Source organism: Acinetobacter sp. ANC_7588 (assembly GCF_056783995.1).
In genome coordinates this window covers 1-57,671 of the sequence record NZ_JBWYIU010000015.1, presented here as the reverse complement: position 1 = coordinate 57,671, position 57,671 = coordinate 1, and the positions used below count along the sequence as shown (strand labels likewise).

General features: G+C 38.2%; 58 protein-coding genes (1 of these 58 running past the window's edge). 33 read left to right on the top strand and 25 right to left on the bottom strand.

Features of this window, described 5'->3' with window-relative positions:
- Together AC1M9J_RS13480 and AC1M9J_RS13475 are read left to right on the top strand one after the other, a co-directional pair.
- Positions 1 to 129: the 3' portion of a response regulator transcription factor gene (locus AC1M9J_RS13480; protein ID WP_481952491.1), read on the top strand. The gene continues 552 nt to the left of window position 1, outside the view; 129 of the gene's 681 nt are visible here — the last part of the coding sequence; its start codon lies beyond the left edge, outside the window; the stop codon is at positions 127 to 129.
- Positions 130 to 144: 15 nt separating this feature from the next.
- Complete coding sequence (locus AC1M9J_RS13475) at positions 145 to 1,458, top strand: ATP-binding protein (protein ID WP_481596596.1); 1,314 nt, start codon at positions 145 to 147, stop codon at positions 1,456 to 1,458.
- Positions 1,459 to 1,462: 4 nt separating this feature from the next.
- Here the strand turns inward: AC1M9J_RS13475 and AC1M9J_RS13470 are convergent, their stop codons facing one another.
- Positions 1,463 to 2,131, bottom strand: a complete 669-nt coding sequence (locus AC1M9J_RS13470) for a phosphatase PAP2 family protein (protein ID WP_481952490.1) — start codon at positions 2,129 to 2,131, stop codon at positions 1,463 to 1,465.
- Positions 2,132 to 2,283: 152 nt separating this feature from the next.
- Between AC1M9J_RS13470 and AC1M9J_RS13465 the strand changes: the two genes are divergently transcribed.
- On the top strand, positions 2,284 to 3,156 hold the full coding sequence (locus AC1M9J_RS13465; protein WP_481952489.1) for an alpha/beta hydrolase: 873 nt from the start codon (positions 2,284 to 2,286) through the stop codon (positions 3,154 to 3,156).
- A gap of 4 nt (positions 3,157 to 3,160) precedes the next feature.
- Here AC1M9J_RS13465 and AC1M9J_RS13460 read toward each other — a convergent pair whose 3' ends face one another.
- Positions 3,161 to 3,778, bottom strand: coding sequence for a TetR/AcrR family transcriptional regulator (locus AC1M9J_RS13460; protein ID WP_035270045.1), 618 nt, complete (start codon positions 3,776 to 3,778; stop codon positions 3,161 to 3,163).
- Positions 3,779 to 3,882: 104 nt separating this feature from the next.
- On the opposite strand from AC1M9J_RS13460, the gene AC1M9J_RS13455 reads away from it, so the two are divergent.
- A complete protein-coding gene (locus AC1M9J_RS13455; protein WP_481952488.1) occupies positions 3,883 to 5,238 on the top strand; it encodes a flavin-containing monooxygenase in 1,356 nt (451 codons plus the stop codon).
- Between the two features lie 113 nt (positions 5,239 to 5,351).
- Entirely contained in the window at positions 5,352 to 6,974 is a 1,623-nt protein-coding gene (locus AC1M9J_RS13450; RefSeq protein WP_481952487.1) for a long-chain-fatty-acid--CoA ligase, read from the top strand.
- 60 nt (positions 6,975 to 7,034) lie between these two features.
- Here the strand turns inward: AC1M9J_RS13450 and AC1M9J_RS13445 are convergent, their stop codons facing one another.
- From AC1M9J_RS13445 to AC1M9J_RS13425, 5 genes are all read right to left on the bottom strand, one after another.
- Positions 7,035 to 8,351, bottom strand: a complete 1,317-nt coding sequence (locus AC1M9J_RS13445; RefSeq protein WP_481952486.1) for a flavin monoamine oxidase family protein — start codon at positions 8,349 to 8,351, stop codon at positions 7,035 to 7,037.
- A 182-nt stretch (positions 8,352 to 8,533) separates the two neighbouring features.
- Entirely contained in the window at positions 8,534 to 9,532 is a 999-nt protein-coding gene (gene cysK, locus AC1M9J_RS13440) for a cysteine synthase A (protein WP_481952485.1), read from the bottom strand.
- A gap of 122 nt (positions 9,533 to 9,654) precedes the next feature.
- Positions 9,655 to 10,329: a class I SAM-dependent methyltransferase gene (locus tag AC1M9J_RS13435; protein ID WP_481952484.1), complete on the bottom strand. Its 675-nt coding sequence runs from the start codon at positions 10,327 to 10,329 to the stop codon at positions 9,655 to 9,657.
- Between the two features lie 101 nt (positions 10,330 to 10,430).
- Positions 10,431 to 12,122, bottom strand: a complete 1,692-nt coding sequence (locus AC1M9J_RS13430; protein WP_481952483.1) for an AMP-binding protein — start codon at positions 12,120 to 12,122, stop codon at positions 10,431 to 10,433.
- 102 nt (positions 12,123 to 12,224) lie between these two features.
- A complete protein-coding gene (locus tag AC1M9J_RS13425) occupies positions 12,225 to 12,851 on the bottom strand; it encodes a TetR/AcrR family transcriptional regulator (RefSeq protein WP_092768402.1) in 627 nt (208 codons plus the stop codon).
- Between the two features lie 145 nt (positions 12,852 to 12,996).
- Between AC1M9J_RS13425 and AC1M9J_RS13420 the strand changes: the two genes are divergently transcribed.
- The 7 genes from AC1M9J_RS13420 (at position 12,997) to AC1M9J_RS13390 (ending at position 20,972) form a co-directional block, all read left to right on the top strand.
- On the top strand, positions 12,997 to 14,169 hold the full coding sequence (locus AC1M9J_RS13420; RefSeq protein WP_092768404.1) for an isovaleryl-CoA dehydrogenase: 1,173 nt from the start codon (positions 12,997 to 12,999) through the stop codon (positions 14,167 to 14,169).
- Positions 14,170 to 14,195: 26 nt separating this feature from the next.
- Positions 14,196 to 15,797, top strand: a complete 1,602-nt coding sequence (locus AC1M9J_RS13415) for a carboxyl transferase domain-containing protein (protein ID WP_481952482.1) — start codon at positions 14,196 to 14,198, stop codon at positions 15,795 to 15,797.
- A gap of 12 nt (positions 15,798 to 15,809) precedes the next feature.
- Complete coding sequence (locus tag AC1M9J_RS13410; protein WP_481952481.1) at positions 15,810 to 16,610, top strand: enoyl-CoA hydratase/isomerase family protein; 801 nt, start codon at positions 15,810 to 15,812, stop codon at positions 16,608 to 16,610.
- 13 nt (positions 16,611 to 16,623) lie between these two features.
- Complete coding sequence (locus AC1M9J_RS13405) at positions 16,624 to 18,618, top strand: acetyl/propionyl/methylcrotonyl-CoA carboxylase subunit alpha (protein ID WP_481589515.1); 1,995 nt, start codon at positions 16,624 to 16,626, stop codon at positions 18,616 to 18,618.
- Complete coding sequence (locus AC1M9J_RS13400; protein WP_481952497.1) at positions 18,618 to 19,550, top strand: hydroxymethylglutaryl-CoA lyase; 933 nt, start codon at positions 18,618 to 18,620, stop codon at positions 19,548 to 19,550. The genes AC1M9J_RS13405 and AC1M9J_RS13400 overlap by 1 nt, the downstream gene beginning before the upstream one ends.
- 78 nt (positions 19,551 to 19,628) lie before the next feature.
- Positions 19,629 to 20,333, top strand: a complete 705-nt coding sequence (locus tag AC1M9J_RS13395) for a CoA transferase subunit A (RefSeq protein ID WP_481952480.1) — start codon at positions 19,629 to 19,631, stop codon at positions 20,331 to 20,333.
- Positions 20,334 to 20,336: 3 nt separating this feature from the next.
- Entirely contained in the window at positions 20,337 to 20,972 is a 636-nt protein-coding gene (locus tag AC1M9J_RS13390) for a CoA transferase subunit B (RefSeq protein WP_481952479.1), read from the top strand.
- Positions 20,973 to 21,012: 40 nt separating this feature from the next.
- Here AC1M9J_RS13390 and AC1M9J_RS13385 read toward each other — a convergent pair whose 3' ends face one another.
- Positions 21,013 to 22,104 carry a phospholipase A gene (locus tag AC1M9J_RS13385; protein WP_228143132.1) on the bottom strand — a complete coding sequence of 364 codons (1,092 nt, stop codon included), beginning with the start codon at positions 22,102 to 22,104 and terminating at the stop codon, positions 21,013 to 21,015.
- A 73-nt stretch (positions 22,105 to 22,177) separates the two neighbouring features.
- Positions 22,178 to 25,117 (bottom strand): insulinase family protein, encoded by a 2,940-nt coding sequence (locus AC1M9J_RS13380; protein WP_481952478.1) that lies wholly within the window; start codon positions 25,115 to 25,117, stop codon positions 22,178 to 22,180.
- A gap of 258 nt (positions 25,118 to 25,375) precedes the next feature.
- Between AC1M9J_RS13380 and AC1M9J_RS13375 the strand changes: the two genes are divergently transcribed.
- The 8 genes from AC1M9J_RS13375 (at position 25,376) to AC1M9J_RS13340 (ending at position 31,096) form a co-directional block, all read left to right on the top strand.
- On the top strand, positions 25,376 to 26,380 hold the full coding sequence (locus AC1M9J_RS13375; protein ID WP_481593950.1) for an adenosine kinase: 1,005 nt from the start codon (positions 25,376 to 25,378) through the stop codon (positions 26,378 to 26,380).
- A 16-nt stretch (positions 26,381 to 26,396) separates the two neighbouring features.
- Complete coding sequence (locus tag AC1M9J_RS13370) at positions 26,397 to 26,705, top strand: Rieske (2Fe-2S) protein (protein ID WP_171076765.1); 309 nt, start codon at positions 26,397 to 26,399, stop codon at positions 26,703 to 26,705.
- 17 nt (positions 26,706 to 26,722) lie between these two features.
- Positions 26,723 to 27,337: an OB-fold-containig protein gene (locus AC1M9J_RS13365; RefSeq protein WP_035266601.1), complete on the top strand. Its 615-nt coding sequence runs from the start codon at positions 26,723 to 26,725 to the stop codon at positions 27,335 to 27,337.
- 414 nt (positions 27,338 to 27,751) lie between these two features.
- Entirely contained in the window at positions 27,752 to 27,943 is a 192-nt protein-coding gene (gene cydP, locus AC1M9J_RS13360; protein WP_481587955.1) for a cytochrome oxidase putative small subunit CydP, read from the top strand.
- A complete protein-coding gene (locus tag AC1M9J_RS13355) occupies positions 27,943 to 29,523 on the top strand; it encodes a cytochrome ubiquinol oxidase subunit I (protein WP_035266593.1) in 1,581 nt (526 codons plus the stop codon). The genes cydP and AC1M9J_RS13355 overlap by 1 nt, the downstream gene beginning before the upstream one ends.
- 1 nt (position 29,524) lies before the next feature.
- The gene (gene cydB, locus AC1M9J_RS13350; protein ID WP_481952477.1) at positions 29,525 to 30,670 is read left to right on the top strand and encodes a cytochrome d ubiquinol oxidase subunit II; all 1,146 of its coding nucleotides are present in this window, start codon (positions 29,525 to 29,527) and stop codon (positions 30,668 to 30,670) included.
- Positions 30,671 to 30,696: 26 nt separating this feature from the next.
- On the top strand, positions 30,697 to 30,798 hold the full coding sequence (gene cydX / locus AC1M9J_RS13345) for a cytochrome bd-I oxidase subunit CydX (protein ID WP_035266590.1): 102 nt from the start codon (positions 30,697 to 30,699) through the stop codon (positions 30,796 to 30,798).
- Position 30,799: 1 nt separating this feature from the next.
- On the top strand, positions 30,800 to 31,096 hold the full coding sequence (locus AC1M9J_RS13340; protein ID WP_092768427.1) for a cyd operon YbgE family protein: 297 nt from the start codon (positions 30,800 to 30,802) through the stop codon (positions 31,094 to 31,096).
- A 59-nt stretch (positions 31,097 to 31,155) separates the two neighbouring features.
- Here the strand turns inward: AC1M9J_RS13340 and AC1M9J_RS13335 are convergent, their stop codons facing one another.
- The 3 genes from AC1M9J_RS13335 to ftsY all read right to left on the bottom strand — a co-directional run bounded on the left by AC1M9J_RS13335 (position 31,156) and on the right by ftsY (position 33,821).
- Entirely contained in the window at positions 31,156 to 31,797 is a 642-nt protein-coding gene (locus tag AC1M9J_RS13335; protein WP_481952476.1) for a DUF2057 family protein, read from the bottom strand.
- A 113-nt stretch (positions 31,798 to 31,910) separates the two neighbouring features.
- Complete coding sequence (locus AC1M9J_RS13330; protein ID WP_035266583.1) at positions 31,911 to 32,504, bottom strand: nitroreductase family protein; 594 nt, start codon at positions 32,502 to 32,504, stop codon at positions 31,911 to 31,913.
- Positions 32,505 to 32,741: 237 nt separating this feature from the next.
- On the bottom strand, positions 32,742 to 33,821 hold the full coding sequence (gene ftsY / locus AC1M9J_RS13325) for a signal recognition particle-docking protein FtsY (RefSeq protein WP_035266635.1): 1,080 nt from the start codon (positions 33,819 to 33,821) through the stop codon (positions 32,742 to 32,744).
- A gap of 252 nt (positions 33,822 to 34,073) precedes the next feature.
- Between ftsY and AC1M9J_RS13320 the strand changes: the two genes are divergently transcribed.
- A complete protein-coding gene (locus AC1M9J_RS13320) occupies positions 34,074 to 35,381 on the top strand; it encodes a M16 family metallopeptidase (protein WP_481952496.1) in 1,308 nt (435 codons plus the stop codon).
- 67 nt (positions 35,382 to 35,448) lie between these two features.
- The gene (locus tag AC1M9J_RS13315) at positions 35,449 to 36,900 is read left to right on the top strand and encodes a M16 family metallopeptidase (RefSeq protein WP_481952495.1); all 1,452 of its coding nucleotides are present in this window, start codon (positions 35,449 to 35,451) and stop codon (positions 36,898 to 36,900) included.
- Here the strand turns inward: AC1M9J_RS13315 and AC1M9J_RS13310 are convergent.
- Both AC1M9J_RS13310 and AC1M9J_RS13305 read right to left on the bottom strand, forming a co-directional pair.
- Positions 36,897 to 37,217, bottom strand: a complete 321-nt coding sequence (locus AC1M9J_RS13310) for a hypothetical protein (protein ID WP_481593956.1) — start codon at positions 37,215 to 37,217, stop codon at positions 36,897 to 36,899. The two genes, AC1M9J_RS13315 and AC1M9J_RS13310, sit on opposite strands and share 4 nt — an antisense overlap.
- A gap of 106 nt (positions 37,218 to 37,323) precedes the next feature.
- On the bottom strand, positions 37,324 to 37,683 hold the full coding sequence (locus AC1M9J_RS13305) for a hypothetical protein (protein WP_481587962.1): 360 nt from the start codon (positions 37,681 to 37,683) through the stop codon (positions 37,324 to 37,326).
- A gap of 225 nt (positions 37,684 to 37,908) precedes the next feature.
- Here AC1M9J_RS13305 and AC1M9J_RS13300 point away from each other — a divergent pair, with 225 nt between their 5' ends.
- The 4 genes from AC1M9J_RS13300 to AC1M9J_RS13285 all read left to right on the top strand — a co-directional run bounded on the left by AC1M9J_RS13300 (position 37,909) and on the right by AC1M9J_RS13285 (position 40,308).
- A complete protein-coding gene (locus AC1M9J_RS13300; RefSeq protein WP_035266572.1) occupies positions 37,909 to 38,142 on the top strand; it encodes an SEL1-like repeat protein in 234 nt (77 codons plus the stop codon).
- Between the two features lie 140 nt (positions 38,143 to 38,282).
- Entirely contained in the window at positions 38,283 to 38,666 is a 384-nt protein-coding gene (locus AC1M9J_RS13295) for a DUF2750 domain-containing protein (RefSeq protein ID WP_481952475.1), read from the top strand.
- 87 nt (positions 38,667 to 38,753) lie between these two features.
- Positions 38,754 to 39,185, top strand: a complete 432-nt coding sequence (locus tag AC1M9J_RS13290) for a CBS domain-containing protein (RefSeq protein ID WP_035266567.1) — start codon at positions 38,754 to 38,756, stop codon at positions 39,183 to 39,185.
- Between the two features lie 175 nt (positions 39,186 to 39,360).
- Complete coding sequence (locus AC1M9J_RS13285) at positions 39,361 to 40,308, top strand: hypothetical protein (protein WP_481952474.1); 948 nt, start codon at positions 39,361 to 39,363, stop codon at positions 40,306 to 40,308.
- 34 nt (positions 40,309 to 40,342) lie between these two features.
- Here the strand turns inward: AC1M9J_RS13285 and trpB are convergent, their stop codons facing one another.
- The 9 genes from trpB to AC1M9J_RS13240 form a co-directional block, all read right to left on the bottom strand.
- The gene (gene trpB / locus AC1M9J_RS13280; protein WP_481593958.1) at positions 40,343 to 41,551 is read right to left on the bottom strand and encodes a tryptophan synthase subunit beta; all 1,209 of its coding nucleotides are present in this window, start codon (positions 41,549 to 41,551) and stop codon (positions 40,343 to 40,345) included.
- Positions 41,552 to 41,586: 35 nt separating this feature from the next.
- A complete protein-coding gene (locus AC1M9J_RS13275) occupies positions 41,587 to 42,774 on the bottom strand; it encodes a vWA domain-containing protein (protein ID WP_481952473.1) in 1,188 nt (395 codons plus the stop codon).
- An 8-nt stretch (positions 42,775 to 42,782) separates the two neighbouring features.
- Positions 42,783 to 43,634, bottom strand: a complete 852-nt coding sequence (locus AC1M9J_RS13270) for an AAA family ATPase (protein WP_092768445.1) — start codon at positions 43,632 to 43,634, stop codon at positions 42,783 to 42,785.
- Between the two features lie 29 nt (positions 43,635 to 43,663).
- Entirely contained in the window at positions 43,664 to 44,035 is a 372-nt protein-coding gene (locus AC1M9J_RS13265; RefSeq protein WP_481589528.1) for a hypothetical protein, read from the bottom strand.
- 34 nt (positions 44,036 to 44,069) lie between these two features.
- The gene (locus tag AC1M9J_RS13260; RefSeq protein ID WP_035266558.1) at positions 44,070 to 44,375 is read right to left on the bottom strand and encodes a YcgL domain-containing protein; all 306 of its coding nucleotides are present in this window, start codon (positions 44,373 to 44,375) and stop codon (positions 44,070 to 44,072) included.
- 129 nt (positions 44,376 to 44,504) lie between these two features.
- Positions 44,505 to 45,647 (bottom strand): ribonuclease D, encoded by a 1,143-nt coding sequence (locus AC1M9J_RS13255; RefSeq protein WP_481596602.1) that lies wholly within the window; start codon positions 45,645 to 45,647, stop codon positions 44,505 to 44,507.
- 208 nt (positions 45,648 to 45,855) lie between these two features.
- Positions 45,856 to 46,452: a recombination mediator RecR gene (gene recR, locus AC1M9J_RS13250; protein ID WP_481596578.1), complete on the bottom strand. Its 597-nt coding sequence runs from the start codon at positions 46,450 to 46,452 to the stop codon at positions 45,856 to 45,858.
- 12 nt (positions 46,453 to 46,464) lie between these two features.
- Positions 46,465 to 46,794 (bottom strand): YbaB/EbfC family nucleoid-associated protein, encoded by a 330-nt coding sequence (locus tag AC1M9J_RS13245; protein ID WP_035266548.1) that lies wholly within the window; start codon positions 46,792 to 46,794, stop codon positions 46,465 to 46,467.
- Between the two features lie 24 nt (positions 46,795 to 46,818).
- Positions 46,819 to 48,006 (bottom strand): O-succinylhomoserine sulfhydrylase, encoded by a 1,188-nt coding sequence (locus AC1M9J_RS13240; protein WP_092768449.1) that lies wholly within the window; start codon positions 48,004 to 48,006, stop codon positions 46,819 to 46,821.
- Between the two features lie 141 nt (positions 48,007 to 48,147).
- On the opposite strand from AC1M9J_RS13240, the gene AC1M9J_RS13235 reads away from it, so the two are divergent.
- The 6 genes from AC1M9J_RS13235 to ppk1 all read left to right on the top strand — a co-directional run bounded on the left by AC1M9J_RS13235 (position 48,148) and on the right by ppk1 (position 54,466).
- The gene (locus AC1M9J_RS13235) at positions 48,148 to 49,242 is read left to right on the top strand and encodes an alpha/beta fold hydrolase (protein WP_092768451.1); all 1,095 of its coding nucleotides are present in this window, start codon (positions 48,148 to 48,150) and stop codon (positions 49,240 to 49,242) included.
- Positions 49,243 to 49,247: 5 nt separating this feature from the next.
- Positions 49,248 to 50,117, top strand: coding sequence for an NAD(P)-dependent oxidoreductase (locus AC1M9J_RS13230; RefSeq protein WP_481593962.1), 870 nt, complete (start codon positions 49,248 to 49,250; stop codon positions 50,115 to 50,117).
- An 83-nt stretch (positions 50,118 to 50,200) separates the two neighbouring features.
- Complete coding sequence (locus tag AC1M9J_RS13225) at positions 50,201 to 50,467, top strand: YARHG domain-containing protein (protein WP_481596574.1); 267 nt, start codon at positions 50,201 to 50,203, stop codon at positions 50,465 to 50,467.
- A 29-nt stretch (positions 50,468 to 50,496) separates the two neighbouring features.
- Positions 50,497 to 50,910, top strand: a complete 414-nt coding sequence (locus tag AC1M9J_RS13220; RefSeq protein WP_092768455.1) for an HIT family protein — start codon at positions 50,497 to 50,499, stop codon at positions 50,908 to 50,910.
- A gap of 220 nt (positions 50,911 to 51,130) precedes the next feature.
- Complete coding sequence (locus tag AC1M9J_RS13215; RefSeq protein WP_179999803.1) at positions 51,131 to 52,222, top strand: porin; 1,092 nt, start codon at positions 51,131 to 51,133, stop codon at positions 52,220 to 52,222.
- A 177-nt stretch (positions 52,223 to 52,399) separates the two neighbouring features.
- Entirely contained in the window at positions 52,400 to 54,466 is a 2,067-nt protein-coding gene (ppk1, locus tag AC1M9J_RS13210; protein WP_481952472.1) for a polyphosphate kinase 1, read from the top strand.
- A gap of 10 nt (positions 54,467 to 54,476) precedes the next feature.
- Here the strand turns inward: ppk1 and ybaK are convergent, their stop codons facing one another.
- Positions 54,477 to 54,947 carry a Cys-tRNA(Pro) deacylase gene (gene ybaK / locus AC1M9J_RS13205; RefSeq protein ID WP_481952494.1) on the bottom strand — a complete coding sequence of 157 codons (471 nt, stop codon included), beginning with the start codon at positions 54,945 to 54,947 and terminating at the stop codon, positions 54,477 to 54,479.
- Positions 54,948 to 55,213: 266 nt separating this feature from the next.
- Here ybaK and AC1M9J_RS13200 point away from each other — a divergent pair, with 266 nt between their 5' ends.
- Positions 55,214 to 55,702 carry a lytic transglycosylase domain-containing protein gene (locus AC1M9J_RS13200; RefSeq protein ID WP_481596600.1) on the top strand — a complete coding sequence of 163 codons (489 nt, stop codon included), beginning with the start codon at positions 55,214 to 55,216 and terminating at the stop codon, positions 55,700 to 55,702.
- Positions 55,703 to 55,728: 26 nt separating this feature from the next.
- Here AC1M9J_RS13200 and AC1M9J_RS13195 read toward each other — a convergent pair whose 3' ends face one another.
- Positions 55,729 to 57,081, bottom strand: coding sequence for an MFS transporter (locus tag AC1M9J_RS13195; protein WP_481952471.1), 1,353 nt, complete (start codon positions 57,079 to 57,081; stop codon positions 55,729 to 55,731).
- Positions 57,082 to 57,671 lie beyond the last annotated feature (590 nt).

Here is a 57,671-nt window from a genome sequence, read left to right as displayed (position 1 = left end):
GATATTGAAAATGAAATCAGCAGTAATACCATTGAAGTCTATATTCATCGCATACGCTCAAAATTAGGTAAAAATTTTATACGTAATGTGCGAGGATTAGGTTATCGGCTAGGTCAGCCTACACCATAAAACAAGAATTGATACATGACGCAACCCTACTCTTTACAAAAGCAACTTGTTGTATTTACCTCAATTTTTAGTGTGGTGATGGGATGTATATTGGTTTTTTCAGCCTATAGAACAGCTTTAGAGGAAACAAATGAAATACTTGATGCTCAGCTGAAAAATCTGGCAGAGCGCGTTGCAAAATTTAATCCAGATCCTGTAAAGAGTAAATTTTCACATTTAAAACAGTACCATGAAGAAGATTTATTTGTAGATGTTTGGGCCTATGACCAACAATCACATTTACATGAAAAGTTTAAACAGTTGGTTGAGCCAGTCGCAAAGTCAGGTTTTTATCATCACACTAATCATTATGGTAAATGGCATACCTATGTGATTCCATTGAAAACTGTTCAAGTTCAAGTGAGCCAACAAGACTCTGTTCGACAAGCTTTAGCCATAGAGCTCGCAATCAACATGTTTTTACCTTATTTAATCATTATGCCCTTCGCGATTTATGGCTTAGGTTTTATGATTAGAAGAAATTTTGCTCCATTTGAGCAATTTAAATCCGAATTAAGTACACGTAAACCAAATGAGCTGACCGTAATCGACCCTCAACAGTACCCTATTGAGCTAGTACCCAGCATTCAAGCGATCAATCAATTATTTCAAAGGATCTCTGATGCCCAACAAGAACAAAAACAATTTATTGCAGACGCCGCTCACGAATTAAGAACACCAATTACAGCATTAAATCTTCAAACTAAAATTTTACTCAAAGAGCTCCCCCATCACGAATCGTTAATCAAAATGAATAATGGTTTACACCGAACTCAGCATTTGGTCGGACAGCTTTTAAATCTCGCTCAACAAGATTCATTGAATGCCAGTAACGAGAAAAAAATGAGTATTCGGTTAGATGAACGTGCTTATCAATCTATTGAACAATTGATTCATTTAGCTTTAGCCAAAGAAATCGATTTAGGTATGGAACGTTATGAACACGTTCAAATTATAAATTACTCATCTGCTATAGATTCAATATTAACCAACTTAATAGAGAATGCGATTAAATACACGCCTCCCAATGGCATCATTAATGTTTCGACATTTCAAGAGAATGATATAGCTATCATTCAAGTCGAAGATAGTGGCCCAGGAATTTCAGCAGATCTCTATGAACGTATTAAAAAAAGATTTTATCGAGTCGAGCAACATCAAGAAATTGGTAGTGGCTTAGGTTTATCAATTGTTGAAAAAGCTGTAGAACGTATGGGGGGCAATCTTATCTTTGATCGCAGCCCTCAATTAGGTGGTTTATTGGTGAGAGTGGAAATTAAACTACATTAATTGCTTAGGCTAATTTAGCCTTATCTTTTAGACTAAATATTACGACATTGAACATCCAAATCAACCAACCTGTCCAAAGATTATGACTCAAAAAATGTGCACCTCTAAGCATTTGCGTCCATCCCATAAACATTCCCAAGAGAATTGCACTCAATAAGTAAAATTGAGCTAATTGTGTTTTTTTGTTCCTGAACACAAAATACCCACTCAATAATGCAAAACCTGCAGAAGCATGACCTCCAGGAAAACAATGCCCAACTTTACTACTGAGACTCCAGACAATTGTCATTCCCTGAGGTTGAGCTGCATCCCATGGACACATCAAGTTCGACTGTGATTTGAACAACGCTATTAAAATAATTGAAATTAAAGCAACTGCAAAAATTGTGATGTAATTTTTAGAGGTTTCCAAACGTTGATTTCTCGATTTGGGATGAGCAACCATGACTGCAGATATCAGCATACTGCAGTACATCGCGATTAGCACATATTTAACCCATTCATGCCCGACCACACTTGGCCAAAATGCATCTTTTAAATAGAACACTCCTTTTGAATTTAAGCCTAATTGAATCAATTTCATGTCGACTGCACCATGTACTGGAAATAGATTGACCAAAATGAAATAGCTCAAGATTAAGGCGAAACATTGCTTGCGATAGAAAAAACTCATACGAATACATCGAATAAAAATGTATTTAAATCAATCAGGCTTAAAATTTTCTGAACGATTTGACATCAAATAGACTTTTATACTGCATAACGATATGCTTAAACCAACCTGAGTTGGGTTTTAAAAATAAAAAAGTGTTAAGGATAACCACGATGCAAACTCAAGAATTACTTATTCCGAATGGCAACTATCAAATCCAAGCGGATTTTTATATGCCAGTGCCGATCACAAAAGATTCTAGTATCATCATTATGGCTCATGGCTTAGGTGGAGAAAAAAGCTGTGGCTTAAACTCTTTCGCTGAAACTTATGCAGAATTGGGATATAACGTATGCGTATTTGATCATTCTGGTTTTGGATTAAGCAGTGGTCCTGTTCAGCATCTTGTTGATAAAAATAGTCAACTTCAGGATTGGAAAGTCGTTATCGACTATATTCAAACCCGATTCTACATCCCGAAAAAAAATATCATTTTATGGGGGTATTCGTTCAGTGGTGCGCATGTTCTAACATTAGCAAGTGAACACACCTTTAAAGCAGTGATCTCTAATTTTCCACACGTTGATGGTTTAGCGAGCTTGACACTGTATCCGAAAAAATATTTATTGCCTGCAACCATGATTGCATTACAAGATTTAGCCCTAGCAAAAATAGGTAGACTCAAAACCATGCCTGTAGTTGCAAAAGATCGGTTTGCCATTTTGGCGGGTGAAGATTGCTATGATGCCTATTATCGACTGATTCCAGACGGGATGCATTGGAAAAATGCTGTACCAGCTCGAATCGTTGCAACCATTGGTTTATACCGACCAACAATGATCGTTCATAAAATTCAATGCCCTGTTTTTGTGTCAGGTGCGGAACTAGATTCACTTATTCCTGTCAAAGCAACACGTAAACTCGCACAAAAACTAAAACAAGGTGAATATCGTGAGTTCGTCTGCGGTCACTTCGATCTATTTCATTCGCCCGTTTTTGATCAACTCATCGCAGCGCATCAACATTTTTTGGAAAAACTAAAATAAACTTTTAAAGTTGGTAGTTATATCCCTTACTGCTTAAGTAAAATTCACTGATGAAATGGCATTCTTTTAGAATGTCATCAGTGACTTGTTGATGCTGATAGTAGCTGTGTTTCATTAATGCAAAAACCATTTCAACCAGATACACCGCTTCCTCTTTTCTATTCAATTTCAGCGGATGTACTTTCTGCTCAAATACCGCTTGTAAATCATGAGCAATCTTCTCAATGACGATTTCCTGTAAATTAAAACCATCAACATGTACTGGCCCACCCAAAATCAAAATACTTGCAGCAGGATTTGAATTGTAGAACTCAGCCACCTTAGAAATTAGATCAAAACAAATATCACGTGTTGACCAAGTTTGATAGCACTCATTTTTAAACAAAACATAGGCCTGCAGTTCATCTAAATAACGTTTCACCAATATGCTGAACAAATGATTAACTGTTGGAAAGTATTGATAAATCGTAATCTTAGGAAGATCGGACTGTGCTGCAATTTCGGGAATAGTACAGTGATTGATGCCTTGTTCTTCTAATATTTTCTTTGTTGTTTCTAGTACAAGTTCTAACCTTGCTTTACTTCTTTTTTGTACAGGAAGCTTAATTTCATCAAAAAGCATTTAAACAAATCCCCTGTCTTGCTGTTTAAAAATAAATCGATTATAGTCATAAAACCAACTATAGTTGGCTATGAATAAAAAGAACATCATTCAAGGATATGAATATGAACACAGTCTGTATCATTGGTGCAGGTCCGTCAGGAATTACGGCTGCTAAAAATTGTCAACAAAATGGTATTGCATACGATATCTTCGAGAAGAATGACAAAGTCGGTGGGAATTGGGTGTTTAATTCTAAAACTGGTCATTCTTCAGTCTATGAGAATACACACATTATTAGCTCGCGTACAATGTCTGAATATGAAGATTATCCAATGCCAGACAGTTACCCTGATTATCCACGACATGATCATTTGCAGCAGTATTTTGAAAATTATGCCAAACATTTTGGTGTATATGACAAAATTAAATTTCATCACACTATTAACCATATTCATAAAAATGAAAATAAAAAATGGGTGGTGGATTACACCGATGATCAAGGTAAAGAACAACAGAAAATATATGACTATTTAATGGTTGCCAATGGTCATCACTGGAAACCGAAATACCCTGAGTATGAAGGTGAATTTACTGGCAAGTGGATGCATTCACATGATTTTAAAGGTGTAAATGACGACTGGCGTGGAAAGAAAATTTTAGTCATTGGTGCAGGTAATTCAGGCTGTGATGTTGCCGTAGAATCAGCACGTGTCTCAAAAGATGTGTATATATCGATGCGCAGTCCACAATGGTTTGTTCCAAAATTTATGTTTGGACATCCCGCAGACATACTCGTCAAGTCAATGGAAAAACTTCCGCCCAAAATGCGCCAAAAAATTCTGACCAAATTGGTAAAAGCATTCAGTGGAAATTACGCAGATTTTGGCTTGCCTGTAAATGACAAACCGATGCTGACACAACATCCAACGGCGAACTCTGACTTCATTGACTATGTGCGTCACGGTAAAATCAAACCAAAACCAGCGATCAAGCGTCTCAATGGTAAAATTGTAGAATTCGTCGATGGTACTCAACAAGAGTTTGATATTATTTGTTGTTGTACTGGTTTCTGGACCGTCTTCCCTTTCTTCGATAAAGATTTTATAGATTTACAACATGCTGAAAAATTACCGCTTTACCGTAAAATGATGCATGCAGAACATGACAATCTTTATTTCATTGGTTTATTCCAGCCACTAGGTTGTATTTGGCCAATTTCAGATCATCAAGCCAATTTGGCATGTCAGGAAATCTTAGGAAAATATAAACGTCCTGCTGATATGAAAAAAGCGATTCAGCATGAGTTAGATCATCCACATTACAACTTTGAAGGCGGTCAACGTCATGCAGCAGAGGTTGACTATAATGACTTCCGCGCTGAACTCGTGTCAGACCTTAAAACTGCTGGGGTCATCATTCCAGAGCGTAAACCTTTGGTTTCAATCCGTAAATTAGTTGGTTCTTTACTGACTGCATAATTTAGTGTATTTCTAGGTCATCAGTGAGTGTTACGTTAATCGTGAGCACTCACCTTACATAAGTATAATCAACTCAAAATAACAACTTAAATGATCAATAGAAGGAGCTTTGCATGCACGGACGTATGATGTTTCAACCTTTATTAATCAGCAGTTTACTAGAACATGCTGCTGAATTTCATAAAGACACCCTGATCGTTTCAAAAAACACCGATGGCTCACTTTACGAAACCAATTGGGGCGATGTATCGGATAATGCTAAACGTGGTGCAAAGGCATTAAATGAACTTAAACTCATTCACGGCGATTGTATTGCAACATTAGCTTGGAACAATCATCGTCATTTAGAGGCTTGGTATGCTATTTCTGGTAGTGGTTTAATCTGTCACACCATTAACCCAAGATTATTTCCAGAACAACTGATTTTCATTATTAATGATGCACAAGATAAAGCGATTATTTTTGATAAAACATTCCTACCTTTGATTACAGGAATAAAAGCACATATTCCACTGGTGCAACATTTCATCTGCTTAGATGCACCTGATGAAAAGATTCGTCAATCCTTACCCGAAGTCTTGTTCTACGATGATTTAATTGCGGGTCAAACTGCAGAATATACATGGCCTGAATTTGATGAAACCACTGCAAGTTCACTATGTTATACCTCCGGAACAACAGGCAATCCTAAAGGTGCTCTCTATTCTCATCGCTCAACTGTTCTTCACAGTTTAGCGGCCAGCTTACCTGACTCACTCAATCTATCAGCCAAAGATATTATTTTACCTGTAGTTCCAATGTTTCACGTTCATGCATGGGGAACACCTTATGCCGCAGCGATGGTAGGTGCTTCAATTATATTACCAGGGCCGGGTCTTGATGGTGAGAGTCTAGTTAAACTCATTGATCAATATGAAGTGACTGTTGCACTTGGTGTTCCTACCATTTGGCAAAGCTTGTTGATTGCTGCAAAAGCAATGAACAGTTCACTGACCTCTTTAAAACGTAATGTCATTGGTGGCTCGGCTTGCCCACCAAGCATGTTAGCGACATTCCGTGATGTATATGATTGTGAAACCATTCATGCATGGGGGATGACTGAAGCTAGTCCACTTGGCACTGCCAATCAATTCAAAGCCAAACATAAACAACTTTCTCAGGATCAACAAGCAAATCTACGTCTTTCCCAAGGTCGCCCGCCGTTTGGAGTCAGGATTCGTTTAGTGTCTGAAGAAAGAGGAACCGATCTTGTTCCACATGATGGTAAGACTATTGGTAATTTACAAATCAAAGGACATTGGATTGTTGACAAATACTTTGGTCAGTCCGACTCACCATTGACCAGTGATGGATGGTTTGATACTGGAGATATTGCGTCTATAGATGCTGATGGCTATCTGCATATTAGTGATCGTGCCAAAGACTTGATTAAATCTGGTGGAGAATGGATCTCTTCTGTAGAGCTTGAAAATATCGCAATGGGTCACCCAGAAATTGCGATGGCTGCGGTCATCGCAGCACAACATCCAAAGTGGGATGAAAGACCTGTCTTAATCGCCGTTAAACATCCTAATAGCCAAATCACTGAACAACAACTCATTGATTACTATGCCGATAAAATTGCTAAATGGCAAACTCCAGATAAAGTGATTTTTGTCGATGCCATACCCCTTAGCGGCACTGGAAAAATGCTAAAAAGAAAACTTCGCGAAGAATATGGACATGTATTAATGTGAGTTCAGGTTAATTTCTCAACTCACTCATACTAACTAAATAAAGCTGTAACTGTACATCAGTTACAGCTTTATATTTAAGCCACTACGAATAATTAAATTAGCAGTATCACGACCTGACAGATATGCACCATGCACAGTGCCTGCATAATCGGTATGACAATGTTCACCTGCAAAATATACTTGCGCTGGATGCTCTTTTTTAAAGATCTCTACATCATCTTTAGTATGTTCAACTTTTGGAAAACTAAATGAACCTAAACTAAACGGATCACTTCCCCAGCGGGTAATTATGATGTTCTGAATTTCATTGGAGTGCATGCAAATCTTCAATATTTTCTTGATATATTCATGCACCAGTTGCTCCGTTGCTTGATCAACCCATTCTGACTTTGTACCTCCAACGAGAAGTAGATAAGTCGGTTTATTATATAAACGACTAAAATCTAAAATACTATACAGCTCACGCTCATCCCAAAAAAATGCCGTATTGTGTTTAAGTGCATTCCCATTAAATTCTAGAGCTTTTGAAAATTGTATAAATATTTTATTGAAAGATCCAAAACCCAGCTTTTGAATCGATCGGACTAATCCACTAGGCAAAGGCGGCTCAAACTTAATTTTATCTTGCTTTAAAATACCGAGTGGAACTGTCACCACAACTTGAGAACCTATGTAAAGCTGTCCACATGCTGTTTTTATCTGCACTTGATGAGAGTCATGATCGATTTCAACAATATCTGCATTCGTATGAATCTCTAAATCAGTAGCCAGAACTTTAACAATCTGTTCATAACCTTTTGGAAATATCACTTCATCGCCTGAGAAGTAGCCTTCAAAATCCATAAAATTATGGGCTAATTGCTCTAAATCAGTCGCAAAAGGATCATTGGCAAGCCTTGAGTAATACTGCTTAATTTTTTGTGTGATGACGTCTCGATCAAAATAATGAAGTTGAAAACGTATCTTTCCTAAAACATTCTCAAGTTGCTCAAAAGCGGAGATATCCTGCTCTATTGATGTATTTTGAAAAACCTTCTGAACATCACGAAGGCATTTTTCAAATTCTAAGCTCTCTTGTTCGGTAAATGGCTGACCATTGGCATGAAAATAATCCACTTGATCATAATTAAAAACTTGAGTACTTATCCGATTGGACTCTGCAATTTTCCATATCGGATTATTATCAATACCATGTATCCATGATGCACCAAGGTCAAAACAATGACCATCAATGTTTTGTGTATGTATTCTCCCACCTATACGATCACGTGCTTCTAAAACAACAACATTAAATCCTGCTGATTTTAAATGCTGAGCACAACTTAATCCTGCAACACCAGCGCCGATAATATAAATAGGATGATTAAAGTCGTTCATTCATTTTTTTATTAGAAAAAATTCGCTTAAAGATATCGCGTTCAAAACTGTGAAAATAGTCGTGTGATGTAATAAATTTAAAATGATTGGTAACTTAAGAAGAGTTTAAAATTGTTTGAATCGAATAAATCACAAAAAAACGGCCATGAAGACCGTTTTTTTAGAATGCTTTGACTTTCTCATTAATCTGCTGATATATCTTCGAATAAAACTGAAGATAAATAGCGCTCTCCAGCATCAGGTAAAATCACCACTATGGTTTTACCTGCATTTTCAGGACGTTGAGCAAGTTCATGAGCGGCCGCTAATGCTGCACCACTTGAAATACCCACAAAAATCCCTTCTTTGATTGCAGATTGACGAGCAAAATCAATTGCTGTTTGATTTTCAACCGCGATAACTTCATCCACCAAATCTAAATCTAGGTTCTTAGGAATAAAGTTTGCACCAATGCCTTGGATTTTATGTGGTCCCGGAGTCAGTGTTTCGCCACGCTTCGCTTGTCCAATAATTGGTGAGTCTGCTGGTTCAACTGCAACTGAGTAAAGGGTTTGATTTTTAACTTTCTCAAAATAACGCGAAATACCAGAGATCGTACCTCCCGTACCTACACCAGCCACTAAAATATCAACCTTACCACCCGTTGCTTCAAAAATTTCAGGTCCAGTTGTAGTTTCATGAATGGCAGGATTTGCTGGGTTTTCAAATTGCTGAGGTAAATAATAAAGCTCTGGGTTCTCAGCAACTAAACGTTCTGCTTCTTGTACAGCACCATTCATCCCTTTAGCAGGATCGGTTAATACTAAATGAGCACCCAATGCTTTGAGTACTTTACGGCGCTCGATACTCATACTTGCAGGCATGGTCAGTGTGATGTCATAACCTTTAGCAGCAGCAACAAAAGCTAGCGCAATTCCGGTATTACCACTCGTAGGTTCAACAATATGCATTCCTGCTTTAAGCACACCACGTTGTTCTGCATCTGCAATCAAAGCAGCACCAACACGGCATTTTACTGAAAATGCTGGGTTACGTGCTTCGACTTTGGCAAGAACTGTAGCCCCACCCTGTATTACACGATTAATGCGAATGAGCGGTGTATTACCAATCGCTTCAGCGTTATTACTGTATACCGCGATTCCACGATTAGAAGTTTGTGGAAATTGAGTCTCTGTGGTCATGAACAATCCTTATATTCATAAAACAATACTTTTATCATAATCCTTTTTCATTTTAGATATATAACCATTTGTACGATTTTCATATAAGATAAAATGAATAGGTTATTCTAAATATGAAATTATCACTTTACTGCTTTTAATCCATAAAAATTAGACATTTGACAGAAAGTTCTTAAATTTTGATAACCAGCCTGAAGGTATAGATTCTTCATCTCTTTCACTGTCATTAAATTAAAGTCATCATGTATTCTTTCCAACATGACCTGACTTTGTTTTTCATTTAATCCTATTTTTGTCACCAAATTTTTTAATACTAACTGATCATTTGGTTCTTCGAATTGCATCAGATCGAAACTCAGAACCACGCCATCTTGTTTCAAAGCATGGTAAATATCACCTAAAAAACTCTTTTTGTATGCATGTGAAACAAAATGAAAAACCAAAATACTCAATACTGCATCAAAATTTTCAGGATATTTCTGGAGCACCGTCGTGTCACCTTGCAGAATTATGACTCGGTGCATTTGCTGCTTAAACTGAACGATCTGTTTTGTTTTTTCAAGCATCGCTGACGATGGATCAAACACAACAAACTCCGCCTTAGGAAAATGATCTAATAAATAATTCAGTTCAAACCCTGTTCCGCACCCGACAATGGCAATTTTAGCTTCTTCTTTGAGATGAGTTTCAAGTAGCGCCAGTATATGTAGATGCATCAGTTCATATCCTGGTATCAGCTGTCTGATATGTTCATCATAGTTTTCTACGATTTTTGGGTGATCAAAATTCTTTGCCATATCGCTCTTCTACTATTTTTTAAAATTAAGCCGAACTTAGTGAACTAAGTTCGGCTTTGTTGTTTTTCTAGCTTGAAGTTAAAAATATTACTCAATGACGATTAAGCACTCTCATCAAAAATATTGAGTTGCTCACGCATATATTCTTGGAGTTTAAACTTCTGAGCCTTACCAGAAGCAGTCATTGGGAACTCTTTAAGAAAATGTACATATCGTGGCACTTTATTATGTGAGATATTGGCTTTGCAGTAATCTTTGATCACTTGTTCAGAACATTCATGTCCTTCATGCAAAATAATACAAGCACATAACTCTTCGCCATATTTCGGGTCAGGAAGTCCAATCACTTGGACATCGCTAACTGCAGGATGTTTATATAAGAAGTCTTCAATCTCTTTAGGGAATAAATTCTCACCTCCCCGAATCACAACATCCTTAATGCGACCTTTGATTTTGATAAAGCCTTCATCATCCATTTCAGCGATATCACCGGTATGCATCCATTTTGCGATATCTACGACTTCTCGTGTTTTTTCTTCTTCATCCCAATAGCCCAGCATGACTGAGTATCCTCGTACACACAACTCACCGAGTTTGCCACGAGGCACTACTTTACCGTGTTCATCGACTATTTTAATTTCGATATGTGGATGAACTCGACCAACAGTGCTCACTCGTTGTTCTAGCGAATCTTTGATCGAACTTTGTGCACTTACTGGCGCTGTTTCAGTCATGCCATAACAAATCGTGATATCTCGCATATGCATACGCTCAATGACGCGCTTCATGATTTCTTTTGGACATGGACTGCCAGCCATAATGCCAGTACGCAATGTAGTCAAATCAAATTCGTCAAATTGCTCATGATCAAGCATGGCAATAAACATGGTAGGCACACCATATGCCGCGGTACATTTCTCTTGTTCAATCGCTTTAAGACTATCAAGAGGATTAAATACAGCTGATGGATAGATCATGGTTGATCCATGTGTAATACAGGCGAGATTACCCATCACCATACCAAAGCAATGAAATAACGGTACAGAAATACAAACTCGATCTTGAGAAGTCAGTTTGATTGCCTCTCCCACAAAATACCCGTTATTCAGAATATTATTGTGTGTCAGCATGGTCCCTTTGGGGCTACCTGTCGTTCCGGAGGTAAACTGGATATTGATGGTTTCATCGAATTGAAGACCAGATGCTATCTCATTAAGTTGATCTAACTGCTCTGAAGTCGGTTCAGCCAATAAATCACTAAAGCGATAAAACCCAGTATGTTGTTGATCATCTATTTTGATCAAATACTTTAAATGCGGCAATTTTTCAGCATTTAAAACGCCATTGGTCGTATGCAAAATTTCTGGTGCAATTTGCGTCAAAATTTCTTGATAATTGGTCGTCTTAAAGGTCGATGCAATGATCAATCCTTTGCAAGATACTCGATTGAGTACGTATTCTAGCTCGTAGCTTTTATACGCAGGATTTAAGTTGACCAAAATAATTCCAGCCTTGAAGGCTGCAAATTGTGCGATCGTCCATTCCACACAATTAGGGGACCAAATCGCTAGACGATCTCCCTTTTCTAAACCGATTTTTAATAAACTACATGCAAAAGCATTTACTTTCTCTTGTAACTGCTGATAGGTCAAACGTACATTTTGATGCACACTGACCACAGCATCCTGATCGGCATATTGTAGGCATGCTTGATCAAATTTATGGCCTATGGTCATACCCAATAAGGGTTGCTCACTGGTGCCATAGGCATAACTGAGTCGTAATTGCGTCATTGAATCATACTCCTTGATTCTATTTTCTTATATCAATCCAATATTTCGTTATTAATTACGCGATTACTCGTTTAAACATGACATCCTTTTGTGTGAATTAAATTAATTTTCCTCCTTTGCCTTAACTGCATTGACACAAAAGTCTGCAATTTGCTTAACGAAATAACCTTTATAACCGTCATCAAACATCACATTACGCGATGGATTTAAAGGTTCAATCACAACGAATGTCATCGCACCAACCACGCATAATGCAGCTGTATTTAAATCTTCAAATTCGAACTCACCATTGACCTTTCCTTCGGCAAGAATCTCCTTAATGGATTGTTTTATCAGTTGCTTACTTCTAAAACGTTCATGCTCAATCGTTGGGTCTACGGGCTCAAACATGAGTGAATATGCAAGTTGAGGGCTATTCAGAGCACGTTTTACGAAAGCAGTGACGGCCTTTGTCAACTTCTCAGTCGAAGTCCAATCATTTTTTGCAATCTGATTCAGAATATCGACCTCACCTTTGATGGCCTGTGAAAGCACTTCAATCAAAATCTGATTTTTGTTCTCAAAATAGCGATAGACCAAACCACTCGAGACACCAGATTTATCTGCAATCGCTTGCACTTGTGCATCTTTAAAACCACCACCCGCAATAAGTTCGCGCGCGGATTGCAATATCGATTGACGATTTTGCTCCATACGCTCTTGCATCAAAGTGGATCTTTTATAACTCATAATTGTTCACCCAATCAACTAAAATGAATTATAAATCATTTTCTGAATCTATATTCACTTTTTTAAAAAATAACTGTATTGTATTTCTCAAGCAAGGACAAAATGCTTCACTGGAAATAAAAATTAAATTTTAGGATGAATGAAAATGAATTTACAGAGTATCGACTTTGGACTAGACGAAACACTAATCGCTTTACGTGATTCTGTAGCTGCATTCTGTGCAAAGGAAATCGCACCTATTGCTCAACAAGTTGATCAAGACAACTTATTTCCAGCTCACTTATGGAAAAAATTTGGTGATATGGGGTTACTTGGACTTACCGTGAGTGAAGAATACGGTGGTGTCAATCTGGGTTATTTGGCTCATATCATTGTCATGCAGGAAATTTCACGAGCATCTGCTTCCATTGGACTTTCATACGGGGCACATTCAAATCTTTGTGTGAATCAAATTAACCGTAATGGTAGCGAAGAACAAAAACAAAAATATCTTCCTAAATTAATTTCTGGCGAATATGTCGGTGCTTTGGCAATGTCTGAACCGAATGCGGGTTCAGATGTCGTTAGTATGAAATTACGTGCTGAAGATCATGGTGATCACTTTGTACTTAATGGCTCAAAAATGTGGATTACCAATGGTGGAGATGCTGACGTGCTGGTGGTTTACGCCAAAACTGACATCAATGCTGGTGCCAAAGGCATGACTGCTTTCATTATTGAAAAAGGCATGGAAGGCTTTAGTCATGGGAGTCACTTAGACAAACTCGGAATGCGTGGTTCAAATACTTATCCCCTGTTCTTTGACAATGTCAAAGTGCCTAAAGAAAACGTGATGGGTGGTGTGGGTAACGGTACAAAAGTGCTCATGAGTGGATTGGATTACGAACGTGCAGTTCTCAGTGGTGGACCACTAGGCATTATGGATGCATGTTTAGATGTGGTCATCCCATACATTCATGAACGTAAGCAATTCGGTCAATGTTTAGGTGAATTCCAACTCATGCAAGGCAAAATTGCGGATATGTATTCTACATGGTTGGCAAGCAAGGCTTTGGTTTATGCCGTGGGTGCAGCATGTGATAAAGCTGATCATGATCGTGGTTTACGTAAAGATGCAGCAAGTGCCATTCTCTACTCAGCTGAAAAAGCAACCTGGATGGCTGGTGAAGCAATTCAAACCCTTGGGGGCAATGGTTATATCAATGATTACAGCACAGGTCGATTGTGGCGTGATGCCAAACTCTATGAAATCGGTGCAGGAACTTCTGAAATTCGACGCATGTTAATTGGTCGTGAGTTATTCAACGAAACCAAATAATTCAAGTTAATACAAGGAAGTCATTGATGAACGAAATTAAAAGTAAAATCAATCCACGTAGTGAAGAGTTTAAAATCAATCAAGCTGCAATGCTTGAATTGGTCGCAGACTTAAAAAAACAAGCTCAAACCATTGCCTTAGGTGGTGGAGAAAAAGCACGTCAGAAGCATTTAGCACGTGGCAAATTATTACCGCGTGAGCGCATTGATCAACTCATTGATGCAGGAACTGCCTTTCTTGAAATTGGTCAACTCGCTGCTTATCAAGTTTATGCTGACGATGTACCAGCCGCAGGTGTGGTTGCAGGTATTGGTCAAGTGCATGGTGTGACATGCATGATCGTTGCCAATGATGCAACGGTTAAAGGGGGTACATATTATCCTTTAACTGTAAAAAAACATTTACGTGCACAAGAAATTGCTGAACAAAATCATCTTCCTTGTATTTATATGGTCGACTCAGGCGGTGCATTTCTACCAATGCAGGATGAAGTATTCCCTGATCGCGATCATTTTGGACGAATTTTTTACAACCAAGCACGCATGTCGAGTAAAGGTATTGCACAAATAGCCGTAGTCATGGGCAGTTGTACTGCGGGTGGCGCATATGTCCCTGCCATGTCCGATGAAACAATTATTGTCCGCACTCAAGGTACGATTTTCCTCGGTGGTCCACCTTTGGTAAAAGCTGCAACAGGTGAAGTTGTGACTGCTGAAGACCTTGGTGGTGGCGATGTTCATACCCGTTTATCTGGTGTCGCAGATCATCTTGCAGAAAGTGATGAACATGCGATTCAAATTGCACGCAATATTGTTCAAAACCTAAATATCGAACCGAAAGCATTTAAGACCGAAATTGAAGAACCACTTTATAGTGCTGAAGAACTCTATGGTGTCATTCCGAGTGACTCACGCAAACCCTTTGACATCCGTGAAGTGATTGCACGTATCGTGGATGGTTCAAGACTTGATGAATTTAAGGCTCGTTTTGGTACAACCTTAATTACAGGTTTTGCATCTATCTACGGCATGAAGGTCGGAATCATTGCCAATAACGGAATTTTATTTTCAGAGTCTGCTCAGAAAGGTGCGCATTTCATTGAACTGTGTACGCAACGCAATATTCCACTGCTCTTTATCCAAAATATCACCGGTTTCATGGTCGGTCGCCAATATGAAAATGAAGGTATTGCCAAAAATGGAGCTAAATTGGTCATGGCAGTAGCGACCGCAAATGTTCCTAAAATCACCTTGGTGGTCGGTGGTTCTTTTGGTGCAGGCAACTATGGAATGTGCGGTCGAGCATATTCTCCTCGCTTCTTATGGACTTGGCCGAATTCACGTATTTCCGTGATGGGCGGTGAACAAGCTGCTAGTGTTCTCTCCACGATTAAGCGTGATCAAATTGAGCAACGTGGTGAAACTTGGTCAGCTGAAGAAGAAGATCAATTCAAACAACCTTATCGTGATCAATTTGAAAAGCAAGGACATCCTTATTATGCATCTGCACGTTTATGGGATGACGGCGTGATTGATCCAGCAGAATCACGTCATGTCTTAGGTCTGAGTTTGGCTGCTGCATTGAATGCACCCATTGAACCAACTCAGTTCGGCGTGTTCCGCATGTAAGGAGAAAATGAAATGAGTTATGAATTTTTACAGCTTGAAATTGAACGCCAAGTTGCGACCGTTTGGATTAATCGTGCTGAATTACACAATGCATTCAATACACAAGTGATAGAAGAGCTGAATCACTGTTTCACAACTTTAAATGCTGATGATGACGTTCGTGTTGTCGTTTTGGCAGGTCGTGGTAAAAGCTTTTCTGCAGGTGCGGACCTTAATTGGATGAAGCAAGCAGGTCAAGCATCAAAAGTGGAAAATGAAGAGGATGCTTTGAAACTTGCCAAAATGTTACAAAGTTTAGCCACGCTGAAACAACCGACTATTGCACGTGTCCATGGTATTGCATTTGGCGGCGGCATGGGGCTTGCTTCAGCATGCGATATTTGTGTGGCTTCCACTGATGCTAAGTTTGCCACTTCAGAAGTGAGATTAGGTTTAGCACCTTCAACGATTAGTCCATACGTGATCCGTGCCATCGGTGCTCGTCAAGCATCTCGATATTTTCTCACTGCTGAACGTATTTCTGCTGAACAAGCAAAGCATATTGGTCTCGTCCATGAAGTTTGTCAGCCAGAACAGTTGGATGCCACCGTATCGGAAATCATTGATGCAATTTTGCTTGGTGGCCCTGAAGCTCAAGCTGCATCAAAGTCTTTGATTCATTTAGTTGATCATCAAGAAGTCACAGAAGATTTACTGATTCAAACCGCTCAACACATTGCGCACGTACGTCAAGGTGATGAAGCCAAAAATGGCTTAACTGCTTTTTTAAATAAACAAAGCCCAGCATGGATTCAAGCAACGGCAGAACAATAAAAAGGGATTCTATATGTTTAAAAAAATTCTCATTGCAAACCGTGGCGAAATTGCATGTCGTGTGATTCGTAGTGCACAAAAATTAGGTATCGCAACGGTTGCAGTTTACTCAGATGCAGATACCCAAGCGCAGCATGTCAAATTAGCGGATGAAGCTATTTATATTGGTGAATCCCCTGCTGCACAAAGTTATTTACAAGCAGATCGTATTATTCAAGCTGCACTTAAAACAGGGGCTGAAGCCATCCATCCAGGTTATGGTTTCCTATCTGAAAATGATCAATTTGCGGAAGCTTGTGAAAAAAACAACATCACCTTTATAGGGCCTCCAGTGGCTGCCATCTTAGCCATGGGTTTAAAGGCAACATCTAAAGCATTAATGGAAAAAGCAGGTGTACCTCTCACCCCCGGGTATCATGGTAGCAATCAAGATGCAGATTTCTTAAAACAACAAGCTGATCAGATTGGCTATCCTGTACTGATTAAAGCCAGTGCAGGTGGTGGTGGTAAAGGCATGCGCTTAGTTGAGCGTGCTGAAGACTTTCTTCCTGCACTGAACTCATGCAAAAGTGAAGCGAAATCAAGCTTTGGCAATGATGACGTTCTAATTGAACGTTATGTTGTCAATCCTCGTCATATTGAAGTGCAAGTTTTTGGTGACAAACATGGCAATTATGTTCACCTCTTTGAACGTGATTGCTCTGTGCAGCGCCGTCACCAAAAAGTCCTAGAGGAAGCCCCAGCCCCTAAAATGGCCGAAGTTAAACTCGAAGCGATGCGTGAAGCTGCGATTAATGCTGCCCGAGCAGTAGACTATGTCGGTGCTGGAACGGTTGAGTTCATTGTTGAGCAAGATGGTACAGCTTACTTCATGGAAATGAACACTCGCCTTCAAGTTGAACACCCTGTGACGGAAATGATCACAGGACAAGATTTGGTTGAATGGCAATTACGTGTTGCTTATGGTGAACCTTTGCCAAAACAACAGTCTGAATTAAAAATTCATGGCCATGCACTTGAAGCTCGTGTTTATGCAGAAGAGCCAGAGAAAGGATTTCTCCCAGCAATTGGAAAAATTAATTATCTACATTATCCGACTCAAAATGAATGTGTCCGTGTTGATAGTGGCATTGTGCAAGGTGATGAGATCACAACGTTCTATGATCCAATGATTGCTAAACTCATCGTATGGGGAGAAAATCGTGAAGCAGCACTCGTCCAAATGCATCATGCTTTGAGCCACTTTCATGTCGAAGGCTTAGGCAACAATATTGCATTTTTAGATCGCTTAGTGGCATGTGACTCTTTCAAAAATGCCAACCTAGATACTAATTTAATTCAGCGCGAAGATGAGTTCCTATTTAAAACCACTACTCCTTCTTCGTCTGAAACAATTGTCACAGCAGCATTTATTGAACTGCATTCTCAGTTAAATGAATCCAAGCGTACAAGCCATCCAGTTTGGAAAGCAAAACCCCTGTGGAGAAGTAATGTTGATGCGCGTACACCGATAAAACTTGAACATCTCGGACAAACGTATCAAGTTGAATTTATCTCAACTTCACAAGGGTTCGAAGCACAGCTTGATGGCGAAAGCTACGCTATCTCAGGTCAGTTGCTCAATGAAAATCTCATGGCGATCTATACCTCTTTCGGTCAAGAGAAAATCAGTTTTAAAAAAACCAATTATGCGGTCACCCTATTTAAAAATGGGCAGACTTTTAAATTTGAACTCATCAAACCTAATTTTAATACAAATGATCAATCTTCATCTGACTCAAATCTAAAAGCACCAATGCCGGGTGCAGTGACACAAGTATTTGTTTCAGCAAATCAACGTGTAAAAAAAGATGAAGTGTTATTAACGTTAGAAGCAATGAAAATGGAATACGCTATACGTGCACCATTTGATGGTGTCGTAGTCGCAGCTTATTTCCAACAAGGTGATCAAGTGAAAGCTGGTGATGAGCTGGTTGAGTTTCAAGCTGCTGAGGAGAATGCGGCATGATGAAAACAACCAATCAAACCACACTAAATCACGATAATTTTGTGAAAATCGTTGAAGTTGGACCTCGTGACGGTCTTCAGAATGAAAAAACACCCTTAACATTCGAAGACAGACGCAATCTTATTCTTGATTTGATGAAAACTGGTTTGAAGAATATCGAAGTCGGTTCTTGTGTATCTGCAAAGTGGGTACCTCAAATGGCAGAAAGTGATCAACTCTATGCTAGCCTACCACATGATGAAGATATCCAGTTCAGCTTACTGACACCAAACCTTAAGGGATTCGAATCAGCTTTAGCTGTAGGCTGTAAAGAAGTTGCGGTTTTCACCGCTGCTTCTGAAAGCTTCACTCAAAAGAATATAAATTGTTCAATTGAGGAAAGTTTTGAGAAGTTTGCTGATGTATTACAGTTTGCTCAACAACATGATATTAAAGTACGCGGATACGTTTCATGTATCGTCGACTGCCCCTATGAAGGTCCAATTGATCCATCTAAGGTTGCTGAAGTCAGTGCAAAGTTAATTGATCTAGGTTGCTACGAAGTATCCTTGGGTGAAACCATCGGCACAGCTACACCTGATCGTGTTTCCAAGGTTTGGAATGCATGTTTGGAACGAATTGAACCACAACTTTTAGCTGGTCATTTTCACAATACCTACGGCATGGCAATTGCCAATATCTATCAATCACTGACACAAGGCATCCGCATATTTGACTCATCGATTGCAGGACTTGGCGGTTGTCCTTATGCCAAAGGTGCTTCGGGTAATGTATCCACTGAAGACTTATTTTATCTCTTGTCCAATATGGGCTATGAAACTGGCATTGACCTAGATGCCCTGATGCTTGCGAGTCGTAACATTAGTCAAGTTTTGCAACGAAACAATCCATCTAACTATGCCAATGCGTATTGGCAAAAAAAATGTGCTTAGTACGTATCAGCATTATGAAATGATGAAGATCGGAAGCTGATTCAGGATGAACAAAATAAAAATACAATGAGGTGTTCAATGACGAACAAAGTGTATGAAAGTGCTGAAAGTGCACTGAACGATATCATTCAAGATGGTCAAACCTTAGCTGTTGGTGGTTTTGGCTTATGTGGTATTCCTGAGGCTTTGATTGCTGCCCTGAAACAAACAGGAGCTAAAGAGCTGACTTGTATTTCAAACAATGCAGGTGTAGATGGTTTTGGTTTGGGATTACTACTCGAAACAAAACAAATTAAAAAAATGATCTCGTCCTATGTCGGAGAAAATAAAGAATTTGAGCGACAATACTTAAATGGTGAACTTGAAGTCGAGCTAACCCCTCAAGGCACTTTGGCTGAAAAACTCCGTGCTGGTGGAGCTGGGATTCCTGCATTTTTTACCCAAACAGGCGTAGGTACGTTGATTGCAGAAGGTAAAGAAGTACGTGAGTTCAATGGTAAAGAATATATTTTAGAACCCTCTTTAACTGCAGATGTCGCTTTGGTCAAAGCGTATAAAGCAGATAAGGCGGGTAACCTAATCTTTAGTAAAACAGCTCAAAATTTTAATCCCGTTTGTGCGATGGCTGGGAAAATCACAGTCGCTGAAGTTGAGGAAATTGTAGAGATCGGTGAGCTCGATCCCGATTCGATACATTTGCCCGGCATTTATGTAAATCGTATCGTTCTTAACACTACACCAGAAAAAAGAATCGAACAAATGACCTTAAAGGCGGAGGCATAAGTTATGGCATGGACGCGTAAGGAAATGGCACAACGAGCTGCCTTGGAACTCGAAGATGGATTTTATGTCAATTTAGGGATTGGATTGCCTACATTGGTTGCGAACTATATTCCTGAAAATATCAATGTCTGGCTCCAATCTGAAAATGGTTTGCTGGGAATTGGCGAATTTCCAACAAAAGAAACCGTAGATGCTGACCTGATTAATGCGGGTAAGCAAACTGTTACGGCGCGAGCAGGCGCTGCATTTTTTTCCAGCGCTGATTCATTTGCCATGATCCGTGGTGGGCACGTGAATATAGCTATACTTGGCGCTATGGAAGTCTCTGAGCAAGGTGATCTTGCGAATTGGATGATTCCAGGGAAAAAAGTCAAAGGTATGGGTGGAGCAATGGATTTGGTGGCTGGCGTACAAAAAGTCGTCGTGCTAATGGAACATTGTGCCAAAGATGGCACCCCAAAAATTGTTCCGCAATGTTCACTGCCCCTTACAGGTAAAGCAGTCGTTCATCGCGTGATTACAGATCTAGGGGTTTTGGATATCACGCCTCAAGGGGTAAAACTGATAGAACTGGCTCATGACGTCAACTTTGATGAGATACAGAAAGTGACTGGAGTTCCCCTAATTCAATCGCAATAAGATCGCTAAAAAAACCACGCCTAAGCGTGGTTTTTTTTATTTAGAAAGCATTCATTAAAGAGACGCCAATACCCGCATAGGTAGCACGATGATTATAATCAATCAAACTCTCACCATACCCATCGAATAATTGAAAATGACCTCTAAGTTTGCCACTGATTGGAAATGCCCAATCAAATTGAACAGCTCCTCGAGAATCATCCCCACCCTTAAGTGAATGTCTTAACATCAAACTAAAATCATGATCATTCCAACGGTAAAAAGTCGTTAAATCACCACGACCAATATAGTTTTTAATGTCAGGATTGTTATCATCATTGAAATCTTCTTCGATTCGATACCAAGGTCGAATCATCATAGCGAAATTATCACGCTCAAATCCTAAGTTCAGCATCACACGGTTCCAACTACGTGATAAAGGATCCGAACGTCCATTTGATTGATGATTCAGCGTTAAACCGAGTAAGCGACCATTTAAACCTAAAAATTCATAGTTGGTTCGAAACACAATACTTGCTTCAGGTTCATAATTCGTTTCACGAAATGGTCGTGATTCTTCAGAGTTGTAAACCTGCCAACGAGAGGACTGGGTATAACCCAACCAAATATCGCCATTATTCCCGATTAAGTTTTCAACAGCTTTAGTTTTGAGTGAAATTTGAAACTTGGACTCTAAAGACTTTAAATTTTGATCATCTTCTACGGTGTTTTGAGGATTTGGACTCGATGGAAATTCGTTCTTATCAGACGTCCAAAATGCAGGAAGTAAATAGACAGGTTGATGTGCACGGATATTCCATGTACCTAATTTACTGTCTTCAGCCAATTCCCATCGTTTATCAAGCAACGATGAATTCGGTGTAATTACAGGACCTTCCACCGAAAACAAGTTTTCAACTTTTTGTTCGATTTTAGACTTTAAATCCTGTGGTTCAACCTGCGGTGCTGGTATTTCACGCGCAGCCTGACGCTCAGAAACATAAGCAGGTTGCTCAAGTTCAGGGGCTTTGAACAATGCATCATAACAGGCTAAACGCTCTGCATTTGAATCAAGTGCAACGCACGCTTGTGGTGACGCTGGATTCGCTGGTACCACATCTGTTGCCCAAACTGTCTGTATAGGCAAACACATAAACGACGACACACCCAACCATATTGGTGAACGTTTTATTCTATTTCGCATTGGCTAAGCCCCATTTTTAATTTTAATTCACTTGTTTTATTGAAAACCCAAGTTCTGCAAGTTGCTCTTTTTTAGCCATTGGTGCTACAACAGCCTTCGTTGGTTTTTGATTCACTAAATACGTTTCTGCTACACGCTTTAGATCATCTAACGTTACATTGAGCAAACGCTCTCGTAAAGTTTTTCTGAATTGAGGCGTGCGTCCATGCAATAATGCATAACATGCAGTAATTGCTTCACCTGCTGGAGAACCTGGCTTATCCATGCTCGATACAAGACCCAGAATCGCCTCTTCAAGTTGGTGTGGTTTTTGTTCAGTATTCAATAACCAATCAATACTTGCTTCAAAATCTTGGAAAGTTTCTGCTAAACGTGGATCACGATAACTATAGAATCTAAATGCACAAGCATTGCCATCATAGCTTGCACCACCACCATAAGCGCCTCCTTTTTCACGGATTGCACTGTGTAGGAAACCATTTCGTAGATAAGCCGCAAGCACCATTAACGGTGCTGCATCCGGATGAGAAACTTCAACTGCTGGATAAGCAGAAGCACAGAATTGGACATTGGATTGAATCAGCCATGCTTCGTCATTTTGCGTTTGTTCAAAATTAACTTCAGCAAGATGCACTGGCTCACGCTTCACTTCAAGTTTATCCCAAACATTTTGAATTTCTTCAATTAAACGTTCAGACTGTTGCTCTTCACAGACCAGTAGGAACTGTTTAGGCGCGAGTAACAACAAACGGTGAATATTTTGCAACTCTTGAATGAGGTTCGCATATGCTTGTTCATCTGTTTCAATGCTTTGAACAAGCTCGCTCAGCCAATTAAGCGCACCTAAGCCGGTATTATTATAATCACGTAATGCCAATGCACTCATATTACGAGAAGCAATCTGCATGGCATAGCTATGTCCAGAACCAGACAAACGGGATGCCCAACGCGTCTTACGCTGTTGTAAAAGTTCAATAATACGGTCCTTTTCATCAAAACGCAGTTTCTCAAATGCCAGTTTTAACAATTGAATCGTATCTAGTTTGTGGGCAAGCGATTTGGTTGTCAGCGTTAAAAATGCGCTAATTTTACCTTTATCATCAACTTTACTACGTAGAGAAGCCCCCATACCAAGGCCACCACTTACCGCTGTTTGTAATTGCTGTAATTCTAAATAATTATATTGACCTGCACCAACCTCCCCCATGAGCACGGAGAGTAAGTTAAAGTAAGGTGATTTCACGACTTGATCAGGAATTTGAATAATCACTTGTTGATAATAAATTCCGTTAGTACCAGCATGGTATAAGTTCAAGGGTGTATCTAAGTTATTAGAAATGATTTCTCTCAATTGACCTTGAACGACTGGAAGTTCGGCAGGAATATCTTCTAAACCAACTTTCGGCAATAAATCTAAGTTATCAGGAGTTGCCTGTCTTTCATTTAATGCCTCAGTCTGGCGTACAATTACCGCTTTTTCATCATCTGTTAAGCGTGCGCCTATATCAGCTAAACGCTGTTTTTCTGCTTCAGCCTCTAATTTCGACTTATTCGCATCTGGTACAAGCGTCATCTGTACACGATGCGGATTATCAATCAAATGGGTCTTAATCAGATTAGGCAACCACATCGGGTCTTTCAACTGCTCTTTCACTTGCTCAATGGTCGAATCTACGTCCCAAACATGTATTGGATCATTATGATGAATTGCACTGCTTAAACCATTGAGGATGAGGCTTAGACCATAAGGCGTGCCATCTCCACCAATTTCTCGTTGGTGTAATTCAATTTGATGCAAAATCGCATCAACCAATGACTGATCTACAGGCTTCGAGGCAACCTCGTTCAGCACATTCAACACACCGTTTTTGAATGTTTCTGCATGTTCAGGATTTGAACCTTGAATACCGCAGTAGAAAGTCATTTCATAGTTAGAATCATCAAGACCTAAAATTGGTCCTGTAGATTGAGCATAACCACACGTTTCTAAATAGTGACGTAATGGTGAAGCAGAATCTTCCAATAAGATCCCTTCAGCCAAACGTAAGCCTAAACGAAGTTGAATATCACTAGATTCAGGAAGTAACCATGCCAGTACATGGTAGGTTTTATCTTTCAAATCTTCAGCATCTACCGCGTAAGTCTCTGTCACCTCAATAGGTGCTTCTAGACGCTGTTCTGGTGTCGAATATAAGGTTTGACCTTTCTTAAACTTAGATAACGCTAAAGTTTCAAACTGCTCTTGTAACTCATAGGCAGATTGATTACCAAAAGTCATGAAAATAGCGTTACTTGGATGATAATGTGACTTATAGAAACTGACTAACTCTTCGTAAGTTAAATCAGGAATATCCTTAGGATCACCACCTGAATTATAGTGGTAAGTCGTTTTAGGGAATAAATGATGAGCAAGTTGGTGATATAACTGATCTGAAGGTGAACTCATTGCACCTTTCATTTCATTAAAAACCACACCCTTGTAAACAGGCTCACCATTTTCCAACTCAATTCGGATACCTTCTTGAGCGAAATCCAAAGGGTTTAAATTGGCTGCAAATGCTGCATCCAAATAGACGGAAAGTAAGTTTTGGAAATCTTTTTTATTCTGTGTCGCAAATGGATAAGCTGTCCAATCGGCAGCTGTAAATGCGTTCATAAACGTATTTAGAGAACGACGGATCATTAAAAAGAATGGATCACGTACAGGAAATTTTTCAGAACCACATAATGCAGTATGCTCAAGAATGTGTGCTTCGCCTTTTGAATCCATCGGTTGTGTACGGAAAGCAACTAAAAAAACATTTTCATCATGTTCAGTTGCTAGATGAAAATGCACAGCGTCAGTTTCTTTATGACGGTATTCTGAAACTAATATATCGAGTGCGGCTACATGATGTTGACGTACCAACTGAAACGCGGGATGAACGGTGTTTTGAATGGTTTCAGTAACATCTACGGTCATGTGTGCTCCTTAATTTACATAAATTTTAACAAAGATCATTATACTGATAGTTCAATACAATTCATCATTTATACAACAAACTCCAACTATTTTCCGAGTAAAATAGTCAGATTAAAACTAAATCAATAAAACTATATCTGAATTAAATGATTCATTTCGATTAAATGTGGGTTAAAGCTTGAAAATCAAGCTATACGCTACTGAATTCAATCGCATTGGTGTAAAATCGTTTTCTTTTTTCGTGATGTGAATTTAGACATGGCTAAAGTTGACCTTTTTGCGATTGGCAATGCCCTCATTGACCAAGAATTCAAAGTATCTGATGAATTTCTTTTAGAGCAAAATTTGCAAAAAGGTACTATGCAGCTTACAGATGGGGAAACTCAAGCCCGTCTATTTCAAAACTTAAAAAATTCTCAAGAATATAAAGGTCAAGCCTCTGGGGGATCTGCAGCTAACTCAACAGTGGCTTTTAGTGCCTTAGGTGGTCAAGCGTTTTATGGATGCCGTGTCGGCAATGATGATCTTGGAGCGTTGTACTTAAAAGGTCTAAATGATGCAGGAATACAAACCTCTGAACGTTCGATCAGTGAAGGCGTAACTGGGACTTGCATGGTTTTGGTCAGTCCTGATTCAGAACGTACCATGCATACTTTCTTAGGTATTACAGCTGAACTCAGTAATGAACAAATTGATTTTGAAGCGCTAAAAACCGCTAAATGGTTATATATAGAGGGTTACCTTTCTACGAGTGATACAGCACGAGCTGCCGTAAAGCAAGCGCGTGCAATTGCGAAAGCAAATAATGTCAAAATTGCGTTAACGCTCTCTGATCCTGCTATGGTGCAGTATGCGCGTACAGGCTTGGACGAATTATTAGATGATGGTGTAGATGTTCTATTCTGTAATGAACAAGAAGCATTGATGTATACACAAACTGATGACTTACAAAATGCTCTTGCTGCACTTAAAAAATTAAGCTCTACCGTCATTATTACGCTTGGAGCAGACGGCGCTCTTGTAGCAACGGAATCAACTGAACTTCAAGTGAAAGGACGTAAAGTTGTTGCTTTAGACACGAACGGTGCTGGTGATGCTTTCTCTGGTGCATTTTTATATGCATTAAATGCTGGTAAAGATTTACAAACAGCGACTGAATTGGCTATTTTAATCTCAAGCCAAGTGGTTGCTCAATTTGGTCCACGTTTAGACGTAGCTGATTACGCTAAACTTCTTAAAGAATTTCAAATAGAAGTCGCATAAAATGAATAAAATTTGCATGACTGAAGACATTCCTGAAAGAGAATCTCGATCTTTTGAAACTGAAAATGGTGACAACATTTTCATTACGCAACGAGATGGTTGCTTCTATGCGTATCAAAATGTATGCCCACATTTGCAAGTTGAGCTCGAGTTTCTTGAAAATCAATTCTTAGATCGTGATCAAGAGTTCATTGAATGCTCTACTCATGGTGCTTTATTTGATGTAGAAACTGGTGTGTGCATTTCAGGCCCATGCCAAGGTGAATCTTTAGAAAAAGTCGAGATTAAAGTTCATTCTGATGGTGGAATTTACTTAGAATCTTAAGTCATGAGGTGAAGGACATGCTGGCATTTTTAATGGAAATTGATTTAATGCCATTTCATATGTGCGTGTTTGCATTGCTAATGCTCAGCATGGCTGAAACCTTAGGCTATTTTGTTGGCTTAAGACCTAGTCAATTTATAAAAAAATTAACACCTTATTGGCTTATTCGCCTTCCTTTGCTTCAAGTTAAATTTTCCAAAGTTCTCATTCTTGTTTTTTTTCTGATCAATTTTAGTTTTGCTGGATATTTTCTTCAGCTCATTGTATTTGCAAGCCAGAAAACCTTTCTAGCTTGGTACTATGTTTTATTACCCGCTTTAATTATCGCAATCTTCTTTACGGTATTTATGATTCATTGTTTGGATCAAGTAATCAAACCTAAATACAAATCAGAGCACTCAAATTTGCTTGGTCGACTAGCAACTGTTTCTAGTGGTAATGCACGACCTGGTTTCTCTGCTCAAGCACGCGTTCGCGATGAATTCGGTCAATTACATTATGTACAAGTTGAACCAGAGTTTGGGGAACTTGAATTTCAATCTCAAATCCTCCTGATCCGTGCAAAAAGATCTCATTTTATTGCTAAAAAAATTGCAAAAACAAATCAACTTTTCAATGTTGATCAGCATTAATTAGCTATTAACACCCCACTTCAATTATATGCATTTGATTTGAAAATAGTTCATTCAAGGTATTTTGTGACGCCTATTAAATTTAAATCCAACCAACTCAACGATTATATAAAAATTAATAAAATCCTTATAACCAACCATTTCAATCAGATTTAAAACCAACTAATTTAATAAACTTTAAAAAATAATCCTATTATTATAGTTGGAATTAAAACATTAATACCAAGTATTTTAGTCTATTTTATTTTTTAATATAACCATTTTAGTAGGATTTAATTTTATTAAAAATAAAAATTATAAATAACTGTTTTTATTATATTTTTCATATTAAAAATATTTATGACTATAAAGTATTTATTTTAAATAAAAAAAAGATAATAATAATTAAAATAGATTCAAATAATGCATTTAAATATGATGATTAAACCTTCAAGTTTAAATAAAAATTTAATCAAAGAGATTACTCTGATTCTTATTATCAAAGTAATCATTCTTATCGTGATTAAAAATATCTGGTTTGATGCACCTACCATTCCCAAAAACTTTGACCATCAAGTCGCTGAACGAATTACGGGCAGCGAACTTAAAATGAAGGAGACACGTTGATGATTTCTGAAAGCGTGGTCGATCTATCGCGGTTTCAATTTGCAATGACCGCAATGTATCACTTTATATTTGTACCCCTCACTCTAGGTTTGGCATTTATCCTTGCCATCATGGAAACCACCTATGTCATTACAGGCAAAGAGATTTACCGAGACATGACCAAGTTTTGGGGTAAGTTATTCGGGATCAACTTTGCTTTAGGGGTAACCACTGGACTAACGATGGAATTCCAGTTTGGTACAAACTGGGCTTACTACTCACATTATGTAGGTGACATTTTTGGTGCACCATTAGCAATCGAAGGATTAATGGCCTTCTTTTTAGAATCTACTTTTATTGGTTTATTCTTTTTCGGCTGGGAACGTCTTTCTAAAGTCCAACATTTATGTGTGACATGGTTAGTGGCTTTAGGCTCTAATATGTCAGCACTTTGGATCTTGGTTGCAAATGGTTGGATGCAAAACCCTGTCGGTGCCGCATTTAACTATGAAACCATGCGTATGGAACTGGTAGATTTTGCCGCACTAATCTTTAACCCAGTGGCACAAGTTAAATTTGTCCATACTGTTTCTGCGGGTTACGTGACTGGTGCAATTTTTGTATTGGCAATTTCAAGTTATTACCTACTTAAAAAACGTGATTTGGCCTTTGCCCGTCGTTCATTTGCCATTGCTGCTATTTTCGGTCTTGCTTCGACATTATCCGTAATTTTACTGGGTGATGAATCAGGATATGAATTAGGTGATGTTCAAAAAACTAAACTCGCTGCAATTGAAGCAGAATGGGATACACATCCAGCTCCAGCTGCATTCACATTATTTGGTATCCCCAATCCCGAGACGCAAACAACAGACTATGCTGTGAAAATTCCATATGTCATGGGTTTAATTGCGACTCGCTCTACAACTGAACAAGTCACAGGGATCAAAGATTTAATCGCACAACATGAGCAACGTATCCGTAATGGTATGGTCGCTTATGCACAGCTTGAACAACTTCGTGCTGGAGATCAATCACCAGAACTCAAAGCTGCATTTGACGAGACTCAAAAAGATTTGGGTTATGGTCTATTGTTGAAGAAATACACACCAACTGTAGTTGATGCTACTGAACAACAAATTAAGTCTGCAGCTTTAGATACTATCCCTCATGTTCCAAGTTTATTTTGGGCATTTAGAGCGATGGTGGCGTCAGGTTTCTTAATGCTCTTGTTGTTCATTCTTGCAACGTATGCCGTCATGAAACGTAATGCTGAAAATAAAACTTGGTTGCTCAAGTTTGCACTGATCGCCCTTCCACTTCCATGGATTGCAGCTCAAACAGGTTGGTACGTTGCTGAAGTTGGTCGTCAACCATGGACTATTGGTGAAGTTTTACCAACACACCTATCTGCATCAAGTATTAGTTCAGCGGATGTATGGGGTTCAATTTTAGCACTCGCTGCTTTCTATACAGTACTACTCATTATAGAAATGTATTTAATGATCAAGTTCTCAAGATTAGGACCAAGCTCTTTACATACTGGTAAGTATCATTTCGAAAAACTAGCAGCAGCCAATAAGTCAACTGAGGAGATTTAACATGATTGAATATGAACTTCTCAAAATCATTTGGTGGGTATTGGTCGGCGTCCTCCTTATTGGGTTTGCTTTGACTGATGGATTTGATATGGGCTCTATGGCTCTGATGCCGTTCGTCGGTAAAGACGATGAAGAGCGTCGTGCTGCTATCAACACGATTGCACCACATTGGGATGGAAACCAGGTGTGGTTTATTACGGCGGGTGGTGCACTTTTCGCAGCTTGGCCAATGGTATATGCAACAGCTTTCTCGGGTATGTACTGGGCGCTGTTACTCGTATTATTTGCTTTATTCCTTAGACCTGTTGGTTTTGACTATCGCTCTAAGCTCGAAAATACTAAATGGCGTAATGCTTGGGATTGGGGCTTATGCATTGGCGGAGCAGTACCAGCACTCGTTTTTGGTGTTGCATTTGGCAATATGTTCCTTGGCATCCCCTTTACACTTGATGAAACTGTTCGTTCAACTTACACAGGAAGCTTCTTTGCACTTTTAAATCCATTTGCCTTGGTCTGTGGATTGGTGAGTTTGACCATGCTTGCTGCTCATGGTGGTGCATGGTTAATGCTACGCACTGAAGGTGCATTAAGAACACGCTCTGCTCAAGCTACACGATATATGGGTATCCTTTTTCTCATCTGTTTTATCGGTGCTGGTGCTTGGTTATATTTCGGCAATATCGAAGGCTACACACTTGTAACCCCTTATGATACGAATGGTGTAGCTAATCCACTTGCTAAAGAAGTACTCACTAATGCCAATCATGGCTGGATGAACAATTATTCTATTTATCCAATCACAATATTGGCACCGGTAATGGCGATTATCGGAGGAATAATTGTGGTTTTAGCATCGTCTAAAAATAAAGCGGGACTTAGTTTTCTGGGTACATCGTTCGCTGTGATTGGCACAATTCTCACTGCTGGTTTTGCCCTATTCCCATTCCTGATGCCATCTAGTATTCATCCAAACATTAGCTTGACGATGTGGGATGCAGTATCTAGCCAAATGACGCTTTCAGTAATGACTGTTGCTGCGTGTATTTTTGTTCCGCTGATCTTGGCATACACCACTTGGTGTTACTACAAAATGTGGGGTGTGATCACCAAGAAACATATTCAAGACCACACGCATAGTCTGTATTAAAACCGAATCACTGTTAGGAGATAATTATGTGGTACTTCGCATGGATACTAGGTGTGTTAATGGCATGTTTCGCGAGTGTACTTGCAGCCATTTACATGGAACAACATCAAGACTTAGATGGTGAATGAAATGAGTGAGCTTGCAATGTCAAATTCTGAAAAACGTAAATACTCATTCGCAATGATCATTTCATTTCTGATGGCATTGCCTCTCGCTACCATATTACTCATCCACCCAAGTCTGATGTTGGATGCAAGTGGTAATTACAGTCATCGTGCCATGATGCTGATTATGATTGGAATATCTGGTGGATTTATCCATGGCGTAGGGTTTATACCACGTTATTGGATATGGAAGTATTTATTTAGTCCATTTGTAGCATGGCCATTGATGATTTATGGTTACTATACTTGGCTGTTCACTTAATTTATAAAAAAGCCCTCTATGAGGGCTTTTTTATATCTGTTTATGAAATATTAAATGTTTTATTGCGTTACAAGCCAAGTCATAAATTTTTGACGTTCCTGCTTTGAAGAATTTTTCCATACTTCAATCAACGTCTGACCAACATGAGTATTTGAATTTGTATTTTTAATGTCAGCTTGTTCCACTGTTTGAGTATTTATTGATGATGAACTTGACTTGGTCATTGGGCTAGCTTGTGGCTCATTATGCAATATCTGATTGATCGTACCGCCTAGCAAACTTTGCGAGGTCATTTGAACAATCAGATTATTTGAAATGAGTTGATTATTTTGATTATAAATTGCCAATTGAGGATTTTTGGCGAATGTTTTTGCTTGGTCCAAATCTCGTGGTGGATGAATTAAATCCAATTTGTATGACTTATTATCCTCTAGGGCTGGCAATTTCAAAGTAAGAATATCCGACTTTACGATCTCATGATTATTTAAAGGTAGTTCAAAGTATTGATTATATCGAACATTCACCAAAGGTTGATTCACATCAATTTGGTATTGTTTTTTTGATTTAAATAGTCCTGATTTAACCTCTTGATTATTCAATGAAATTACGACCAGTTCCTCTGGAACCACCAAGGTCGCCGCTGCAAAAATTTGACTGCTCAAACCCGTAAATATCAATGCAGACGCAATTTTTAATTTCATAAATAACTCAATATTAGATTGTTAGATATGACTACTATGCTACCAAGCGATGACAATTTAATGACAGAACTCGTCATAAAAAAAGGCACCGAAGTGCCTTTATATGATTTGGATTAATTAAAAGTTTTAAAACGAATCTCGTCATCAATAAACGTTTTATCTCCAGCAGGCGCTTCGATTGAACCGAGCACAAGCTGAGCACGAAGTTTCCAAGAAGCTGGAATTTCAAATGTTGAAGCCACTTCTTCATCCACAATTGGATTGTAATGTTGTAATGATGCTCCAATATTTTTTTCTGACAATGCAGTCCAAACCGCAAATTGAGCAATAGCTGTTGAATGTTCAGACCAGATTGGGAAATTCTCAGCATAAAGTGGGAATTGCTCTTGTAAACCTTTCACCGTATCTTGATCTTCATAAAACAATACAGTTGCATGACCCGCTTTAAAGCTATTGATCTTATTTTGAGTTCCCTCAAATGCTTCTGCAGGAACAATTTTACGTAAAGTTTCTAAAACGATATTCCAAAATTTGTCATGTGACTCACCAAAAAGTGTTACAACACGTGATGTCTGTGAGTTAAATGACGATGGACTTTGACGTACCGCTTCTTTAATGGTTTCTTCAATCTGAGTATTGTCTAAAGAAACATTCTTACCAATTGCATAGATGGTACGGCGATTTTTAATTTGATTTAGAAAAGACATAACTTATTCCTTATTTTTAACATTCATTGTGTGCTAACGATGATGCTATCTTATTCATATTACGAAACCTTTTCAGCCTTATCTTTATAACAAAGTGTTCTATTTTTGGAACAAATTGCGTATTTAATGTATTGAGTCAAAAAATTCGGCTTTCTCAAATTTGAATAACTTAATGAATTTTAAGTATTTATAATAAAAGCTCCGTATAAGGAGCTTTTTAAATTAACCCAAGAATAATTATTTTTCGTTATCGAATAATGCAGCGACAAATGATTTTGCTGAGAACGGTCTCAAATCATCAATCTTTTCACCTACACCAATAAATCGGATTGGCACATGTGTGCGGCTCGCAATGTTAAATAGCACACCGCCCTTTGCCGTACCATCCAATTTGGTAATAGTAAGACCCGTTAAACCTACAGCTTCATCAAACATTTCAACTTGGTTAATCGCGTTCTGCCCTGTGCCAGCATCCACAACAAGCATCACTTCGTGCGGTGCAGTCGCATCAATTTTCTGCATAACACGTTTTACTTTTTTGAGCTCTTCCATCAAGTGACCTTTGTTATGCAAACGCCCTGCGGTATCTGCAATCAATACATCGATCCCTTTCGCTCGTGCACTTTCAAAAGCATCAAAGATTACAGAAGCACTGTCTGCACCATGACCTTGTGCAACGACATGAATATCGTTACGTTCACCCCAAATTTGTAGCTGTTCAGTCGCCGCAGCACGGAAAGTATCGCCTGCCGCGAGCATGACTTTTTTACCTTCACCTTGCAATCGTTTTGCGAGTTTACCAATCGTGGTTGTCTTACCTACACCATTTACACCCACAACCAAAATCACATAGGGATTTTTATTCGGATCGATATGTAACGGTTTGACACGTGGTGCTAATAAAGCAACTAATTCTTCTTGAAGAGCTTTATAGAGAGAATGAGAGTAGATCAAATCGCCACGCGCAGTTCTTTCAGTCAAATTGGCAATAATTGTTTTCGTCGCCTCTACCCCAATATCTGCGACCAATAATTGCTCTTCAACTTCTTCGAGCAGCTCATCATCAATCTCTTTACCACCGACTAGAATATTCATCATTCCATCAGCTAAATTTTTACGAGATTTTGATAAGCCTTCTTTCATACGACTGAAGAAACCACCTTTCGGTTTTGTTTCTTCAACGGCCGGCACCGTTTCCAGCTTTTCTACTTCATTGTTTTCGATAATAGGCACATTAACGGCCGGGAGGCTCGGTAAGGTGACATCGTCATCACCAATATCCGCATCAATCAAGAATTTATTTTGCTGTTCTTGCATGCCGATTCCTTGAAAAGCATTGCGATTAAAAGAATGGAGTTTAGCATAGATTGCTTTAAATTCACGATCTGCAATTACTTTTAAAACAATCAACCAAATTGCAACAGTTCAATCTTGAATAAATATACGACATCATCAAGAATAATTTTAAAGTCATTATTCGGATTAATTGTGTCTCTCAGCCGGCTCAAATTCTCTCTGCACCTCATTTTCAAACAGACAATCATCATTGCTGCGATTACATCAGCACCGATGATGACATTTGCAAATCAGCAAACTGCTCAACTCTCTCGAAACACCGTCGAAACAACACTGGATAATGGTTTAAGAGTCATTATTAGAGAAGATCACCGCGCACCTGTAGTAATTAGTCAAATTTGGTATGCCGTCGGCAGTAGTGACGAGTCAGGGAATTTACTCGGCATCTCACACGTACTAGAACATATGATGTTCAAAGGCACTAAAAAAGTACCGAATGATGAATTTACACGCCTTAGTCGAATTTATGGTGGTAGTGTCAATGCATTCACATCCACAAATTACACCAATTACTATCAATTCTATCCTAAAAAATATCTTCCACTGGCATTAGAGTTAGAAGCAGATCGAATGCAAAATTTAGTTCTGCGCCAAGAAGATTTCGAACCCGAAATTAAAGTCGTAATGGCTGAACGACGGCAACGAACAGAGGACAATCCTCGCAACCTTGCTTTTGAAAGATTTAAATGGATTGCATACCCGACCAGTCACTATCGCCAACCAGTGATTGGCTTAATGAAAAATCTGAATAACATTCAATTGAATGATTTAAAACAATGGTACGAAACTTGGTACGCGCCGAATAATGCAACATTAGTCATTATTGGGGATGTAGATCCTGAACAAACCATTCGAGATGTCAAAAAATATTTTAATAAGATTCCAAAAAAATCAGTTCCTGAGCGAAATGATGTGCTTGAATTTTCAAGAATTGGATATCGCTTCATGCAGCAATATCAGGCTGTACATGTTCCCAACTTGTTTATGGCTTGGAATGTCAATTCCATTAAAACAGCAAAAAACCCTCAAGACGCCTACGCTTTAACCATTATTCAAAATCTATTGGACGGCGGAATTTCAGCACGTCTACAAGAGAGACTGATCCGAGATAAGCGAATTCTGACCTCAATTAATGTGAGTTATGATCCATATAATCGTGGGGATAGCCTTTTTTTAATCTCTGCCATACCTGCTGAGGGCATCAGTCTTGAGCAAGCGCAAAAACGCATACACCGGGAACTAGATTTATTCAAATCAGAATTGGTCAATGAAAAAGAACTCAATCGGGTCAAGGCGAATTTCATTTCAAATTTAGTGTTCAGCCAAGATGATATTATTGGGCAAGCTCGACTCATTGGTTTGCTCAGCATCAATGATCTAGACTATCGCATGATTGATCAACTCCCTGATTACTTCGATAAAGTCACACCGCATGATTTACAACGCATTGCCAATATTTATTTTAATCGTGACAATTTGAGCATTTTACATCTTTATCCTGAACAGAAAAACAACAACTAGGCGTTTTATGAATTATTTGTCTTCTCTATTTTTAACGAGTGTATTGTGTGGCGCCATCTTGAGTTCAATGTCGCATGCTGAGGAACTTATAGAAGCTGAACCAATTGAACAAATCATCGAAGAAGATTCCAGTGGTCTAAGCTCAATCAAAAACTTGTTAAGCTTAAAAGAGATCAAAAAAAATTCGCACAATTATCAAGCGCCTTTTGTTCAAGAACTTAAAAACTCTTTAAATGTACGAACCTTATTTGTCGAAACGAATGATCTGCCAATGGTCGACATTCAAATTACATTTAATGCTGGATCTGCACGAGATGAAGTCATAGGTAAAGGACTTTACGGTATATCCAATATGACAGCTCGCCTTATGCTTGAAGGAACAGATCAGCTCAGTGCCAAACAGATTACCACCACATTTGAGGGATTAGGCGCCAAATATTCTTTCAATGCCTATCGCGATATGTTTGTTGTTCGACTAAGAGTGTTAAATGATCCTGAAAAATTTGACCCTGCATTGAACTTACTACTGCATTTAATCAAACATGCCACCTTCAAACAATCAGGCATTAATCTCGCGCTCAGTAATACTCAAATTGGGCAAAAACAACTTCAAGAGAATCCATCTAGACTAATGTCAATACAACTGTACCGTATGCTGTATGGAGATCATCCATATGCTCAACCAACAGCTGGGACAGTCGGTAGTTTAAAAAACATTACGCCTGAATTACTCAAAGAATTTAGAGATCGATTGCTTGTCGCTCAAAATTCCAATATAGCAATCACAGGACAACTCACTCAAGATCAAGCTCAACAGATCTCGGAACTGATCAGTATCAATTTACCGCAAGGGCAAAAGCAGCCCGACCTTCCAACTCCCGTCAGTGAATCAGGTTTTAAAATTTCAGTACTAAAACGCGAAAGCCTACAAGCACATGCATTATTGGGTCATTTATCTTTAGAACGAGCACATCCAGACCGTGCCGCTTTGGAAGTTGCCAACAGAATGTTTGGTGGTGGGAGTTTTAATTCAATCTTATCAAAAGAGTTACGAGTTAAACGAGGACTCACCTATAGCGCATCGAGTACGCTGACTACACCACAGGTACCTGGCGTTTTTAGTTTTGGATATGCGACACAACAAGACCAATTGCTCGAAAGCTTAAAGCTCGCACATCGAGTATTCATTGACTTCAAAAAACAGCCTATTACTGAATCTTTGCTTAAAGAAAATAAAGAAAGTATTCTTCGGTCTTTTCCAATGACCTTAAATAGCAATGCAAATATTAATGCCCAAATCGCATCAATTGGTTTTTATGGACTTAATTCCAATTATCTAAATGAGTATCAGGAGCAGATTCGAAAATTAACTCGCCAAGATATTCAAAATGCAATACAAAAACATTTACACCCCGATCAAATGACTGTTATTGCTGTCTCTGACCGTGTCACTGCCAAGGAGATCGAAGAAATACTGAATCAAAATCTTGGGCTCAATCTGAATAAGATTGAAAACTAATCCAACTTTTCAATCGCTGGATAAATTTTTATATGAGCATTCTCGATATGATAAGCATTCAGCAAACGATAAAATTCAATATTTTTAATCTTAGGTTTTGCAAGTAACAAATTTGCCATTTCATGCGTTCGCTCTAAACGATTTTGAGCCGCGAGCGCTTGAACTTGTTCAAAGTGGGCTGAATTAATTGGACGATTCAGTGCAATACTAGAGACAATAAGAATAAAAAGTACAATGCCTATGATGAAAGCATTTTGAATCTGCTCAATATTTAATTGTGAGAAAAGATCAGACGAAATTTTTTTTAAATGGAGCATGTACAACCTCGGATTAGCTTAAGTGTAATCCGAGATGCTTTAAAAATATAGTGTTAACGTTGATTTAAAGAAGAACCATTATGCAAAAAATGGCGCTTATTCACCTTTAAGAGACAACATTCTGTACAACACCAAAATATAAGATAGCAGCGATCACCGCGAGTACAATAAAAATAGTGAAAACACTCAAACCACCTTCAGCATCATCAGGGTGTTCTTCGTCAATGACGGCGATACGTTTTAGTTCGCCGTCATAGTAGCGATAAAATTCAGCTTTCGCTGCAGGATCAAGCGTCTGCGTGTAATCATGCACACGTTTACGCTGCTCTAAACAGTAGTGACCTAAATGGATTTCTTGATGAAAAATTGCTTCATCAAGTTGTTTTTTATGATGATGTGCAAGCGCAATAATATCGGATGGCTCTGGTGGATTGCCAAATGTGAAACCATCAATGGTATTAGTCATAAGTCATTCTCCTTTATAGTTATTTACAGTTTTATCATAAACCCAATATAAAATGATTAAAGTTTAATCATGTAAGTATTTTTTAAAAGATTTATCTTGAAAATTTATTTGACAATTAACGCAAATTGTAATATTAGTTTAATATTACTTTGTTATATTCCATTTTGACCTAATTTAGGTCCTTATAACTGTAGTACTAATCATAATTAGAATAAGGAGTTTTATATGATTAAACAATTCTCTCAACAAGACCTCGAACATATGTATTCGAATGCTGTAAATACCATTCAATTTGAAATGAATTTTACAGACGCAGTTTCAGAACTTGAGAATGCAGCACGTGCGGGTCATGGTAAAGCAGCGATGTTTCTAGCTGAACTCTATCTTCAAGGTTTCCGTGTAGAACGTGATTCTTTGAAAGCACAGTATTGGCAAAACATGGCCACAATGCAAGCATAAATAAACGTCACATTCGTGGCGTTTTTTTAGCTCTTTTATTTACATATTTGCTTACCAAACTTTAAATTAATGCAACTAAACTTTAAGAAAAAATCATTAGACTGAACTTATCATCATTGGTAATGAATCATCGAAAGATCATGAACACCTTTGTACAGTTGCAACCAAATTCAAAGCATTTTTTACTCAAAGTTAATATCCTTAAAACCATGATGTATTGTGGAGTACTGTGGGGACTGTACAATCCAGAACATCAAGGTTGGGCCATTCGATCAATCAATCAAGAATACATATTCCCCTTCTGGCTCAACTCAGTCCAGGCTTTACATTATGCAAAAATTCACTGGCCGCACTATCAGCCTCGAAAAATAACGTCTGATGATTTTAAAAATTCACTACTCCCAACCCTAACGCGACTAAAAGTCACACCTGCCCTGTGCAATAATCGAGATCGCCACTTCAAGCTCACTATTCCACACATGCAGATGCTATTTTTTCAAAATCATTTGAGCCCATCTATTTAGCAGAAAATTCCACTAAAACAATTGTAAAGATTTAAGATTTCAGTTATTAACTTATACATGGACGAATAACCAACAAGAGGAACCTTTATGACAACAGTAGCTCAAGTCCTACAAAATAAAAACAATTCAGAAATCTCTACCATCACACCTGATGCTACGGTTTTAGAAGCAATCACATTAATGGCAACAAAAGGTATTGGTGCCGTTGTTGTCGTACAAGATGAAAGACTTGTTGGAATTTTATCTGAACGGGATTACACGCGTAAAATTGCACTTATGCAACGTACATCCGACTTAACTACAGTCTCAGAAATTATGACTGGTACGGTTTTATCTGTAAGCAAAAGCAACACCGTAGATGAGTGTTTAGATTTAATGACAGAACGTCATATTCGCCATCTGCCAGTATTAGAAGACGATAGACTCGTCGGAATTGTATCTATTGGTGACTTAGTTAAAGCCGCGATGGAAGACCAAAAAGTGTTGATTGAACAACTTCAACAGTATATTTCAGGATAAAGCTAAGCTCCCATCTCGGGGGCTTTTTTGATAATTCAATCATGATCTCAATTTTGAACAATAGATTGAAATTGGTCATCTTTTGCAATGATTTTCTTTTATTGAGTCATTGAACTATTTAAACAGCATTAGTAAAGTCATTACATTATGGAATTTTTTTGCCTAAGGACTGATGATGTATAAGATGATGTATAAAAAGTTATTGTGTTACACCGCTTTATTTGTAACTGCTTCCACTTATGCATCTGAACTTGAACCAACGATAAAGAATCAAATAGAGCTGCTAAAAAAAGCAAAAACATATCAAAAAAAGACACTCATCACGCCTGCATGCAATACCTATGAAAAAGCCTACAAAATGGGATATTTAGGGGCTGATCAAGATATGAAAAATCCAAGAAAAAACAAAGAATTTGTTGAAGCCGCCCTGCAAACTTCTGCCTGTTATACAAATTTGAATTATACAGAACAACCCCAAAAATGGCTCGAAGGTACTGTAACGCTATTTAAGTTAAAAAATTATTTTGCAGTCCCAAACTTAGATGGCCGACTCAAAGAAATTCAAGATGAAATGATGTCGATCGCAGAAGTGCTATATTTCAAAAAAAATGCTGACTATCGCAATCCCTCTTCTGAAGTGACCAATGCCTGTGCTGCATCTGAAATTGGCTTCAAGATTGGTTATTTAGGTGATCCTGATAAAGCTAAAGATCCTGCATTCAATGCAACATACGTACAACATGGTTTATTTCATGCCGCTTGCGTTTCTCTACTTCCATCCAAGGCTAAATCTGAGAATCCAGCATTTACGAGTTATTTGTCTTACGCAATTTTAAAAGAACTTGCCACCAAATATGACAGCAAAAAAGCACACGAACTAAGTGCACCAGCTGATGAAATTATGAAAACCATGGTTCAAGCTCAACAAGCTCAACAAGCTCAACAAGCTCAACAAGCTCAACAAGCTCAACAAGCTCAACAAGCTCAACAAGCTCAACAAGCTCAACAAGCGACTGAAACACTTGTTCAAGATCTTTCAATCGAAACGCCGCTCATTCCTATTGAAATTTCCTCCTTTGAAAATATTCTTACGCCTTTGAATGAAGAACCACCAGAAATGTAATTAAAAAAACCAGCCAAAGCTGGTTTTTTATGTGTTAATTTAAACCTAATTTTTCTGCCACATAGTCCGAGTCTTTATCACCTCGACCTGATAAATTCACCACCACAATGGTATCTTTGGACAATTGTGGAGCTTCGCGTATCGCCCAAGCAACAGCATGTGAACTTTCTAATGCAGGCACAATCCCTTCAACTCGAGATAGAGTCATGAATGCATTCAGACATTCTTCATCAGTTGCTGTTGAATACTCAACACGACCAATATCTTTTAAGAAACTGTGTTGAGGTCCCACACCAGGATAATCTAATCCAGAAGCAATCGAATGCACAGGTAATGGCTCGCCATTTTCATCTTCCAGCACATAACACGCCATACCATGAAGTTGACTTGGTTTACCTAAAGTTAATGTTGCCGAATGTTGATCAGTATCTAAACCATGTCCTGCTGGTTCAACACCAATCAATTTCACACTACCATCATTAAGGAATGCACTGAATGCTCCCATTGCATTTGAGCCACCGCCAACACAAGCAACAATATAATCAGGATATTTGTTAAATCTGTCTTGTGATTGAACTTTAATTTCATCACCGATAATTGCTTGGAAATCACGCACCATTTTAGGAAATGGATGTGGACCAACGACTGATCCGATGGCATAAATAAAGCTATCAGGGTCTTTCAAATACTCTTCGAAAGCACTATCAACAGCATCTTTTAATGTTGCTGTTCCACGAGTGACTGAAATTAGATTCGCACCCAAAATTTTCATTTTCACGACATTTGGATGTTCTTTTTCAATATCAACTTGACCCATATGAATTTCACATGGGATACCAACCAAGGCACAAGCGGTGGCTAATGCGACACCATGTTGACCTGCCCCAGTTTCAGCAATGACTTTTTTCTTGCCCATGTATTTAGCAAGTAAAGCTTCACCCAAACAATGGTTAATTTTATGTGCACCTGTATGGTTCAAATCTTCACGCTTCAGATAAATTTGAGCACCGCCCAATTGTTCTGAAAGTCGTTTGGCATGAAATAAAGGACTTGGACGACCTACATAATGCGCAAACAGCTCTGAAAGCTCATTTTGAAATTCAGGTGTTTTACGAATTTCTTCATAAGCAACATTGATTTCATCCATTGCTGCTTTTAAATGAGGTGGAATGAATTGACCACCATATTCACCAAAAAAACCTTCTTCATTTGGCAATGCCACACCATTGATTTGATAGCTCATATCAAGATCCTTTAGATGAATATTATTTAAAAAAGTTAGCGCGAGAGGAATTTAGTCATATATTCAATGCCTTTTAAAGTCATTGGATACATATGATCTTCAAATATTTCTTTGATCATTCCTATCGTTTGAGTGTAATGCCAGTAATTCTCAGTTTCAGGATTCAACCAAGCCGTCTTTTCATAATGCTGGCGCAAACGACGCAACCAAATTTCACCCGACTCTTCATTCATGTATTCGACAGAACCACCAGCAGATTTTAATTCGTATGGCGCCATACTTGCATCACCAACAACAATCACTCGATAATCTTTACCATAGGTATTAAATAAATCTAAGGTATTCATTTTTGTCGAAGTACGGCGATGATTGTCTTTCCAGACGTAATCATAAAGACAGTTATGGAAATAGAAATATTCTAAAGTCTTAAATTCTGTTTTGGCTGCACTAAACAGTTTTTCACATTGTGCAATATAGGCATCCATAGAACCGCCTACATCGAACAACATCAAAACTTTAATTCGATTACGACGCTCTGGCACCATCTGTACATCAAGAATTCCCTGCTTAGCCGTTTCGCGAATCGTTTGATCTATATCAAGCTCTTCTTCCGCACCTTGACGCGCAAATTTTCTCAGACGACGCAACGCCATTTGCATATGACGTGTTCCCAAAATTTGATCATCATCAAGATTTTGGTATTTACGTTGTTCCCACACTTTCACCGCAGATTTTTTACGTCCCGGCCCTCCAATTCTCACCCCCTCTGGGTGATCACCAAAAGCTCCAAACGGTGAAGTGCCACCAGTGCCAATCATACGATTACCACCTTGGTGTTTTTTATGTTGCTCACGCAAACGCTCTTCCAGCATTTTCATGAGCTCTTCTAAAGAACCTGCTCTTTGTAGTGCTTCACGTTGCTCTGGCGTTAAGTGTTTTTCAAGGAGTTCTAAATCAAACCATTCTTTAGGAAGTTGATTAACTTTACTGAGTAAATCAGCTACATCAAAGGTTTGAATGCCCTGAAAATAATCCTTCATAGCACGATCATACTTATCGAAGTAACGCTCATCCTTGACCATGACTGTCTTCACAAGCTGATAAAAATCATCTTGATCTGCAAAAACCAAACCTAGACTAATTGCTTGATTTAAATCAATCAGCTCGCGCGTCGTTACGGGGATTCCGTATTTTCGCAAGGTGTAAAACAGTCTTACGAACATAGTATCACCTATCGACGAGTCATAAATGCGAGGCGCTCAAGTAGCTGCACATCTTGCTCATTTTTGATGAGCGCACCATACAGCGGTGGAATTGCTTTTGACTTATCATGGTTTCTTAAAATATCTTCAGGCATATCATCAGCCATCAATAAGCTTAACCAATCAATTAATTCAGAAGTTGAAGGTGGCTTCTTAAGACCAGGTATTTGGCGAAGCTTAAAGAAGACCTGAAGTGCCTCACTGACCAATGTCGTTGAAATTCTTGGAAAATGAACTGCAATAATTTCACGCATGGTCTGTTCATCTGGGAATTCAATATAATGAAAGAAACAACGGCGTAAAAAAGCATCAGGAAGTTCTTTTTCATTATTTGAAGTGATGATCACAATTGGACGCTGTGTTGCAGTAATTGTTTCACCAGTTTCATAAACAAAGAATGACATTTTGTCTAGTTCATGAAGCAAATCATTTGGGAACTCGATATCTGCTTTATCAATCTCATCAATTAATAAAACGCAACGTTCTTCAGAGGTAAATGCTTCCCACAATTTACCTGGTTTAATATAGTTTTTAATATCATAAACACGCTCATCACCCAATTGACTATCGCGTAATCTTGAAACGGCATCGTATTCATAAAGACCTTGTTGAGCCTTCGTCGTTGATTTGATATGCCAAGTAATCAGTTTTAAACCCAGGCTATCAGCAACTTGTTCAGCCAATAATGTTTTACCTGTACCTGGCTCACCCTTCACTAAAAGAGGCTTTTGCAACGCTCGAGCGGCCTTCACAGCAAGCTTGAGACTATCTGTGGCGATATATTGATCTGTACCCGTAAATTGATGTGCATCAACAGACATAATGAAACCTTATTTTTTTATTTGGATAATTAAAGTGGTGGTGTCTTCACTGACGATGTGTGTCTCAGATTCTTTTGTTTAGAAGCGTACTTAGTCCAGAAATAACCTGCCAATAACCCTAAAGCAATAACAAAGGCAATCAATGAGAAATTAGACCAGATCAAAGGTGAATCTTTTGTTAATACCCCAAAGATCAAACCAAAAGTTGCAGGTGCTAAGGCGGAATTAGGACCTTCAGAAATCGTTGGTGTTGCCAAAATAGCAAACACAAAAATCCAAGTCACTCCACCTAAAGGTGAAGGTAGGCGTTTCGCTATGCCGTACCAACACCACAGAATAATCAAAGTTCCGAGAATATAGACGGTAATTGCAATGTTATATTCTGGAATTGAATCCAACATTGAAACAAACTGATCCCATCCTCCAACTTGATTATCACGCACCGCGTAGTCCCTCTGGCTCTACCGCATTAGGATTGATCAATCCTTCAGGTGGCAATTGTAAAAAGAATCCTTTCGTCTGAATTGAATCCATCACATGTAAAACATTTGCACGCGCTAATTTGCGTTCTGCATGTAATTCCAGTGACATCACAAATGTCGCTCGGCCAAATGCATTTTTCATTGCATCAGATAATACTGATAACGGATCAACAGCTTCTTGGTTTTCCGCTTGTTCAGGACGCGCAACGTAAATATACATTTCGTCTTTCTTACTAGATTTGTAGATTTCACACCACATGATTCAAACAACACCTTTTAAACTCAAAGCAAAGCATACATCAAAAAAAACGGCGAAACATTAGCGTTTGTTAACACATCAGTCTAGTTTAGGATGACTGGTAATTCTTTAATCAAATTTTGAGAGAAGTCATTCATTGACTTTCATTTGCATACTCAAATATTGTGCATCTTTATGAAGCAACTCAATTAATGGCTTCGTCAGTAAATCATAACGCCAACCGAGTAAATATTGAGGTAAATCTTGTTCATCGCCATGAAAAACCACATGCTGATATAAAGCCCCGAGCCATTTTTTTCGCATTAACACTTCTTTGGGGATCACCAACTCTTCTGCAAGATTACCAATCATGTTATCAACATCATGTGTAATATCTTTAGATGAATGTTTAATTGGTCGAGCAATTCGTAATGGCCATTCTTCCATTGGGGGCAGCAACGCAATAATATCCAAAATCGTTTTACCGTGCTCACGAACCACATTCGGACGAATATTTTTAACTTGGGATAATTGGAAGGTATTTTTTGGATTTTTTTCCACCAAATCAATCATAGTGGCATTTTTCAGAATAAAACTTCGAGGCTGATTTAAAGCCTTCACCATCTCTTCACGCCAAACACTGAGCAATTGTAGCTGCATTAACTGCTTTCGAGAGTGTCTATAATTTCCGACATCTTCGTATAATTTCTCTTTCGGCGTTTCTGTCGCAATCTCAAGCGTGAGGCTCTTACAATCCTCTAGTACATACTGATAATGCCCTTTTTTCTCTAATTCATTTTTTAGCACATCGGCTAAATTCATAATATATAAGACATCATTCGCTGCGTATGCTTTTTGCTCTTCAGTTAAAGGACGTGCAAGCCAATCTGAACGTGTTTGATCTTTATCAATTTCTATATTTAAAATTTCTTTGAGAGCATTTTGATAACTGACCTGTAATCCGTGTCCGAGAAAAGACAAAGCCACCTGAGTATCAAATACATTATTAAGATGATTGCCTTTTGAATAATGGTAAATTAGATCAATATCTTCACCACAAGCATGGAAAATATTTTGCTTTGCAGCAAAAACTTTAGGCCAGAAACTCGAAAAATCTAGACGTGTACCGTCTAATAAAAACACCTGATCTGCGACATTGATTTGCAAGACACCCAATTTTGGCCATAGTGTATCAACTTTGATAAATTCAGTATCTAAACCATAAACATCTTGTTGACTCATTAGTGTCAAAACATGCTCGAGTTCTTTTTGCTCTTGGATAAATTGAAACATCATAAAAAACAATGTGCTAGATTGGTATCGAGATGTATTTTAGCTTAAATTATCAATTTTAAATATAAATTTTCAATTAAAGCGTCAAGCAAATCTATGTATACGCTGTAAATAGTTATAAAACATGAAAAATTTAATATTTTTTTCGACTAAAAACAATTCAGAGAAGTGATATTTCTCCACTGAAAAAAATAAGCACAATTTGTGCTTATTTCATTTGCATACGATTATGAACTGCTTGGCTTAAGGTGTGACTATCGACATACTCAAGCTCACCCCCTTGTGGTACACCTTGAGCAATACGCGTCATTTTAAGATTCAAATGACGTGTGGCTTCTACCAAATAATGTGCCGTAGCCTGCCCTTCAACCGTTGCATTGGTAGCGAGAATAACCTCTGATACCTGACCTTCAGCTAAGCGTTGAACCAACGCAGGTATGCCGACCTCTTCAGGCCCTATACCATCTAAAGGAGATAAATGCCCCCCCAATACATGATATTTGCCTCTGAAACTTCCACTTTGCTCAATTGCCATCACGTCTGCAGGAGATTCAACCACACAGAGCAAGGTATCATCTCGGTCTTGCGACAGACAAATGTCACACACCTCATTCTCAGTCAATGAGTGGCAAATAGAACATTCATGGATATGATCAGCGGCATCACTAAGTGCTTCAGATAATGCCAAAGCACCTTGCTTATTCTTCATGATCAAATGCAACGCCATGCGCTGAGCCGACTTAGGCCCAACGCTTGGTAAAATTCGCAGTGCTTGGACGAGTTGGTCAAACCGTTCGCTGAACACTCGGCAATATCCTTAAAATAAACCTGATAAGCCAGGAGGTAATCCCATACCACTATTTGCAGACTTCATTGTTTCTTCTGAAATCGCTTCGGCTTGGCGTGCAGCATCATTCATAGCAGCTGCAATCAAATCCTCAATCATATCTGGATCGTCTTGAAGTAATTCTGGATTGATTTCAATGCGTTTTACCACATTACGGCAAGTCATTGTCACTTTTACCAAACCACCACCAGCTTCAGCATGCACTTCTTTCTGTGCAAGCTCTTCTTTCGCTTTCTTGATATTGGACTCTACTTCCTTTTGCATGCGCTGTGCTTGTTGCATAAGCATGTTAATGTTCATTTGTATACTCCGAACAAATTTAAATTAGACTAAATCAAGACCACGTTGAATGTCTGCAATAATATCATCAACGTCTTCCAAACCTACTGAAAGACGAATTAAACCTTCTGCAATGCCAGCTGCAGCCTTCGCTTCATCAGACAATTTACCATGAGTAGTCGTTGCAGGATGAGTAATCGTTGATTTTGCATCCCCAAGATTTCCAGTAATAGAAATAAATTGAGTGTGATCAATCACTTTCCAAGCAGCTTCTCGCCCACCTTTTACCACGAATGAAACGATACCACCAAAACCTTTTTGTTGCTGTTTAGCCAAATCATGACCTACATGATCCGCTAAGCCAGCAAAGAATACTTTCTCGATTTTATCGTGCTGATGAAGCCACTCAGCAATCTTTTGTGCACTTTCAGAATGAGCCTTCATACGTAGACGAAGCGTTTCCAAACCTTTTAGGAAAACCCAAGCATTGAACGGACTCATAGAAGGCCCCGTTGTACGAACGTAGCCAAAAACTTCTTCAAGTAATTGATGACTACCTACGACAGCACCACCCAACGCACGACCTTGACCATCTAAATATTTTGTCGCTGAATAGACAACTAGATCCGCGCCCAATTTTAATGGTTGTTGTAGCACTGGCGTACAGAAACTATTATCAATTGCGAGTAAGGCATCATTTTCATGCGCGATATCTGCTAATGCACGAATATCAGCAATTTCCGATAATGGATTTGACGGAGATTCTACAAATAGTAGTTTAGTTTCTGGTTTGATCGCAGCTTTCCAAGCATCTAAATCTGTTAAATCAACAAAATTGACAGTCACACCAAACTTAGAAATATATTTTTCAAATAAGGCCACGGTTGAACCAAATACTGCTCGAGAACATACAACATGATCACCAGCCTTTAAGAATGACATCGCCACCGCCATGATCGCAGCCATACCCGTACTTGTTGCCACTGCACGTTCAGCACCTTCCATTGCAGCCAATCTTTTTTCAAACATTGCGACTGTTGGGTTTGTAAAGCGAGAATAAATATTACCGGGCTCTTTCCCAGAGAATTTAGCTGCTGCTTCTGCTGCATTTGCATATACAAATGAAGAAGTTAGAAACATCGGTTCAGCATGCTCACCTTCAAAACTGCGCGTATGACCTGTACGAAGTGCTAATGTATCAAGTTGGTATTCAATGTCGTCTTGCTGGCTCATTGCTCTAAATCAGTCCTAAAAACTGCCTTTGTGAATAATTGCCAACATTTTGAGCGCCCAAAGCATTTAAGGTCAAGGTAAAATATATAAATATCGCTTAGACTTCGTTCAAATCACATGCTTATGAGATCTTCAACCTTCATGGAACATTTAAAAACTAACTGGCGTTCTAAACAAAGCAAGTTAAAAAATTTAGGGACACGCATTTTTTACGGTAAATCTTTGGTTTTATCTCAAGCAACGCCGTATGAAGTGATAGGTACTCATAAATCGAGTAAAATTCGATATTACGCATCTGAAAATAAAAAATATGTTGAGCCATTGGTCTTTGTCGCGCCTTTAGCGATCAAGATGGATATTTATGATCTTTATCCATACCGTTCTCTTATCAAATATTATACAGAGCAAGGTTTTGATGTGTATTTATTGGATTGGGGACACTTTAGCTATAAAGATCGCGATCTCAACTTTTTAGGTTTTATTGATGATGCAATCCCGAATTGTATCGATCAAATACGCACACACGCTAAATCTGATCAAATTTCTTTACATGGCTGGAGTATGGCGGGAATATTTGTTCTGTTGTACACAGCGCTCAGACAGCCGAACCATGTAAAAAATCTAATCGTTTTAGGTAGTCCAATTGATAGCTTTGCTTCAGGTAGTATCGGAAAGCTATATGCTAAGATGAATCGCTATCTTGAAAGAACTCGTCTACTCAAACATAAAGTTTATAACGGTCGTATTCCTAAGCGCCTCATTCACTCCCCAGGTATTTTAAATGCAATTGGATTTAAAATTTTAGATCCAAAAGGTTGGTATGAAGGCCATAAACAATTATTACTGAATCTTGATGATAAAAAACTTTTGCATGAACATGCCACTTTAGGTTATTTCCTCAATCATATGATTGATTATCCTGCTGGGGTAAACCAAGATATGTTATTCAATGTCTGGTTAAGAAATCCGCTAAAAAATGGTTATATCGAACTTCAAGATAAGAAAATCGAATTAAAAAATATAGACTGCTCTCTTATGATTGGCGCGGGTTCAAGCGATCAAATGGTCACAGCTGATGCTGTTAGACCATTGACTGAATTGACAAATAGTCGTGATGTCACGTTTACTCTTATTCCTGGGGGGCATTTAGGTTTAATGTCGAGTCAAAAAAGTGCCGATCAATTTTGGCCTGAACTTGCTCACTGGTTAGCAGAGCGTTCAACACAAATAGAGTAAAGAAAATGACGACAGTTGCATTTATTGGATTAGGCGCAATGGGTTACCGTATGGCAGCTCATTTACCCAAACACTATGAATCAGTTTTGGTATGGAATCGAAATTTCGAGAAAGCCAAACAACATGCAACTGAATATCAAACACAAGCTGTATCACTTCAAGAAGCTGCCCACGCTGATATCATTTTTAGTTGCTTACCAACGAGTCAGCAAGTCAATGAGATCATTCATCAAGTCGACATTAAACCTGGATCAATTTGGGTAGACTGCACCAGTGGCGTGCCTGATGCAGCTAAAGCACAACAAGCTTTTTTAAAATCAAAAGGTGTATTTTTTCTAGATGCGCCTGTTAGCGGACAAACTATTGGTGCTGAAAACGCGACTTTAACCTTCATGGTAGGTGGTGAAAAAGTTGCTTTTGAAGCTGTATTACCAGCGATGCAAGCCATGGGTAAACTGATTAAGCATGTAGGAGACTCAGGATCTGGTTTTGCTGTGAAAGCAGTGAACAACATGCTCTTGGCTGTCCACTTATGTGCCGCTGCTGAAGGTTTTACTGCACTTAAAGCGCATGGTGTGGATTTAAATGAAGCATTAGAGTGCATCAATGCTTCAAGTGGTAAAAGTGGTGTGACTGAAAATGTATTGCCTCAACGGGTATTAAATCGAAGTTTTCCAAATACTTTTGCCTTACCGTTACTAAGCAAAGACACTGGTATCGCAGTAGACCTCATTCATCAAGCAAAATTATCCGCACCTGTCATTACGCTTACTCAAAGTCTAATTGGTGCTGCTAATGCAATAGCTGAACCTAATAGTGATTTTTCGACAGCAGTTAAAATGTACGAATCATGGAGCAAAATTACCTTAGAATAAATTTTCGCCATTGAATTCACATATAAAGCCCATATAATTGAAATGTGACAATATCAAATGTCCATTTCTAAATGAGGATACTCATGAATAAGTTTTTATTAGGTTTAATTACTGCTGTATCTGTTTCAGCTGGGGTTAATGCTTTAGCCGATACTACAAAAGAGTGTGAAAAACTTAAAGATGATTACAACATCATCTATGCATCAAAAGGCTTCTGTTTTAAAGATCCAGATACTAAGGCAAAGTTCGGCAATGAAAATTGCAATACAACTAAACCTAAGTTCTCAGAAAAAGAGCAACAAAAGCTTGACTCCATTAAGCAACGTCAGAAAGAATTGAACTGTAAATAATTCAATCTAATTACATTCTGGGAATAGTTATGGCTTACGATGATCAAAATATTTTTGCAAGAATTTTACGTGGTGAACTTCCTGCAATTAAAGTGTATGAGGATGAGCAAGTTCTTGCATTTATGGACATTATGCCTCAGGCAGATGGTCATACTTTAGTCATCCCTAAATCACCTGCCGTAACTTTACTCGACTTGGACCCAAACACTGCAGCGTACACGATTCAAATCGTTCAAAAAATTGCAAAAGCGATTGAAACAGCATTAGATGCAAAAGGTATAGTTTTGATGCAGTTATCTGGTGCTGCAGCTGGGCAAACCGTGCCTCATGTTCACTTCCATCTTATTCCAAGTTCAATTCATGAACTGGGTAAACACGCAGCACAAATGGGTGATCAAGAACGTATCAAGGCTTTGGCTGAGAAGATTAAAGCTGCTTTATAACACATGCTTATAAAATTAAGGAGCTTTGGCTCCTTTTTTTGTTTTTATTCTTTTTAATTACTACAACTTGTTTCAATCCACTTTCATGATAATGAAATAAATTCTTAATATTACTGACTTATTTGTAATGAATACTTAGCACCAATAGAGAACAGTAGTTACAAAAAAACTACTGATCATGATTATTAGGACAAAAAATCAGTCTTTACTGGAGCTAGAAATGAAAAAAACACTTTGCGCATTAGCAGTTGGGGCAACACTTATTACACCAGCAATCGCAATGGCAGCTGACGTTAAAATTTATGGTCGCGCACATGTTTCATTAGATTACCTTGATGATGGTAAAGATTATAATGAAGTAGGTCTATCATCTAACTCATCTCGTCTAGGCTTTAAAGTTGAACAAAAACTAGAAAACGATATGACCGTTTTTGGTCAAATTGAACAAGAAATCAACTTTGCTAGTGGTGGACAAAATTCAGGTGTTGATTTTGCAACACGTGATACATTTGTTGGTTTAAAAGGTAATTTCGGTCAAACTCGTGTCGGTCGTTTTGATAGCCCTTTTAAAATAGCACGTGGTCCAGTTAATTTTTTCGGCGATCAAGTAGGTGATTTACGTAATGTAACACGTGCTGGTGACTTACGTTTTGATGAGCGTAATGAAAATACCATCGAATATAAATCACCAAAATTCGGAAATGGGTTCAATGTATTAGCAGCACTTTCATTGCACGAAAGCAATTCTCCAGGCTTCACTGAAACAATTGTAGATGAAGATACTGGTGAAGTTATTCAAAAGAAAGGCGACTCTAAAAAGAATAAAGCTTACGATCTTGCATTGACCTATAAAGAAGGTCCTGTTGATTTCGCAGCTGCTTATGAACACTATGAAGAAGATGCGACTCGCGGCGAACGTGATGGCTTCCGTTTAGCTGGTGCTTATAAAATCACACCTGAGCTAAATATTGGTGGTTTATATCAATATATGACTCATGACAATGACGTAAAAAATCCTGATGCACAAGTCATTGGTGTTGCAGCTGATTATAAATTTGCACCAAAAACATATATCCGTGGTCAAGTGATGCACCGTGATGTAGATGCTAAAGATGCGAACGCAACACTCATTGCTTTAGGACTTGAACATCGTCTTGATAAAGCAGTTCGTGTTTACGGTAACGTCGCAACTGTGCTTAATGACAAAAACTCAAGCCTTACACCGTGGGAACAAGCACGTACAAATAATGTGAAGGGTTTCAAAGGTGAGGATGCTTTAGGTTTATCTTTAGGTTTCCGTTACGATTTCTAAGCCCTAATTGAGTTAAAAAAAGCACACTTATTGTGTGCTTTTTTGATTAAAATAAAATAAATCCAATTATATATATTTATCGAATATATACCAATCAATGTAATATTACTGTCACACATCAAACGTACCATCGCTGCAAGGTCTTTCCTGACAGCTTATAAAGCAATAATTGGTACTATGCACTCTTTTGAAAACTTTCAACACAATTCAGACACTTACATTAATCGCGAACTTTCATTATTAGAATTCCATAAACGAGTTTTAGCTCAAGCTAAAGACCCTCACCATCCCTTATTAGAGCGACTAAATTTTTTAATCATCTTTTCTCGGAATTTAGATGAGTTTTTTGAAATACGCGTTGCTGGACTTTTAAAACAGATCGAATTAAATCAAATAACTACTGCGCCTGATGCTATTCCCAATGAAATTATTTTAGAACAAATATCTAAAACAACGCATCATGCGGTTCAAGAACAATATCAGATACTTAATAACGAGCTCATTCCTCAACTTAAATCTTATGGTATCGAATTTATCCAATATCATGGAATTTTAGATAAATATACAGAATGGATTCAAAACTACTTCAGTAAATTTATTCAACCAGTAATCACGCCCATCAGTTTAGACCCTGCCCACCCTTTCCCCCGTTTAGTCAATAAGAGCCTTAATTTTATTGTCACACTTGAAGGTAAAGATGCTTTTGGTCGTCAGATTGAGCTCGCGATCGTACCTGCACCGAGAACTCTACCAAGGGCAGTCAAAATTCCTGATGAATTATGCGAAGGTAAGCAACATTACATCCTGTTGTCGGCTATTCTGCAACAACATATCAATGACTTATTTCCAGGAATGAAAGCGACAGGATGCTATCAATTCCGTGTAACACGCAATGCTGACTTAAATTTAGCTGACGATGTAGACGATCTAGCAGTTGCTCTTAAAGATGAACTATCTTCGCGAAGATTTGGACGTGAAGTTAGACTTGAAATTGATCACAATTGCCCAGCAACGATTAACCAATATCTACTTGAACAATTTGATTTAGAACCTTCACAACTCTATCGTGTTCAAGGCCCTGTAAATTTAGCTCGGTTATTTTCAGATTTTGATTATCCAGATTTGAAGTTTAAACCCTATCAACCCGTGATACCGAAGATATTGAGACAATCAAAAAGTATATTTGATGTATTAAAACAACGTGATGTCCTTTTACATCATCCTTTTGACTCATTTTCACCCGTCATCAACCTGTTAAAAGAAGCTGCAAAAGACCCTAATGTCTTGGCAATTAAGCAAACTCTTTATCGCAGCGGACCAGATTCAGAGATCGTTCAGGTCTTAGCAGAAGCAGCACGAAATGGTAAAGAAGTTACTGCGATTATTGAATTACGTGCTAGATTCGATGAAGAATCCAATATCATGGTCGCCAACCTCCTACAAGAAGCTGGAGCTGTTGTTGTGTATGGCATCGTGGGCTATAAAACTCACGCTAAAATGATTCTGGTTGTTCGTAGAGAAGCAGATCATCTGAAACGGTATGTTCATTTGGGAACTGGCAATTATCATGCTGGTAATGCAAAAATGTATACCGATTACGGTCTGCTGACCACTGATGATGACATTTGTGAAGATGTCCATAAAATCTTTCAAGAATTGACAGGTATGGGAAAAATGGCAAAGCCTAAAAAGCTGTTCCATGCACCTTTTACCTTGCATGAACAGCTTTTAAAACTCATTGCCAATGAAATCCACCATGCTAAGTCTGGTCATAAAGCGCATATTATTATCAAAGTTAACGCTTTAACTGAACCTAAATTAATCGCGGCACTTTATCAAGCGTCAAATGCAGGTGTTCAAATCGATCTGATCATTCGTTCCATCTGTTCATTAAGACCTCAAGTACCACAGTTATCAGAAAATATCCGCGTCAGATCCATTGTAGGACGTTTTTTAGAACACACACGGGTCTACTATTTTCTAGATCAAGGCAATGAGAAATTATATTGTTCAAGTGCAGACTGGATGGGACGTAATTTATTTTCAAGAGTAGAAACTTGTTTTCCGATTGAAGATAAAAAACTAAAGAAAACGATTATTAAAGATGGTCTACTGAATTATCTGAACGATAATCAACGTGCTTGGGAATTAGATCAAGAACATCAATGGAACAAGGTATGCCCAACTGATGATCAAGAAATTTTTATCGCTCAAGAATATCTAACCAATCTACGTCAAATGTAGTGATCAAACATTAAGTGTGATCCACAATGTCCTTAAATTGAGCATCTAATACTTGGGCCAATGATTGAGGATCTAATCCGATATCTAGCCCACGTTTTCCACCACTCACATACACCTTTTCAAGAGAACTTGCCGATTGGTGAATGACTGTATTAAGTAGCTTTTTTTGAGCAATTGGACTAATCCCACCCACTAAGTAACCGGTCAGACGCTCAGCCACTTTCGGATCAGCCATTTTAAGTTTTTTACAACTGAAAGCATTCGCCGCCTTTTTTAAATTAAGTTGATGGTCCACTGGTAAAATTGTCACAAAATAATTGACATCATCTGTCACTAGAAGTGTCTTAAAAACTTCATGTACAGATAAACCCAATTTTTGAGCTGCTTCTAAACCAAAACTTTCAGCATTAGGATCATGCTCATATTCATGAACAGAATAATCTATCTTTTTGTTTTTTAGAAATTTACAAGCTGGCGTCATGATGATTTCAGGCATTTAATAATGGCATTATTATAAGAAAATATTGAATCAATTTTAAAGTTTTTCTGATCTATTTATCTTACTCATCAATATATTGCAAAACTACAACACTCCAATTTATCTAGGGCTTGACCCCAATCACCAGCTTACTTATGATTTTTGCAAATTGAATTTGTACGGTTACTATTTTGCTTTTTTTACAACGTTTACAATCACCTCCCCCATCCTTTACTTTCCTTAAATATAGTTTAGTTCTATCATCGTGTATCGTGTTTGTCGGTTGCTCATCTTTAGGTGGTGGTTCAGTACAAAAACGCGCCGCAAAACTTTCAACAGGTATTCAAAAGGCATACTCTGTACACCCAGACACCGCAAATAGGGTTTCACCACTAATTGTGCAAAGTGCGCAACAATTTGATGTCGACCCCCTGTTAATGGCCGCTCTTATTCGACAAGAATCGAGTTATCGAAATTATGCAGTATCACCAGCAGGCGCTGTAGGTCTTACCCAAATTATCCCTAGATATTGGCAACAATCTTGTCCAGGTGACCTTTTTCAAGAAAATATTAATATACATTGTGGGACTTTTATCCTATCAAAATATAATCAATCTGCTGGTAGCTGGAAAAAAGCACTGGCCTATTACAACGTTGGACCTACTGGATACAACACAAATCGAAAAATGAAAAAACAAGGTAAACGTTATGCCAAACAGGTTAAAGAGCATCAAAAAATTTTAAAATCACATTTATAAAAAAAGCCTCTTATGAGGCTTTTATTCTACTGTGTAATTGAAGATGCGATTTTTATTTTTTCAGGAACTGTTTCAATCACTTTTGTCCTTTTAATACATAATACGGCTATTGCACCAATTACTGCTGGTATAGCAACGGCAATGAAATTCCATTTGTGCGGCAATTCCATTCCTAAAAGAATACCAATGACAATGGGGCCGACAATTGCACCTATACGCCCTACTGCTGAAGCCCAACCAATCCCAGTTGAACGTACAGCAATTGGATAAGATTGCGCTACATAACTATATATTAAAATACTTGTACCAATTGATGCTGCACCAGCCAATGCCACAAGTAGATAAATCACCATTGGCGGCGAATTGAAACTTAATCCAAATAAAGCAAAAGCTCCGATTACAAACATCGAAATCACAACAGGTTTGAGATGAAATTTGTCTGCTAGAATTCCACCACCAATAGTACCTATGACAGCGCCAATATTTAATGAAAGTAAAAATGTTAAACTACTTCCTAAAGAATAACCTGCAGCCATCATTAACTTTGGTAACCAACTTCCTAATGCGTATGTCATTAAAAGACACATAAAAAAGCAGCACCAAAATAATAACGTCGTTTTCGCTCTACTATCAGTAAATAGAGATTTAACCGATGCATCAGGTAGTTTAATTTCGTTTAGAACCAAATGAGTTGACGAATTAACATTTAAATCTGCGTTGATCTTATTAATAATTCCTGAGGCAGGTTCATAATTTTTTTGTTTCACTAAAAATGTTAGTGATTCAGGCATATACTTCCATATAAACGGTAATACTAATAATGGAATTCCTGCAATAAAGAACATAATCTGCCAACCAAATTCAGGTGTAAATCTTACACCCAATAAAGCCGCCATAATTCCGCCAACTGCATAGCCACTAAACATAATCGTAACTAAGGTACTTCTCAATTTTTGTGGTGCATATTCAGAAGTTAAAGTTACTAAATTTGGCAAAACACCGCCTATACCAAGTCCAGCAATAAATCTTAAAATTCCAAATTCTGTTGGATTACTTGCGAATCCTCCTAAAAAAGTAAAACCACTGAACAAGGTTACACAAATTAAAATAACTTTTTTTCGACCAATTTTATCTGCCAACATACCAAAAAGCATCGCACCAAACATCATTCCCGCTAGCGCTGTGCTCGCTAATAACCCAGCTTGGACAGAAGTCATACCCCACTCTTGCATAAGAAGTGGCAACGTTACGCCATTAATTGCTAAATCATAACCGTCAAAAATTACGATAAATAAACACCATAATACGATTGATAAATGAAAGGGTTTAAATTTTGCATTATCAATTACAGCATTCACATTCATTGTCTGCGCTGTCATTTTTATCTCACCTCCAATTGTGAGTATTTTTAAAATAATGAACCTAGATTCATATTTTATATAAATGCAATAAATTAGGATTTTTGTCTATACAACTTTCTAGTGGACTATTCATTTAATAGATTGATTAATAATTCAATTGGCATAAAAAATCATGAAAATTCAAGTTTTAAGAGTTTTATATTTATTCTTAGTTACTAAGAATGAATTCTTATATAACCTTTCGACTGAAATCTTGATTTTTAATACTCAATCTGCAAATTAGGATTGGCATTTTATTTAATAGTCAACTTTGATGCTCTTTGTAAATAAAAATTACATTGTAAATCATTCATTTTTTGAACCATTCATTATTGTTTATTATTTAGCTTTTTAACTAATTAGTTGGGTTGTTTTTATGATATTAGCCTTATCACTAAGGCATTTATTCTTTAGCATAAATTAACTGATTGGAGCTTCTTATTTAATTACAAGGTTTTAATTATTTTCAAATTCAATTTTTTCACATAAAAAAACACCCCCTTCTATTGAAGGGGGTGTTTAGAATAATGAGCTGGCGATGACTTACTCTCACATGGGTAACCCCACAC

What these genes read in the sequence shown, in the direction of transcription:
- AC1M9J_RS13385 (WP_228143132.1), bottom strand. Translation starts at nt 22,104, where the DNA reads ATGTGTTTGCCTATACAGACAGTTTGGGCAACAGATGTGGTACCAGCG.
- AC1M9J_RS13445 (WP_481952486.1), bottom strand. Translation starts at nt 8,351, where the DNA reads ATGAACGACTTTAATCATCCTATTTATATTATCGGCGCTGGTGTTGCA.
- AC1M9J_RS13305 (WP_481587962.1), bottom strand. Translation starts at nt 37,683, where the DNA reads ATGACTAATACCATTGATGGTTTCACATTTGGCAATCCACCAGAGCCA.
- AC1M9J_RS13260 (WP_035266558.1), bottom strand. Translation starts at nt 44,375, where the DNA reads ATGTGGTGTGAAATCTACAAATCTAGTAAGAAAGACGAAATGTATATT.
- AC1M9J_RS13465 (WP_481952489.1), top strand. Translation starts at nt 2,284, where the DNA reads ATGCAAACTCAAGAATTACTTATTCCGAATGGCAACTATCAAATCCAA.
- AC1M9J_RS13475 (WP_481596596.1), top strand. Translation starts at nt 145, where the DNA reads ATGACGCAACCCTACTCTTTACAAAAGCAACTTGTTGTATTTACCTCA.
- AC1M9J_RS13295 (WP_481952475.1), top strand. Translation starts at nt 38,283, where the DNA reads ATGAACACCTTTGTACAGTTGCAACCAAATTCAAAGCATTTTTTACTC.
- AC1M9J_RS13390 (WP_481952479.1), top strand. Translation starts at nt 20,337, where the DNA reads ATGGCATGGACGCGTAAGGAAATGGCACAACGAGCTGCCTTGGAACTC.
- AC1M9J_RS13460 (WP_035270045.1), bottom strand. Translation starts at nt 3,778, where the DNA reads ATGCTTTTTGATGAAATTAAGCTTCCTGTACAAAAAAGAAGTAAAGCA.
- AC1M9J_RS13365 (WP_035266601.1), top strand. Translation starts at nt 26,723, where the DNA reads ATGCTGGCATTTTTAATGGAAATTGATTTAATGCCATTTCATATGTGC.
- AC1M9J_RS13310 (WP_481593956.1), bottom strand. Translation starts at nt 37,217, where the DNA reads ATGCTCCATTTAAAAAAAATTTCGTCTGATCTTTTCTCACAATTAAAT.
- AC1M9J_RS13230 (WP_481593962.1), top strand. Translation starts at nt 49,248, where the DNA reads ATGACGACAGTTGCATTTATTGGATTAGGCGCAATGGGTTACCGTATG.
- AC1M9J_RS13265 (WP_481589528.1), bottom strand. Translation starts at nt 44,035, where the DNA reads ATGTTGGATTCAATTCCAGAATATAACATTGCAATTACCGTCTATATT.
- ftsY (WP_035266635.1), bottom strand. Translation starts at nt 33,821, where the DNA reads ATGCAAGAACAGCAAAATAAATTCTTGATTGATGCGGATATTGGTGAT.
- AC1M9J_RS13330 (WP_035266583.1), bottom strand. Translation starts at nt 32,504, where the DNA reads ATGTCTTTTCTAAATCAAATTAAAAATCGCCGTACCATCTATGCAATT.
- AC1M9J_RS13225 (WP_481596574.1), top strand. Translation starts at nt 50,201, where the DNA reads ATGAATAAGTTTTTATTAGGTTTAATTACTGCTGTATCTGTTTCAGCT.
- AC1M9J_RS13400 (WP_481952497.1), top strand. Translation starts at nt 18,618, where the DNA reads ATGAAAACAACCAATCAAACCACACTAAATCACGATAATTTTGTGAAA.
- AC1M9J_RS13285 (WP_481952474.1), top strand. Translation starts at nt 39,361, where the DNA reads ATGTATAAGATGATGTATAAAAAGTTATTGTGTTACACCGCTTTATTT.
- AC1M9J_RS13405 (WP_481589515.1), top strand. Translation starts at nt 16,624, where the DNA reads ATGTTTAAAAAAATTCTCATTGCAAACCGTGGCGAAATTGCATGTCGT.
- ppk1 (WP_481952472.1), top strand. Translation starts at nt 52,400, where the DNA reads ATGCACTCTTTTGAAAACTTTCAACACAATTCAGACACTTACATTAAT.
- cydB (WP_481952477.1), top strand. Translation starts at nt 29,525, where the DNA reads ATGATTGAATATGAACTTCTCAAAATCATTTGGTGGGTATTGGTCGGC.
- AC1M9J_RS13375 (WP_481593950.1), top strand. Translation starts at nt 25,376, where the DNA reads ATGGCTAAAGTTGACCTTTTTGCGATTGGCAATGCCCTCATTGACCAA.
- AC1M9J_RS13470 (WP_481952490.1), bottom strand. Translation starts at nt 2,131, where the DNA reads ATGAGTTTTTTCTATCGCAAGCAATGTTTCGCCTTAATCTTGAGCTAT.
- AC1M9J_RS13395 (WP_481952480.1), top strand. Translation starts at nt 19,629, where the DNA reads ATGACGAACAAAGTGTATGAAAGTGCTGAAAGTGCACTGAACGATATC.
- AC1M9J_RS13410 (WP_481952481.1), top strand. Translation starts at nt 15,810, where the DNA reads ATGAGTTATGAATTTTTACAGCTTGAAATTGAACGCCAAGTTGCGACC.
- AC1M9J_RS13315 (WP_481952495.1), top strand. Translation starts at nt 35,449, where the DNA reads ATGTCGCATGCTGAGGAACTTATAGAAGCTGAACCAATTGAACAAATC.
- AC1M9J_RS13455 (WP_481952488.1), top strand. Translation starts at nt 3,883, where the DNA reads ATGAACACAGTCTGTATCATTGGTGCAGGTCCGTCAGGAATTACGGCT.
- AC1M9J_RS13380 (WP_481952478.1), bottom strand. Translation starts at nt 25,117, where the DNA reads ATGACCGTAGATGTTACTGAAACCATTCAAAACACCGTTCATCCCGCG.
- AC1M9J_RS13240 (WP_092768449.1), bottom strand. Translation starts at nt 48,006, where the DNA reads ATGAGCCAGCAAGACGACATTGAATACCAACTTGATACATTAGCACTT.
- AC1M9J_RS13435 (WP_481952484.1), bottom strand. Translation starts at nt 10,329, where the DNA reads ATGGCAAAGAATTTTGATCACCCAAAAATCGTAGAAAACTATGATGAA.
- ybaK (WP_481952494.1), bottom strand. Translation starts at nt 54,947, where the DNA reads ATGACGCCAGCTTGTAAATTTCTAAAAAACAAAAAGATAGATTATTCT.
- AC1M9J_RS13450 (WP_481952487.1), top strand. Translation starts at nt 5,352, where the DNA reads ATGCACGGACGTATGATGTTTCAACCTTTATTAATCAGCAGTTTACTA.
- AC1M9J_RS13300 (WP_035266572.1), top strand. Translation starts at nt 37,909, where the DNA reads ATGATTAAACAATTCTCTCAACAAGACCTCGAACATATGTATTCGAAT.
- cydP (WP_481587955.1), top strand. Translation starts at nt 27,752, where the DNA reads ATGATGATTAAACCTTCAAGTTTAAATAAAAATTTAATCAAAGAGATT.
- AC1M9J_RS13290 (WP_035266567.1), top strand. Translation starts at nt 38,754, where the DNA reads ATGACAACAGTAGCTCAAGTCCTACAAAATAAAAACAATTCAGAAATC.
- AC1M9J_RS13415 (WP_481952482.1), top strand. Translation starts at nt 14,196, where the DNA reads ATGAACGAAATTAAAAGTAAAATCAATCCACGTAGTGAAGAGTTTAAA.
- AC1M9J_RS13215 (WP_179999803.1), top strand. Translation starts at nt 51,131, where the DNA reads ATGAAAAAAACACTTTGCGCATTAGCAGTTGGGGCAACACTTATTACA.
- AC1M9J_RS13255 (WP_481596602.1), bottom strand. Translation starts at nt 45,647, where the DNA reads ATGTTTCAATTTATCCAAGAGCAAAAAGAACTCGAGCATGTTTTGACA.
- AC1M9J_RS13340 (WP_092768427.1), top strand. Translation starts at nt 30,800, where the DNA reads ATGAGTGAGCTTGCAATGTCAAATTCTGAAAAACGTAAATACTCATTC.
- AC1M9J_RS13370 (WP_171076765.1), top strand. Translation starts at nt 26,397, where the DNA reads ATGACTGAAGACATTCCTGAAAGAGAATCTCGATCTTTTGAAACTGAA.
- AC1M9J_RS13335 (WP_481952476.1), bottom strand. Translation starts at nt 31,797, where the DNA reads ATGAAATTAAAAATTGCGTCTGCATTGATATTTACGGGTTTGAGCAGT.
- AC1M9J_RS13195 (WP_481952471.1), bottom strand. Translation starts at nt 57,081, where the DNA reads ATGACAGCGCAGACAATGAATGTGAATGCTGTAATTGATAATGCAAAA.
- AC1M9J_RS13220 (WP_092768455.1), top strand. Translation starts at nt 50,497, where the DNA reads ATGGCTTACGATGATCAAAATATTTTTGCAAGAATTTTACGTGGTGAA.
- cysK (WP_481952485.1), bottom strand. Translation starts at nt 9,532, where the DNA reads ATGACCACAGAGACTCAATTTCCACAAACTTCTAATCGTGGAATCGCG.
- AC1M9J_RS13320 (WP_481952496.1), top strand. Translation starts at nt 34,074, where the DNA reads ATGATGACATTTGCAAATCAGCAAACTGCTCAACTCTCTCGAAACACC.
- AC1M9J_RS13275 (WP_481952473.1), bottom strand. Translation starts at nt 42,774, where the DNA reads ATGTTCGTAAGACTGTTTTACACCTTGCGAAAATACGGAATCCCCGTA.
- trpB (WP_481593958.1), bottom strand. Translation starts at nt 41,551, where the DNA reads ATGAGCTATCAAATCAATGGTGTGGCATTGCCAAATGAAGAAGGTTTT.
- AC1M9J_RS13355 (WP_035266593.1), top strand. Translation starts at nt 27,943, where the DNA reads ATGATTTCTGAAAGCGTGGTCGATCTATCGCGGTTTCAATTTGCAATG.
- AC1M9J_RS13420 (WP_092768404.1), top strand. Translation starts at nt 12,997, where the DNA reads ATGAATTTACAGAGTATCGACTTTGGACTAGACGAAACACTAATCGCT.
- AC1M9J_RS13425 (WP_092768402.1), bottom strand. Translation starts at nt 12,851, where the DNA reads ATGAGTTATAAAAGATCCACTTTGATGCAAGAGCGTATGGAGCAAAAT.
- AC1M9J_RS13245 (WP_035266548.1), bottom strand. Translation starts at nt 46,794, where the DNA reads ATGAACATTAACATGCTTATGCAACAAGCACAGCGCATGCAAAAGGAA.
- cydX (WP_035266590.1), top strand. Translation starts at nt 30,697, where the DNA reads ATGTGGTACTTCGCATGGATACTAGGTGTGTTAATGGCATGTTTCGCG.
- AC1M9J_RS13430 (WP_481952483.1), bottom strand. Translation starts at nt 12,122, where the DNA reads ATGACGCAATTACGACTCAGTTATGCCTATGGCACCAGTGAGCAACCC.
- AC1M9J_RS13270 (WP_092768445.1), bottom strand. Translation starts at nt 43,634, where the DNA reads ATGTCTGTTGATGCACATCAATTTACGGGTACAGATCAATATATCGCC.
- AC1M9J_RS13235 (WP_092768451.1), top strand. Translation starts at nt 48,148, where the DNA reads ATGGAACATTTAAAAACTAACTGGCGTTCTAAACAAAGCAAGTTAAAA.